This is a genomic window from Thermomicrobiales bacterium, from assembly GCA_023954495.1.
In the GTDB taxonomy this organism is placed as follows: Bacteria; Chloroflexota; Chloroflexia; order Thermomicrobiales; family CFX8; genus JAMLIA01.
Map to the genome: position 1 here is coordinate 1 of JAMLIA010000009.1, position 57,146 is coordinate 57,146.

At 63.3% G+C, this 57,146-nt stretch carries 59 protein-coding genes and 1 pseudogene (1 of these 60 running past the window's edge); 24 read left to right on the top strand and 36 right to left on the bottom strand.

Going from position 1 to position 57,146, the window contains the following annotated elements:
• From M9890_02990 to M9890_03030, 9 genes are all read right to left on the bottom strand, one after another.
• Positions 1–634: MFS transporter (locus M9890_02990; GenBank protein ID MCO5175927.1), on the bottom strand; the 634-nt coding region annotated here is incomplete at its 3' end.
• Positions 635–638: 4 nt separating this feature from the next.
• A complete protein-coding gene (locus tag M9890_02995; GenBank protein ID MCO5175928.1) occupies positions 639–1,949 on the bottom strand; it encodes an MFS transporter in 1,311 nt (436 codons plus the stop codon).
• A gap of 1 nt (position 1,950) precedes the next feature.
• Complete coding sequence (locus M9890_03000; protein ID MCO5175929.1) at positions 1,951–3,438, bottom strand: DUF4097 domain-containing protein; 1,488 nt, start codon at positions 3,436–3,438, stop codon at positions 1,951–1,953.
• A gap of 81 nt (positions 3,439–3,519) precedes the next feature.
• The gene (locus M9890_03005) at positions 3,520–4,779 is read right to left on the bottom strand and encodes an MFS transporter (protein MCO5175930.1); all 1,260 of its coding nucleotides are present in this window, start codon (positions 4,777–4,779) and stop codon (positions 3,520–3,522) included.
• Entirely contained in the window at positions 4,776–5,570 is a 795-nt protein-coding gene (locus tag M9890_03010) for a toast rack family protein (GenBank protein ID MCO5175931.1), read from the bottom strand. Before M9890_03010 ends, M9890_03005 begins: the two co-directional genes overlap by 4 nt.
• Positions 5,567–6,832: an MFS transporter gene (locus tag M9890_03015; protein ID MCO5175932.1), complete on the bottom strand. Its 1,266-nt coding sequence runs from the start codon at positions 6,830–6,832 to the stop codon at positions 5,567–5,569. The genes M9890_03010 and M9890_03015 overlap by 4 nt, the downstream gene beginning before the upstream one ends.
• The gene (locus M9890_03020) at positions 6,829–8,094 is read right to left on the bottom strand and encodes an MFS transporter (protein MCO5175933.1); all 1,266 of its coding nucleotides are present in this window, start codon (positions 8,092–8,094) and stop codon (positions 6,829–6,831) included. The genes M9890_03015 and M9890_03020 overlap by 4 nt, the downstream gene beginning before the upstream one ends.
• Positions 8,095–8,108: 14 nt before the next feature.
• Positions 8,109–8,507, bottom strand: coding sequence for a DUF2089 domain-containing protein (locus M9890_03025; protein ID MCO5175934.1), 399 nt, complete (start codon positions 8,505–8,507; stop codon positions 8,109–8,111).
• Between the two features lie 89 nt (positions 8,508–8,596).
• Positions 8,597–9,079, bottom strand: a complete 483-nt coding sequence (locus tag M9890_03030) for a helix-turn-helix domain-containing protein (protein MCO5175935.1) — start codon at positions 9,077–9,079, stop codon at positions 8,597–8,599.
• A 157-nt stretch (positions 9,080–9,236) separates the two neighbouring features.
• Between M9890_03030 and M9890_03035 the strand changes: the two genes are divergently transcribed.
• Positions 9,237–9,665: a GNAT family N-acetyltransferase gene (locus M9890_03035; protein ID MCO5175936.1), complete on the top strand. Its 429-nt coding sequence runs from the start codon at positions 9,237–9,239 to the stop codon at positions 9,663–9,665.
• A gap of 17 nt (positions 9,666–9,682) precedes the next feature.
• On the opposite strand, the gene M9890_03040 is transcribed toward M9890_03035, so the two are convergent.
• The 4 genes from M9890_03040 to M9890_03055 form a co-directional block, all read right to left on the bottom strand.
• Positions 9,683–10,969, bottom strand: a complete 1,287-nt coding sequence (locus M9890_03040; protein MCO5175937.1) for an MFS transporter — start codon at positions 10,967–10,969, stop codon at positions 9,683–9,685.
• A gap of 8 nt (positions 10,970–10,977) precedes the next feature.
• Positions 10,978–11,517, bottom strand: a complete 540-nt coding sequence (locus tag M9890_03045; protein ID MCO5175938.1) for a TetR/AcrR family transcriptional regulator — start codon at positions 11,515–11,517, stop codon at positions 10,978–10,980.
• 191 nt (positions 11,518–11,708) lie between these two features.
• Positions 11,709–11,888: a hypothetical protein gene (locus tag M9890_03050; GenBank protein ID MCO5175939.1), complete on the bottom strand. Its 180-nt coding sequence runs from the start codon at positions 11,886–11,888 to the stop codon at positions 11,709–11,711.
• A gap of 132 nt (positions 11,889–12,020) precedes the next feature.
• Entirely contained in the window at positions 12,021–12,263 is a 243-nt protein-coding gene (locus tag M9890_03055; GenBank protein MCO5175940.1) for a hypothetical protein, read from the bottom strand.
• A gap of 131 nt (positions 12,264–12,394) precedes the next feature.
• Between M9890_03055 and tcuA the strand changes: the two genes are divergently transcribed.
• On the top strand, positions 12,395–13,873 hold the full coding sequence (gene tcuA, locus M9890_03060; protein MCO5175941.1) for an FAD-dependent tricarballylate dehydrogenase TcuA: 1,479 nt from the start codon (positions 12,395–12,397) through the stop codon (positions 13,871–13,873).
• Positions 13,874–14,173: 300 nt separating this feature from the next.
• Here the strand turns inward: tcuA and M9890_03065 are convergent, their stop codons facing one another.
• From M9890_03065 to M9890_03085, 5 genes are read right to left on the bottom strand one after another with little or no spacing between them, the layout of a single operon-like run.
• Positions 14,174–15,067 carry a homocysteine S-methyltransferase family protein gene (locus tag M9890_03065; GenBank protein ID MCO5175942.1) on the bottom strand — a complete coding sequence of 298 codons (894 nt, stop codon included), beginning with the start codon at positions 15,065–15,067 and terminating at the stop codon, positions 14,174–14,176.
• A gap of 7 nt (positions 15,068–15,074) precedes the next feature.
• A complete protein-coding gene (locus M9890_03070) occupies positions 15,075–15,893 on the bottom strand; it encodes an MBL fold metallo-hydrolase (GenBank protein MCO5175943.1) in 819 nt (272 codons plus the stop codon).
• A gap of 23 nt (positions 15,894–15,916) precedes the next feature.
• Positions 15,917–17,590, bottom strand: coding sequence for a urocanate hydratase (hutU, locus tag M9890_03075; GenBank protein ID MCO5175944.1), 1,674 nt, complete (start codon positions 17,588–17,590; stop codon positions 15,917–15,919).
• 17 nt (positions 17,591–17,607) lie between these two features.
• Complete coding sequence (locus M9890_03080) at positions 17,608–18,729, bottom strand: aryl-sulfate sulfotransferase (GenBank protein ID MCO5175945.1); 1,122 nt, start codon at positions 18,727–18,729, stop codon at positions 17,608–17,610.
• A 48-nt stretch (positions 18,730–18,777) separates the two neighbouring features.
• Entirely contained in the window at positions 18,778–19,470 is a 693-nt protein-coding gene (locus tag M9890_03085) for a GNAT family N-acetyltransferase (protein MCO5175946.1), read from the bottom strand.
• A 226-nt stretch (positions 19,471–19,696) separates the two neighbouring features.
• Between M9890_03085 and M9890_03090 the strand changes: the two genes are divergently transcribed.
• The 3 genes from M9890_03090 to M9890_03100 are packed head-to-tail and all read left to right on the top strand — an operon-like array spanning position 19,697 to position 22,173.
• The gene (locus M9890_03090; GenBank protein MCO5175947.1) at positions 19,697–20,416 is read left to right on the top strand and encodes a haloacid dehalogenase type II; all 720 of its coding nucleotides are present in this window, start codon (positions 19,697–19,699) and stop codon (positions 20,414–20,416) included.
• Positions 20,417–20,418: 2 nt separating this feature from the next.
• Positions 20,419–20,979 (top strand): GNAT family N-acetyltransferase, encoded by a 561-nt coding sequence (locus M9890_03095; protein ID MCO5175948.1) that lies wholly within the window; start codon positions 20,419–20,421, stop codon positions 20,977–20,979.
• 15 nt (positions 20,980–20,994) lie between these two features.
• The gene (locus tag M9890_03100) at positions 20,995–22,173 is read left to right on the top strand and encodes a PLP-dependent aspartate aminotransferase family protein (protein MCO5175949.1); all 1,179 of its coding nucleotides are present in this window, start codon (positions 20,995–20,997) and stop codon (positions 22,171–22,173) included.
• Between the two features lie 10 nt (positions 22,174–22,183).
• On the opposite strand, the gene hutH is transcribed toward M9890_03100, so the two are convergent.
• The 5 genes from hutH to M9890_03125 form a co-directional block, all read right to left on the bottom strand.
• Complete coding sequence (hutH, locus tag M9890_03105) at positions 22,184–23,728, bottom strand: histidine ammonia-lyase (protein MCO5175950.1); 1,545 nt, start codon at positions 23,726–23,728, stop codon at positions 22,184–22,186.
• 58 nt (positions 23,729–23,786) lie between these two features.
• Positions 23,787–23,981 (bottom strand): hypothetical protein, encoded by a 195-nt coding sequence (locus M9890_03110; GenBank protein MCO5175951.1) that lies wholly within the window; start codon positions 23,979–23,981, stop codon positions 23,787–23,789.
• A 51-nt stretch (positions 23,982–24,032) separates the two neighbouring features.
• Positions 24,033–25,097 carry a tartrate dehydrogenase gene (locus tag M9890_03115; GenBank protein MCO5175952.1) on the bottom strand — a complete coding sequence of 355 codons (1,065 nt, stop codon included), beginning with the start codon at positions 25,095–25,097 and terminating at the stop codon, positions 24,033–24,035.
• A gap of 122 nt (positions 25,098–25,219) precedes the next feature.
• Positions 25,220–26,044, bottom strand: coding sequence for an ABC transporter permease (locus M9890_03120; protein MCO5175953.1), 825 nt, complete (start codon positions 26,042–26,044; stop codon positions 25,220–25,222).
• Entirely contained in the window at positions 26,041–27,108 is a 1,068-nt protein-coding gene (locus M9890_03125) for an ATP-binding cassette domain-containing protein (GenBank protein MCO5175954.1), read from the bottom strand. The genes M9890_03120 and M9890_03125 overlap by 4 nt, the downstream gene beginning before the upstream one ends.
• Before the next feature lie 333 nt (positions 27,109–27,441).
• On the opposite strand from M9890_03125, the gene M9890_03130 reads away from it, so the two are divergent.
• Positions 27,442–28,119, top strand: a complete 678-nt coding sequence (locus M9890_03130; GenBank protein ID MCO5175955.1) for a SurA N-terminal domain-containing protein — start codon at positions 27,442–27,444, stop codon at positions 28,117–28,119.
• A gap of 807 nt (positions 28,120–28,926) precedes the next feature.
• Here M9890_03130 and M9890_03135 read toward each other — a convergent pair.
• From M9890_03135 to M9890_03165, 7 genes are all read right to left on the bottom strand, one after another.
• Positions 28,927–30,807 carry an ABC transporter ATP-binding protein/permease gene (locus M9890_03135; protein MCO5175956.1) on the bottom strand — a complete coding sequence of 627 codons (1,881 nt, stop codon included), beginning with the start codon at positions 30,805–30,807 and terminating at the stop codon, positions 28,927–28,929.
• Positions 30,808–30,903: 96 nt separating this feature from the next.
• Positions 30,904–31,872 (bottom strand): pyridoxal-phosphate dependent enzyme, encoded by a 969-nt coding sequence (locus tag M9890_03140; protein MCO5175957.1) that lies wholly within the window; start codon positions 31,870–31,872, stop codon positions 30,904–30,906.
• Positions 31,873–32,108: 236 nt separating this feature from the next.
• A complete protein-coding gene (locus tag M9890_03145; GenBank protein ID MCO5175958.1) occupies positions 32,109–32,279 on the bottom strand; it encodes a hypothetical protein in 171 nt (56 codons plus the stop codon).
• 3 nt (positions 32,280–32,282) lie between these two features.
• Complete coding sequence (locus tag M9890_03150; GenBank protein ID MCO5175959.1) at positions 32,283–34,217, bottom strand: peptide ABC transporter substrate-binding protein; 1,935 nt, start codon at positions 34,215–34,217, stop codon at positions 32,283–32,285.
• A 372-nt stretch (positions 34,218–34,589) separates the two neighbouring features.
• On the bottom strand, positions 34,590–35,141 hold the full coding sequence (locus M9890_03155) for a GNAT family N-acetyltransferase (protein MCO5175960.1): 552 nt from the start codon (positions 35,139–35,141) through the stop codon (positions 34,590–34,592).
• Positions 35,142–35,214: 73 nt separating this feature from the next.
• A complete protein-coding gene (locus tag M9890_03160) occupies positions 35,215–35,667 on the bottom strand; it encodes an SRPBCC domain-containing protein (GenBank protein MCO5175961.1) in 453 nt (150 codons plus the stop codon).
• Positions 35,664–36,206, bottom strand: a complete 543-nt coding sequence (locus tag M9890_03165) for a MarR family transcriptional regulator (protein ID MCO5175962.1) — start codon at positions 36,204–36,206, stop codon at positions 35,664–35,666. The genes M9890_03160 and M9890_03165 overlap by 4 nt, the downstream gene beginning before the upstream one ends.
• Before the next feature lie 145 nt (positions 36,207–36,351).
• Here M9890_03165 and M9890_03170 point away from each other — a divergent pair, with 145 nt between their 5' ends.
• Entirely contained in the window at positions 36,352–37,032 is a 681-nt protein-coding gene (locus M9890_03170) for an SDR family NAD(P)-dependent oxidoreductase (GenBank protein MCO5175963.1), read from the top strand.
• 56 nt (positions 37,033–37,088) lie between these two features.
• Here M9890_03170 and M9890_03175 read toward each other — a convergent pair whose 3' ends face one another.
• The gene (locus M9890_03175; protein MCO5175964.1) at positions 37,089–37,967 is read right to left on the bottom strand and encodes a TIGR03560 family F420-dependent LLM class oxidoreductase; all 879 of its coding nucleotides are present in this window, start codon (positions 37,965–37,967) and stop codon (positions 37,089–37,091) included.
• Between the two features lie 291 nt (positions 37,968–38,258).
• On the opposite strand from M9890_03175, the gene M9890_03180 reads away from it, so the two are divergent.
• Entirely contained in the window at positions 38,259–39,521 is a 1,263-nt protein-coding gene (locus M9890_03180; GenBank protein ID MCO5175965.1) for a polysaccharide deacetylase family protein, read from the top strand.
• A gap of 17 nt (positions 39,522–39,538) precedes the next feature.
• Here the strand turns inward: M9890_03180 and M9890_03185 are convergent, their stop codons facing one another.
• Positions 39,539–39,718, bottom strand: coding sequence for a hypothetical protein (locus tag M9890_03185; GenBank protein ID MCO5175966.1), 180 nt, complete (start codon positions 39,716–39,718; stop codon positions 39,539–39,541).
• A 33-nt stretch (positions 39,719–39,751) separates the two neighbouring features.
• On the opposite strand from M9890_03185, the gene M9890_03190 reads away from it, so the two are divergent.
• The 4 genes from M9890_03190 to M9890_03205 all read left to right on the top strand — a co-directional run bounded on the left by M9890_03190 (position 39,752) and on the right by M9890_03205 (position 41,799).
• Positions 39,752–40,498, top strand: a complete 747-nt coding sequence (locus M9890_03190) for a dienelactone hydrolase family protein (protein MCO5175967.1) — start codon at positions 39,752–39,754, stop codon at positions 40,496–40,498.
• A 15-nt stretch (positions 40,499–40,513) separates the two neighbouring features.
• Positions 40,514–40,909, top strand: coding sequence for a VOC family protein (locus M9890_03195; GenBank protein MCO5175968.1), 396 nt, complete (start codon positions 40,514–40,516; stop codon positions 40,907–40,909).
• A 114-nt stretch (positions 40,910–41,023) separates the two neighbouring features.
• A complete protein-coding gene (locus M9890_03200; GenBank protein ID MCO5175969.1) occupies positions 41,024–41,425 on the top strand; it encodes a hypothetical protein in 402 nt (133 codons plus the stop codon).
• 53 nt (positions 41,426–41,478) lie between these two features.
• A complete protein-coding gene (locus tag M9890_03205; GenBank protein ID MCO5175970.1) occupies positions 41,479–41,799 on the top strand; it encodes a DUF5615 family PIN-like protein in 321 nt (106 codons plus the stop codon).
• 4 nt (positions 41,800–41,803) lie between these two features.
• Here M9890_03205 and M9890_03210 read toward each other — a convergent pair whose 3' ends face one another.
• Positions 41,804–43,387: an NAD(P)/FAD-dependent oxidoreductase gene (locus M9890_03210; protein MCO5175971.1), complete on the bottom strand. Its 1,584-nt coding sequence runs from the start codon at positions 43,385–43,387 to the stop codon at positions 41,804–41,806.
• Positions 43,388–43,591: 204 nt separating this feature from the next.
• Between M9890_03210 and M9890_03215 the strand changes: the two genes are divergently transcribed.
• Positions 43,592–44,485 carry a neutral zinc metallopeptidase gene (locus M9890_03215; protein MCO5175972.1) on the top strand — a complete coding sequence of 298 codons (894 nt, stop codon included), beginning with the start codon at positions 43,592–43,594 and terminating at the stop codon, positions 44,483–44,485.
• Positions 44,486–44,541: 56 nt separating this feature from the next.
• Here the strand turns inward: M9890_03215 and M9890_03220 are convergent, their stop codons facing one another.
• Complete coding sequence (locus tag M9890_03220) at positions 44,542–45,225, bottom strand: hypothetical protein (GenBank protein MCO5175973.1); 684 nt, start codon at positions 45,223–45,225, stop codon at positions 44,542–44,544.
• 305 nt (positions 45,226–45,530) lie between these two features.
• On the bottom strand, positions 45,531–46,082 hold the full coding sequence (locus M9890_03225) for a macro domain-containing protein (GenBank protein MCO5175974.1): 552 nt from the start codon (positions 46,080–46,082) through the stop codon (positions 45,531–45,533).
• 111 nt (positions 46,083–46,193) lie between these two features.
• Between M9890_03225 and M9890_03230 the strand changes: the two genes are divergently transcribed.
• The gene (locus M9890_03230) at positions 46,194–46,787 is read left to right on the top strand and encodes a DUF1795 domain-containing protein (protein ID MCO5175975.1); all 594 of its coding nucleotides are present in this window, start codon (positions 46,194–46,196) and stop codon (positions 46,785–46,787) included.
• A 9-nt stretch (positions 46,788–46,796) separates the two neighbouring features.
• Here the strand turns inward: M9890_03230 and M9890_03235 are convergent, their stop codons facing one another.
• Entirely contained in the window at positions 46,797–47,102 is a 306-nt protein-coding gene (locus M9890_03235) for a 4a-hydroxytetrahydrobiopterin dehydratase (protein ID MCO5175976.1), read from the bottom strand.
• 149 nt (positions 47,103–47,251) lie between these two features.
• On the opposite strand from M9890_03235, the gene M9890_03240 reads away from it, so the two are divergent.
• From M9890_03240 to nuoL, 10 genes and pseudogenes are all read left to right on the top strand, one after another.
• Positions 47,252–49,960 (top strand): transglycosylase domain-containing protein, encoded by a 2,709-nt coding sequence (locus tag M9890_03240; GenBank protein MCO5175977.1) that lies wholly within the window; start codon positions 47,252–47,254, stop codon positions 49,958–49,960.
• Positions 49,961–49,968: 8 nt separating this feature from the next.
• Entirely contained in the window at positions 49,969–50,184 is a 216-nt protein-coding gene (locus M9890_03245) for a hypothetical protein (GenBank protein ID MCO5175978.1), read from the top strand.
• A gap of 245 nt (positions 50,185–50,429) precedes the next feature.
• Positions 50,430–50,717 (top strand): NADH-quinone oxidoreductase subunit A, encoded by a 288-nt coding sequence (locus tag M9890_03250; protein MCO5175979.1) that lies wholly within the window; start codon positions 50,430–50,432, stop codon positions 50,715–50,717.
• Positions 50,708–51,172, top strand: a pseudogene (locus M9890_03255) (NADH-quinone oxidoreductase subunit B). Before M9890_03250 ends, M9890_03255 begins: the two are co-directional and overlap by 10 nt.
• Positions 51,173–51,390: 218 nt before the next feature.
• Positions 51,391–52,110: an NADH-quinone oxidoreductase subunit C gene (locus M9890_03260; protein MCO5175980.1), complete on the top strand. Its 720-nt coding sequence runs from the start codon at positions 51,391–51,393 to the stop codon at positions 52,108–52,110.
• A gap of 4 nt (positions 52,111–52,114) precedes the next feature.
• Complete coding sequence (nuoD, locus tag M9890_03265; GenBank protein ID MCO5175981.1) at positions 52,115–53,347, top strand: NADH dehydrogenase (quinone) subunit D; 1,233 nt, start codon at positions 52,115–52,117, stop codon at positions 53,345–53,347.
• 228 nt (positions 53,348–53,575) lie between these two features.
• A complete protein-coding gene (nuoH, locus tag M9890_03270) occupies positions 53,576–54,610 on the top strand; it encodes an NADH-quinone oxidoreductase subunit NuoH (protein MCO5175982.1) in 1,035 nt (344 codons plus the stop codon).
• 48 nt (positions 54,611–54,658) lie between these two features.
• Entirely contained in the window at positions 54,659–55,435 is a 777-nt protein-coding gene (locus M9890_03275; GenBank protein ID MCO5175983.1) for an NADH-quinone oxidoreductase subunit J, read from the top strand.
• Positions 55,435–55,743: an NADH-quinone oxidoreductase subunit NuoK gene (gene nuoK, locus M9890_03280; GenBank protein MCO5175984.1), complete on the top strand. Its 309-nt coding sequence runs from the start codon at positions 55,435–55,437 to the stop codon at positions 55,741–55,743. Before M9890_03275 ends, nuoK begins: the two co-directional genes overlap by 1 nt.
• Before the next feature lie 90 nt (positions 55,744–55,833).
• A protein-coding gene (nuoL, locus tag M9890_03285) for an NADH-quinone oxidoreductase subunit L (protein ID MCO5175985.1) crosses the window boundary here: on the top strand, positions 55,834–57,146 show its 5' portion. It continues 634 nt past the right edge of the window; the window shows 1,313 of its 1,947 coding nt (coding positions 1–1,313); it begins with the start codon at positions 55,834–55,836; the stop codon falls past the right edge of the window.

The window sequence follows — 57,146 nt, forward strand, 5'->3', positions numbered from 1 at the left end:
GCTCCGCCTCAGTCGCTGGCGAGCTTCGCCGATCGGATATTGCCAGCAACGGCAACACGCCCAACCCGAAGCAGAGTGCCGAGAAGAAGTAGACGACATGAAACCCGAACTGCTCCGCCATCCAGCCGCCCACTCCGGGACCGACCAGCATGCCGAGCGCGATCGACAGGTTGAAGATGTAGGTGTAGGCGCGCGTACGACCTTGCGGCGTCGATGCGGCAGCGATATAGGCCGACACCGCCGGAACCGCCAGACCGGAGAACTCCATGAGAATCGCGCCGATGATCGCGTGCCACCAGACGGTGGCCTGGGTGAGGAAGAGTGCGCCCAACGTTGGGACGGCCATGAGCAGGACGATCAGGCGCTTGAGCGATCCGCGATCTGCCAACGCACCGGCGGGGAGTGCTAGCGCAGTCCGAACCAGCGCACCGGCACCGATGACGAAGCCAATCTGGCCGGGACGTGCACCGAGGTTTTCGATGAAGAGTGGCCAGATCGCGATCTGGAGCGAAAAGCCCATGCCCCAGATCGCATGGGCCCAGAAGAGCAGGGCATTATCGCGCCCGAGGCCGAGATCGGAACGGAGCCAGGATGGTCGATGTTGCCGGCGTGAAGTCTCATTCTTCCTCGTCACCGGCTCACTCTACACGCTGATTCGCAGTCGCGCGACCCGTCAGCACCGGCTGCGCCGACGTCGATATGGTCCGGATCTCGGGGTTCAGGAACGTCAGGATGGCGATCAAGGAAAACAGCCCTGCGATCCCCGCCAGGACGACTGTGACGGCGACGCTATCCAGGATGAATCCGGCGAGGACAACGCCGACTGGTGACGCAATCTGCACCATCGCCATCAGGCTGGAATAGACGCGACCAAGGTGGCTCTCCGGCACGCGCTCCTGCAGGATGACCATGAGCGTCGCGTTGATCGGGCCGTTCGCCAGCCCCATCGCCGCAGCGCCGATGACGCTGAGCGCAACCCAGGTTGACCACGGCAGCGACCACAATCCAACTGCCATCAGCGCGACACCACCGAGCAGGAGCTTAATGCGCGGTAGCCGCTCGCCGACGATTCCGTAAAGGATCGTTCCGACCAGCGAGCCACCGCCGAATCCGGCGATGATCAGTCCGAGCACGCGCGGATCGTCGAAGACCTCTTTGGCATAGACCGGCAGAGCCACCGCAAAGAGCGCGCTGAACAGCAGATTCGCACCGACAGAGACCTGAATAATCGCCCGCAGGAAGCTATCGGACAGGATCAGCTTCGCGCCGGCGAGCGATTCACGCAGCACATTGGCTTCGCCAGCCTCCTCCGCTGCCTGCGCCTCTTCCGTCCGCTGCCACGGAACGAGCACGGCAACCATTAGCGCCGAGATGGCGAATGACCCGGCATCGAGGAAGAGCACGGTCGTCGCGCCAAGAACTGACATGAGAAAGCCCGCCGCGAGCGGGCCGATGACCATCGCCGCCGCGCTGGCCATCTGCATGCCGGCATTCGCGCGCTCCAGCGACATGCCGGTTCTGGCGCTCAGGCCGGGAATCATCGACTGCCGCGCAGCCGCACCGGGGATGTCGAGCAGCGCACCCATGAATACCAGCACCAGCAAGTGCCAGAACTGCAGCATGTCCGCCAGGTGCAGGATCGGGATGAGGACGACGGTCAGACCGCTGAAGATGTCGCTGACGACACTCGCGCGCTTGAACCCGACGCGATCGACGACGAGGCCACCGGCCATCCCGGCCACGACGACCGGCAGCAGCGACGCGAAGGCGACGATGCCGGTGCGCGAGGCGCTGCCGGTCGTGATATAGACGAACCAGGGGATAACCAGCGCAGTGAGCGAGTTGCCGGTCAGCGATATGCCGCTCGCCAACACGAGGAACGGAATCGCCAGGCGATCCCTCCGCGTTGGGTTGTCCGACCCCGCCGGTCGCTCGACAACGGTATTCATGTCAATCTTCCTGCTGCGCGGGCCGGCTGGGACCGAGTGCGTTGAGCATGCGATCCGCGTCCGCCACCGAGATTTCGCCGCGCGACAGGGCGTCGAGGATCGCCCGCATCTGCTGATCGCGCGTCAGAACCGGTACATGGGTGGTCGTCTCTTCGGGCGCTGTGGATAGCGAAACGACGGAATTCGGTGCGGATGGCGGCGTCGGTGCCAGTGGCGGGCTCGGAGCGACAGGCGGCTGTGGCGGCTGCGGGGCCGTCGGCACCAGCCGGACGCGGATGTCGCCGCGCTCCGTCCGCAGCTTCAGATCGACCCGCTGCGTCGAAGACGGATCTGTGACGCCCACATAGCGCTGCGTCGCGCCGCGCGGGCCGGGCCGACCGACGCTGACCAGCGGAACATCAGACTGAATCTCACCACCGGCCAACAACGCCTCAACCCGCACCGGCACGCCGGATTGCAGGGCCAGGGTAATGTCGCCCGATGATGTTTCCGCTGAGAACGAGCCAGTGTCGGCGTCGTCGCTGGTCGAAAAAGTGACGCCATGGTCGCCGGCGTGGAAGCTGAATCCGCCTTTGGTGAAACGCAGGCCAGCGTCTCCCGCCTCCAGGTCGAAGCCACCACGGGAAATCCGCAACCCCTTGTCATCGGCAGCAAACGACAATCCCTTCGAGCGCAGGATGCGGGAGACAAGGCCGTCGTCATCCGCATCGGGCTGCCCGTGCGGTTGCGATGGCGGCGGCAGCAACTGTGTGTTGCAGACGATGTCCCCGCGCGCCGTCTCGATATCCATACCCACCAGGCTACCGGCGCGAATGACGACGTCACCACTGCCAATCTTGACCGTCAGGTTCTGGCTGCGCGGGCGCGTGACAGTCACGTCACCGGTGCCCATTTTGGCGACAATGGAGCCCGTCGAATCGACGATCGACACATCACCACTACCCAGCTTCAGATCCAGCCTGCCGTCGATCGAGTCGCAGGTGACATCGCCCTTGCCCAGCGACAGCGTCCCGACAGCCGCGGAGGTCGCGATCTGAACATCGCCACTTCCGACGCTCATCGCTATCCGGCCGACGCAATTCGCGAGGCGCGCATCGCCCTTACCCAGCGTGTAGGTCAGATCGCCAGAGCCGCCATCGACCCGCAGATTGCCCTGCCCGTGGCGTATTTCCACCGCGCCTTCGATGCCGCTGAGATAAATATCTCCGCGCTCGAGGCTGCCGTTGATCGGCGGACAACCGGTGGTCGGCACCGTCAGCACCGGCGAGCTGTTTGAGCTGCGCCCGCGCTGATAGATGATGATCGTGTCGCCCTCGCGAACCAGTGACGGATCGCCGCTCTTCGAGCCGGGCGAGAGGTACACCTGCCCGACCATTGCCGGGTCGGCGATGACCGAGATGTTCGTGTGCTCACAGTCCAGTCGGATCCAGTTGATTCCTTCTAGCGAGCCGGGATGGTCCGCAGCTCGCGTTTCATCAATCTCTGCCATCAGGCTCACCTCGATTTCTTCGTGCGTCGCTCATCTGGCGAAACGCAGGATAACCACAATAGAACGAAGGACGCAGTGCGATCATGCCGACGCTGCACCGGCCCGGGCGGCAGTGCCTGGGGGCAGGTCCATCTCGCGCAATGCAGACACGCGCAACATGCTCAGCGCTGCGAGGACGTAGATCACGGCGACGCCTCCAATCGCGAGCGTCAGGCCGGCCCACTCAACCAGGTATCCGGCCAGCAATCTGCCAATCGGAATCGCCAGCCAGGCGATGCTGGTGATGACGCCGAACACGCGTCCGCGCAGCTCGGGCGGCACCCGCTCCTGATTGACCGTCATGAGAATCGGATTCAGCGGACCAGCGCCAAACCCACGAACAACCAGCGCCGCCAGCGTCAGCACCAGCACCGGTGTGAACGCCAGCGTGATCAGCGGCACGCCAGCGAGGACGAACGACGCAATGTACAGATTCCGCCGCGGCATACGATGCCCGACCGCCGCGAACATCAGCGTCGTGACGACCGCACCGGCTCCGTGGGCCGCCAGCATCAGCCCCAGGCTGGCGGCAGACCCGTAGACCTCGACGGCGTAGACCGGGATGATCAGGCCGATCATCGCGTCGATGAAGTTCATCATCGAGACCTGAACGACCAGACAGAGGATCAGCCCGTCGCGCCGAATGAAGTCGAATCCCACGCGCAGGTCGTCGCGGTAGCCGCTGGTGACACGCCGCTCCTCGTGCTCTCTGGCCATGCTGGCCGGAATGCAGAGAATCAGTGCTGCCGAGACCAGGAAGCTCGCCGCGTCAATCCACAGCGCGGCATCAACGCCAGCCCCGGCAATGACCAGACCGGCGATCGGCGCGCCGAGCAGATACGACGCGCGCTGAATCAGTTGCTCGATCGCATTCACCCGCTCCAGCTTCATCGCGGCGCGCTCAGCCAGGTCGGGCAACAGCGACATGCGCGCCGTCGTACCGGGCGTGTCCAGCAACCCGCCGATGAACACCAGCACGAGCAATTGCCAGAACGCCAGCCCGACCGTCAGCGCCATCAGCGGGATCGCCGCGACGGCGACGCTGCTGATGATGTCGGAAACGATGCTCATGCGCCGGAAGCCGACCCGGTCGACGAGCGCTCCGCCGAAGACACCGGCGATGATGAACGGCAGCGCAGCCGCGAAGCCGGTCAGCCCGGCCTGCGAGGCACTGCCGGTCGTCTCCAGCACGTACCACGGAATCGCGATCAGCGCGAAGACGTTGCCCAGCATTGAGACCGCATTCGCGGCCAGCAGGGCGAAGAGCGGCAGGCGCGCTCGCGACTCGGGCGAAAGGATCATCGGGTGTCTGCCTCAATGGTCAGCGAGCCAACTCCGGTTGACAGGTCGAGTCGCATGATCGGCATGCCATCAGCTGCCGGGCGCGACCAGTTGCCCGGCTGCCCGTGCAACCCATGCGCGCGAATTGCTCCGAGTGATGTCGTCGCTCGCACTTCCAGACCGACCGCGTCCGGCAGACGCACCCGGATCGAGCCAGTCGCCGCCTGCAACCGGACAGCGCAATCGCTCTCCCAGATGCCGCGCAGGTCGACATCGAGCGAGCCGGTGCTCGCGCTGACATCCACCGTCGCCAGGGCAGCGAACTGACCGGTCAGCTGTAGCCCGATCGTGCCGGTTGAGCCTTCAATGCGCACCTGCCGCAGATTGTCCTGCCGCCCGGCGATGGTCAGCGTTGACTCGCCAGTCGCCTGATCGATCGAAACGTTGCGCAGGGCCAGCGCTGAGAGGTTGTAGGTGCCATCGCCAGTCGAATGAACGATTTCCAGATCGAGCGGAATGCGGTTCGACAGCGCGATGTCCCACTCATTGCGACCCCGGTTGGATGATCGTCCGCTCGGCGTGGACTGGCAGACCGTCATCCTGCCGGTGCCGTCCGTCTCCTCGTAGTTGAGCACCGGCTCCAGCTCGGGCGTGTAGCGGAATGCACCGTCGAGGAGGTCTGATGCGCTGCCGGAAATCCGCAGCACGCCGACGTGCATACCGACCCGGGCGACGACATGATCTGCGGTACCAGTCGGCAATGTGTGGTGGGCGAACTGCTCGGCAACGTTCTTCGAGCGACCAAAGATCATGCGACCTCCTCCAGGGCGAGTGCAGGGCGACCGGGCATACGCGCCGGTGTCTGCATCTGGCGAAATACCGGGATGAACCAGAACAGCGAAACAACGAGACAGTTGCTGACAGCCATGAAGAGCAGTGTGGTCTGCAGGCCCATCCGCTCCAGAAGCAGGCCGTACATGAGCATGCCGATCGGGCTGGTAGTCATGCTGACCGCGCCGATCAGGCCGAAGACGCGACCACGCATCTGCTCCGGAATGCGTTCCTGCATGATCGTCATCGAGAGTGGGTTGGCGGGTTCCAGCGCCGTCGCGTTGACGACGATCGCACCAGCGACGATCCACAGCGGCGGGATCAGGACCAGCAACCAGAAGGTCAGCGCCCGCACGGTGAAGCCACCGACGTAGACCAGGCGGCGGGGCAGGCGATGCCCGCGTGCGGCATAGATCAGCGCACCGACGATCGATCCGCCGCCCAGAGCCGAGTAGAGAACACCGAGGTCGAGCGCCGAGCCGAGCACATCGCGGGCGTAGACCGGCAGCACAACCACGTAGAGCGGCTCCGCCAGCAGGCTGCCCAGCGTCGACATCGCGATCATCCCGAGCACCAGCCGATCGCCGCGAATGAACCGCAGTCCCTCAGCAATCTCGGTGAGATAGCTGCCCCGCTCGGAGAGATGCGCGGCGCGCAAGAACGGCAGTCCGACCGTCAGGATCGTCGCCGAGATGACGAACGAACCGGCGTTGACGAAGAGCGCACCCTCCGGGCCGATAAAGGCGAGCGCGGCTCCGGCGAGCGGCGCGCCGAACATCGCAGCAATCCGCCGGACGATCGCCCACAGCGAATTGGCGCGCTCCAGCGTCATCCCGGCCCGCGCCGCCAGGTCGGGATACAGACTCGTGCGAGCGGTCGCACCCGGCGCATCGAGCAGCGCCCCAGCGAACACGAGGACGAGCAGGAGCCAGAACGGTAGCGAGCCGATCAGATAGAACAGCGGGATAAGCGCGACCGAACCCGCGCTGGCGAGGTCGGACATGATCGCCATGCGGCGATAGCCGATCCGCTCGACCATCCCACCGGCAAACGCACCGGAGATGATCAGCGGCAGCAATCCGGTCGCGGCGACAATGCCCATCTTGCCCGCGCTGCCGGTGGTCTCCAACACGAACCAGGGGATCGCAATATTCGAGAACTGGTTCCCCAGATGCGAGATCAGGTTCGCAACCAGCATCGCCCGGAGCGGCAGCGCCGAGGATCCTCGCCAACGCCGGATCATGCGGCGCTCCCCTCAGCGACCGGCCGCGACTCATCGAGCCGGTGGATCGCCGGGACGAAGAACATCGCGATGGCCAGCGCCTGCGACAGAATCGCGATCGCGAGGATCGTTCCGCGCATGCCGAGGCGTTCGATCGACAGGCCAGCAAGCAGCATCCCAAGTGGTGCGGCGACTTGCGAGATTGCCGAGAAGGTGCTGAAGACACGCCCGCGCAGTTCCGCAGGAATACGCTCGTGGCGGACTGTCACCAGCAACGGGTTGAGTGGACCGACGACGAGCGCACCGATGACGATGCCGCCCATGATGACCGCCAGATTGGTCGAGAACAGCAGCACCCAGGTCGAAGCCGTCGTCAGCATGTAGCCGAGAATCCAGAGGAACCTTCGCGGCAGTCGGTGGCCGGCGACCCCGTAGAACACCGCGCCAGTCAGCGCGCCGATGCCGAAGGCTGCCGCGATCAGGCCCAGGCGTGTCGGATCGTCCCAGGTGCGCTTGACGAAGACCGGCAGGACGACCGAGACAATCGGGCTGTTGACAAAGTTCGAGATCGCCAGACCGGCCGCCAGGACGAGCAACACATCGTCACCACGAAGAAACCGGAAGCCCGCTTTCAAATCCTCGACGTAACGGCTGCCGGTGCGCGGACGAGATGGAAACAGCCGCGCCGGAACTGCCAGCACTACGACGAGCGCCGAGATGGCAAACGTGCAGGCGTCGAACAACAGAACGTTGTCAGCGCCGATCATCGCGATCAGCAACCCCGCGAGTGGCGGCGCGACAAGCAACGCAGCGAACTGAGTGCCCTCAAAGACCGAGTTGGCTGATTCGAGCCGCATCCGACCGGCGGCAGCCAGCTCCGGGATCATTGAGCGACGCGCGGTGAGGCCGGGGATGGCCAGCAGTTCCGCCATGAACACCAGCACCAGCAATTCCCAGAAGGCCAGTCCGACCGTGTGATGGAGGATCGGCACCAACGCGACCGAGACAGCACTGACCAGATCGGCGGCCACACTGACGTGGCGGAACCCGATGCGATCAACGAGCGCCCCACCAAACACGCCCATCAGGAAGCCGGGCAGCGCGATGACGAAGGCGGTAAGCCCCATCTTGCCGGCACTGCCGGTCGTCTCCAGCACGAACCACGGCAACGCAACCATCGTCAGCATGCTGCCGATGAGCGAAATGGCGTTGCCGCCGAGAAACGCGAAGATCGGCAGACGAGCCGAGGCTGTTGGATTAGCGACTGCGACGTCGGCTGCCATCATGCTCTCCCGACTCAGGCTTCGCTGGCCAGGCGGCGGAGCATCGACATGCCCTCGTCCGGCGAGAGGCGTCCGTCCGCGACGCGCGCCAGAATCTCTTCGCGGTTGAGCTCGTCGGCCTCCGACTCCGGCGAGCCGCTCTCCTCAGTAAAGGCAGCGATGAGGTCATCCAGCTTGGCGCGAACGGTCGGGTAGGAAACGCCGAGCGAGCGCTCGACATCTGACAGATTGCCGCGACTCATCACGAAGAGCCGCAGAAACGCCTGTTGCTCCTGCGACAGGCGCAGGGTCGGCGCAGCCGGAGATGGCGCGGCGAACGACCCACGAATCTGGATGTCGCAGGTCGGGCAATAGAGCTCCCGAACGATGAGCTCACCTTCACAACTGGGGCAGGAATTGATCTGAATCGACACGGTTCTTCCTCCTTCGCCGCTATCCTAGCGAGGAAGAGAACCATTGTCAAGTGTTTTTGAACTGATTTTTACTTTTTCTTTTGAATCAGTTACCGACTCTCAAAATCAGGATGATGATCGTTAGCTGCTGGTAGCGCCAGCTGGCGGATATCGCTGCGCTGCAGTTGCGCAGGTTGGTCGCGCCGATCGAAGCAGGCGCGCAGGACCGCCCGCACAATGTCGAGGTCGCGCCGATCCAGCTCCGGCAAGCGCCGCAGGTAGAGCAGCAGCTCCGGATCGTCCAGCCCGACGCCGATCGCATCGAGCGTGACATCGCCGGGCAGCGCCAACCCTGCCTGCGCATAGAGCTCGGTCCAGGAGTGCCCCATCGCCCCGCAGACGCGGGTCAGCACATCCAGCCCCGGACGGCCGGGCTGGCCGCGCTCCAGACGCGACAGATAGCCGCGACTGACACCGGCGCGCGCGGCGAGCTCATCCTGCGTCCAGCCAAGCTCGCGCCGCCAGCGCGCCAGCACCGGCCCCAGCACGCGCCCGGTCGGGTCCGTTCCGTCTAGCGTCAGCGATCGTGACATGGAACCTCACCCCCTGCCCCTCTCCCGTGGGTAGAGGGGTGTCATGGATCGAACAGGTCGCCTGCCGCTTTGTGCAGGGCAGCGCTGACGCTGCCACCGGCTGGATTCGTTCGCACCATCCTACCCGGATATACTCCTGCGCGGGAGAGGGGGCCTGATGATCTGGTATAGCGAGTCGACAGATGATGTGGCGGCCGAGGACTTGCACGGCTTCTTCGTTGGCTGGCCAAATCCGCCAACGCCGGAGACGCACCTGCGCATGCTCCGTGGGAGTTCACACGTCGTCCTGGCACGCGATGGGGACTCGGAGCGAGACGGTCAGGTCGTGGGCTTCATCACTGCCGTCAGCGATGGTGTGCTGTCGGCGTACATCCCGCTATTGGAAGTGTTGCCGAGATTTCAGAATCACGGGATCGGCAGCGAGCTAGTCCGACGCATGCTCGACCAGCTTTCGGACTACTACATGATTGACCTTCTTTGTGACACTGAACTGCAGCCCTACTACGAGCGCTTCGCCATGCGTCGAGCGACAGGCATGATGCTGCGCAATTACGACAGGCAGGCCGGGCGGCCGAACGCCGATTGATCGAGACGCCACACGTATCAGGGCTGAACAGTTGACTGTGATACATCTGGAATGACATCAGGAATATCTACCGGCGTGCTTTCGATATTGCGCAGGCTGTACGAGGCAAATCCCAGGACGCAGGCGAGCGTGGCCAGGATTCCGCCACCGATAAACACCGCTCTGACACCATAGGCGTCGGCCAACGGCCCGAAGAGCGCGAGGCCAATCGGCCCGGCAAGTGCCCAGACCATCATAAACAGTGAAAGAACGCGGCCCTGATAGTGGTTTGGGACGACCGTTTGGAGGATGGCTCGCGACGGCACCATGCCAATGGCGTAGGTCACGCCCGAGACAAACCACCAGAACACTGCCATCCAGAACATGCTGGCTGGCATGAGCGCCGCCAATGCCACCGTCGCGCAGGAGAGTGCGAAGGTGACGAGCATCACGGTAACGCGGCGCTGCCGAAATGCCATGACACTCGCAATCAGCCCACCGACAACCACACCTGCGCCACCGCCGCCTTCCATGACGGCAATCGCGTTGACACCGGCGTGGAAGTACTGCTGCACCAGCAAAGGGGCCATCGCAAATGCCGGCATGATCGTCAGCAGCATGAGAACGTTGATGATCCACATCGCTGCTAGCCCGCGATGCCCGAAGACGACCCTGACTCCGGCCCGCGTGTCGGACCACATGCTGCGTGCTGCCTGGGAGACGACGCGGGTCTGTGGAATTGCGAAGAAGAACAGCGGCACGATGCCGAGCAGCGCGGTCGACACGTCGATCATCAGCGCCCACTGCAACGGCAGCAGCGCAAGCGCCAGGGCCGCAGCTGGCGCAGCAACGATGCTGCACAAGCCCATCACGAGCTGGTTCATGCCGACGGCACGCGACAGCCACGATGTCGGCACGAGCATGGCGGTGCTCGCCGCTGCGGCCGGCGACTGGAATGCCTGCATCGCGCTTCGAATCGCCATCAGCGTATAGATGTGCCAGAGCGCAACTCGATCGACGGCAAACAGGATGACAAGGATGACCATGCACAGCGCTGTGATTGCGTCAGTCAGGATCATGATCAGCCGACGGTCATAGCGGTCGGCAACAACGCCGGCAAAGATGCCAAGTACCCCCTGGGGCAACATCGCAGCAATACCGGCGGCGGCCAACACACTCGCCGAACCGGTAGTCAGGGTGAGCCACCAGATGAGAACGAATTGTGTGAGAAAGCTGCCGAAGAGCGAGACCGATTGCCCGATCAGGATCACAAAGAATCTGACCCGCCACGGCTCGTCTTCACGCGGTTCGCGGTGAACGCTCAACGACTGGTTCATCGGGCTAGCCGAAGAAGCTCTTCACGAAGCTCGGCGCGTTCGGCTTCTGTTACCAGTGGCCAATCGAAGAATTCGCCGTACCACCAACCATCACAAGCGGCGCGGATGAGTAGAGCGCGACCAGGCATGAGCCCGTCGGCGGGCGGTTGCAACGTCGGGGATGCGGCATAGAACTCATCGGCAACTCCCCAACTCTCCTGGAACACGGACCAGATCTGAGAAAGGATGCGTGGCATGGCGGGGTCACCATCGAACGTCGCGCGAATATAGGCGCGATGCCAGCGACCGGCGCTCGACTCGTCTTCTGTAGCCAACTCCCGGCGCAGAGCCTCGTCGAAGCTCTGCAACTGTTCTGTGAGGACACCTTCCACCAGCGCGGCTTTTGTCGGGAAGTGGTGCAGTAGCCCACCCTTACTGACTCCAGCGTCAGCCGCAACGGCATCCATCGAGAGCGAAGCAGCACCGTGATCCAATATGCGCTGAATCGAGGAATCAATGATCGCCTGTCGAGTTTTCTCAGGAGCCTTCTTTGTCACATTCGATACCTGCTTTCAAACCGTCTGAACAGACGGTTTGAATCTTACCGTCCACATAGACGGTATGCAAGATGTAGTGGGATCTGGCAGACACTCAGGCACAACTGACGCCCCATTGCTGTTGACGGGCAAGGCACCTGTCAGACGCAATGGGGCGTTATCGGCGTATGAAGTGACCTGATGAGTGCGGATTACTCGGATTCCCGGCGCTTCCACAATCCGTTCGACGGCACTCGCAGGGCGCGGTTGAACTTACTGGATGCATTCTCCCAGGCGATAATCTCGGTCAGCTCAACGATGGCGTCATCGTCAAACTGCTCGCGAACGCGGGCAAAGAGTTCGTCGTCGACATCGCGATCAGAGAAGGTCATGGCGTCGGCGTAGGCGAGGGCGACGCTGTCGCGTTCGTCGAAGAGGCCGCTGGCTTCCCAATCGTCGGTCAGTGCGTCAAGCTGGTCATCCGAGACACCAAGGTGGCTGCCGACGGCAGCGTTGATGTCCGTTCAGAACTCGCAACCATTGATTGATGCCACGCGGCGATTCAGGATCGCTGTCAGTCTCGCGTCGATCAAGCCCGACTCGGCAAGCGCGGCCCACATTCCTTTGGCCGCGCGATAGATCGGCTCGCGCCGGGCGTAGAGGACATGGCCACCGAACGGACGACCAGACTTACGCACCTGCTGCTCAATCGGGCGACGCAGGTCGTCGGGTAGCTGGGTGTAATCGGCTCCAGGGATACGGGTCATCGTAATGCCTCCCGCGTTTCGACACATCGTTGTGCCACTCACCGTGCAGGCTAGCACACCGTCACGCACCGTCGAGAGCCACTACAATCGCCCGGGGGAAGCCACTGCGGCACAAGTGAGGAGACGCGATCGTGAGCACGAGCTATGACGTCGTCGTTGTTGGCGCTGGGAACGCCGCTCTCTGCGCGGCGCTGGCGGCGCGCGAGCAGGGCGCGAGTGTCCTGGTCCTGGAGCGCGCTCCACACGCCGAGCGCGGCGGCAACAGCCGCTACACTGCCGGTGCGTTCCGGCTCGCCTTCAACGGCGTCGAAGACCTGTTGGAGGTCGTGCCCGAGCTGACCGAGCATGAGCGGGCAACGACCGATTTCGGCAGCTATACGGCTGACCAGTTCTTCGCCGACATGGCCCGCATCACCCAGTATCGCGCCGATCCCGACCTCGTCCCGATCCTGATCGACCAGAGCCGCGCCGCTGCCGTCTGGATGCGCACGCACGGTGTCCGCTTCTCGCCGAGCTACGGCCGACAGGCGTTCCGCATCGGCGAACGCTTCCGTTTCTGGGGTGGACTTGCAGTTGAGGTCACCGGTGGTGGCCCAGGGCTGATCGAGGCGCTGATGCAGGCGATTGAAGCCGAAGGCATTGAGATTCGCTATGAGTGTGGCGCGACCGACCTCATTGAAGCGGACGGCACGGTGCGCGGCGTCGTCGCTCGCCAGAACGGACGGCGCGAAGAGATCCGCGCCGAAGCGGTTGTGCTGGCCAGCGGCGGATTCGAGGCCAACGCCGAGTGGCGCACGCGCTACCTCGGTCCGGGCTGGGATCTGGCGAAAGTCCGCGGCACGCGCTTCAACACCGGCGATGGCATCCGCATGGCGCTGAATGTCGGTGCGATTCCCTGGGGCAACTGGTCTGGCTCGCACGCAGTTGCCTGGGATCGCAACGCGCCTGACTTCGGCGACCTGCGGGTCGGCGACAACTTCCAGAAGCACAGCTACCCGTTCGGCATCATGGTGAACGCCAACGGCGAGCGCTTCGTCGACGAGGGCGCTGACTTCCGCAACTACACCTACGCCAAGTATGGGCAGGTGGTATTGCAACAGCCCGGCCAGTTCGCCTGGCAGGTGTTCGACGCCAAGGTCACTCATCTTCTGCGCGATGAGTACCGCATTCGCGAGGTGACGAAGGTGCGCGCCGACACGCTCGAAGAGCTGGCCAGCAAGCTGGAGGACGTCAACGGCACACGCTTCCTGGAGGTGATTGAGGAGTACAACGCAGCCGTGCAGGACAACGTGCCGTTCGATCCGACGATGAAGGACGGACGCGGCACGACCGGTCTCGATGTGCCGAAGTCGAACTGGGCGAACCAGCTCGATACGCCGCCGTACGAAGCCTATGAGGTGACCTGTGGCATCACCTTCACCTTCGGCGGCCTGCGCATCGACCGCGAGGCGCGAGTGCTGGACACGGCTCTGCAACCGATCCCCGGCCTGTACGCGGCTGGGGAGCTGGTCGGCGGGCTGTTCTACTTCAACTACCCCGGCGGCACCGGTCTCACCTCAGGCTCTGTCTTCGGTCGGATTGCCGGGACGAGCGCCGGACGCCGGCTGTAAGGAGAGCGGCGGCGAGCCTCGCTTCGTGGCGGGATCGGCAGCAGGTGTTCGGTCGGCAGCCCGCCCCGAATCCTGTCATTTCGAGCAGCAGCGAGAAGTCTCCCACCCGTTTGAGGCAGTCGGGCTGGGAGGAGCGGATCCTTCACTGTGTTCAGGATGTCAGAGAAGAGGACGGGGCGCGGCGACGTTCGTCTGTATCGGGCCGAAGGAGATTTCTCGCGTGCGCGCTCGAAATGACAGAGAGCGAGGCCGGCTGCCAACCGGACGTTTCTTGCTATCCGCTGCCTTGATTCAGCGGGGCTACGACGCGTCCGAATCCGCTGATACGAGGCGGCGCAGGGTAGCAATATGCGCGGGTGTCGTACCGCAGCAGCCGCCAACAATCCGCGCGCCAAGCGCCAGCCAGTCGCTCACGTAGGCGGCGTAGCGTTGCGGGCCGATAGCGTCTTCCAACTCCCAGCGATCGGAGGCGACGGGCGGACCGAGGTTGCCGTACGCGCCGATTGGCAAAGTCGTGGACTGGGCAAGGTTGCGCAGCGCCGTCTCGACGTGTGGTGTCGGGATGCAGTTGACGAGCAGCCCATCCGGCCCGAGGGGCGCAAGCGCACTCGCTGCGTCGGCAAGCGACTCACCGGAGAGCAGATGACCATCTTCGCTGCAGACAAAGCTCACGAGCACCGGCAGGCCGGTGGACAGAGCGGCCTGCGCCGCCGCGTACGCCTCACGAATACAGTTCATCGTCTCGATCAGAATCAGGTCGACGCCAGCACCGGCTAGCCACGCAGCAAGCAGCCCGTGTTCCCGAGCCAGTGCCGCGTCGTCTGGCACCAGCCAGGGTGAGAAGCAATCCTCAACCGGCGAGATCGAGCCTGCTACCCAGACCGGGCGAGCCGCCGCGTCCGCCGCCTCTCGGGCCAGCGCGACGGCGCGGTGCGTCAGGTGTTCTGCCCGACCGGCAAGCCTAGCGCGCTCGACGGCACGCTCGTTCGTCCGGAATGTGTTGGCGGTGAGGATGTCCGCTCCGGATTCGACGTAGGCGGCGTGAATCTGCTGCACAGCATCCTGATGCAGCAGCAGCGCCTGGGCAGACCAGAGCGGCTCCGGCGTTGGAACACCGCGCCGCTCCAGCTCAGTGCCGAGCGCGCCGTCGACGATCAGCGCGTCCGGCTGGCGCAGTCGTTCGCGAAACGCCACGCTGCGCTCACTCGACTGGATGCCAGCGCCAGGCATCGCCATCAACCTCAATCCGACCGAGGCCGGGGAAGGGCGTGTGGTACGCCATCACCAGATGGCCGGACTCGGCAGCATAAGCGAGCAGCCGTCGCCGTGTGCGAACCGTCTGATCCGGGTCGCCGTCGAAACTGATGTACCAGTCAGGATAGCCGGGCTGAAATGCCAGGTGGAATGTGTCAGCCACGTGGAGCAGCTTGTCGTCACCATCACCGAAGACCAGCGCCATCATGCCTTCTGCATGGCCAGGAGCCGGGATCGTGCCAATGCCCGGAATGACGTCGTCACCGGGATTCATGCGCCGATAGCGATCGGCGAGTCCCAGAAGTTGGCGTTGCGCTACGTCGTTTGGCTCGGCTGTCAGACGTTGCCATTCTTGCTCACTCATGACGTAGGTAGCATTGGGGAAGGTTGGGTTGCCCGCTCTATCAGTGTTCCCGCCGATATGGTCGCCATGACCATGGGTCGAAATGACCAAATGAACGCCCGCCGGATCAATGCCCGCCGCTTCGAGGCCATCGACCATCGCACTACGAGCATTGTCGTCATTGGGGCCGTTACCAGTATCGACAACTACCATGGCATCACCGACTTGCGCGACGAGGATGTTCATCGCCATTTTCAGTGGTGTGCCGGACTCGGCGACCCAACGATCGACCGCTGCCCGGAGCTCTTCGGCGGGGGCATTGATAAAGGACGGGCCACCCCCTGGCGGAACCTCGCGCTCCAATTCACAGATCACTGTGTACTGTATGCCGCCGTGCTGGAACCGATGAAATCGCCCTGACATCAACCGCTCCTATCGTCGTTGCTCTAGCTGCCAGTCTCAGTTGGCCAGATCGGGATCTGCATCTTCGTCGCGCGGGCGTGGAGAACTGCGCGCTCATAGCCAGCATCGACATGGCGCAGCACGCCCATGCCAGGATCGTTCGTTAGCACGCGCTCCAATCGCTTCGCTGCCTCCGGTGTGCCGTCGGCGACGATCACCTGCCCGGCGTGGATCGACAGGCCGATCCCGACGCCGCCGCCGTGATGAACCGATACCCAGGTCGCGCCGGAAGCCGTGTTGACCAGCGCATTCAGGATCGGCCAGTCGGCAATCGCGTCCGATCCATCGCGCATCGCCTCTGTCTCGCGGTACGGCGAGGCGACCGAGCCGCTGTCGAGATGATCGCGCCCGATGACGATCGGTGCCTTGACTCGACCGCTGGCGACCAGCTCGTTGAACTTGAGCCCCGCCAGATGCCGCTCGCCATAGCCGAGCCAGCAGATGCGTGCCGGCAGTCCCTGAAACTCGACTTGCTCCTTCGCCATCCGCAGCCAGCGATGCAGATGCTCCTTCTCCGGGAACAGTTCCATCAGTGCGCGATCGGTCTCGTAGATGTCCTCGGGGTCGCCGGAGAGCGCCACCCAGCGGAACGGCCCCTGCCCCTCGCAGAAGAGCGGACGGATGTAGGCCGGGACGAAGCCCGGATAGTCGAACGCATTCTCGACACCGGCCAGAAACGCCTGACCACGCAGGTTGTTGCCGTAGTCGAAGACGATCGAGCCGGCCTGCTGAAAGTCCAGCATCGCCTGCACATGCGCACCCATCGCGGCCAGCGAGCGTTTGAAATAACCCTCGGGGTCCTGCGCGCGCAGCAGGCGGGCATCCTCCAGCGTCATCTCTGGGACGACGTAGCCGTCCAGCGCGTCGTGCGCCGAGGTCTGGTCGGTGACGACATCGGGGCGGAAACCGCGACGGACGAGCTCGGGGTGCGTCTCGGCGGCATTGCCGATCAGCGCGATCGACAGCGCCGCGCCGCTGGCTCGCGCCGCCTCGGCCAGCTCAAGCGCCTCATCGAGTGAGTCGGTCGCGCGATCGACGTAGCGCGTCTCCAACCGCCGCTGGACGCGGTGCGGATCGGCCTCGACGACGAGGCAGACTCCGTCGTTCATCGTCACTGATAATGGCTGGGCGCCACCCATCCCGCCGAGACCGGCGGTCAGCACGAGCTTGCCAGCCAGCGAGCCGCCGAAGTGCTGGCTAGCCAGCTCGCCGAACGTCTCGTAGGTGCCCTGCAAGATGCCCTGGGTACCGATGTAGATCCACGAGCCGGCCGTCATCTGGCCGTACATTGTCAGGCCCAGACCTTCCAGCCGCCAGAACTCCTCCCAGGTCGCCCACTTCGGAACGAGCAGCGAGTTGGCGATGAGGACGCGGGGCGCATCTTCGTGGGTGCGCAGGACGCCGACCGGCTTGCCGGACTGCACGAGCAGGGTCTCGTCGACTTCCAGATTGCGCAGGCAATCGACGATCGCGTCGAACGCCTCCCACGTCCGTGCGGCGCGGCCGGTGCCGCCGTAGACCACCAGATCCTCAGGGCGTTCGGCCACTTCAGGATCGAGGTTGTTCATCAGCATCCGCAGGGCGGCCTCCTGCGGCCAGCCCTTGCAGGACAGCTCCGTCCCACGCGGAGCGCGGATCGTACGTGGAGTCGCGTTCATGTCTCACTCCATCTCTATCAGTGCAGATTCGCCGTCGAGCGCGCGCGTTCGATATCCACAGGGGAATAGCGATAGGCACGGAAGACGCGGTTGACCGGCTTCACTCGCTCGGCGCTCACATCGTCGACATAAAACGGATTGATGTACTCCCAGACCACATCGCCTTCGGTCGTCACCTCGAACAATCGACCGAACGTGCCCTCGCAGATGAGCGTGTTACCGTTCGGCAGCCGTTCGGCGCTGGAGATCAGGGGACTGAAGAACTGAGAGACTTCCTCCTCCTGATAGCGCCAGACGATCTCCTTCGTCGCCGGGTCGACCTCGATGACGCGGGAGTAGGGCAGCAGGTGGTCGATGCGGTGGGTACCGTTGTCGAACAGCAGGATGTTGCCGTTCTCGAGCAGGACCGGCGCGTGTTGCTGGGCTACGGTCGGCGACGAGATCTTCCAGATCAGCTCGCCGGAAGAGCGGTCCAGGATCGCCACCTGCGAGAGATTGCGGAACGACAGCAACAGTTTGCCGTCCGGCAGCTCGCTGACCGAGTTGCAGTGTGTCCAGGCAGCGCGTGTGTTCTGAATCACTGAAATCGGATCTTCGATCGGATCGAGATGTTCCCAGGAGCGCCACTCCCAGACGATATCGCCATCGCGCGTCATCTCGACCAGGTAGTCGGCGTGCATCTGTCCCTCGAACTCGGAGCCGGGCGTCCCGCCCTGCACAGCGGCGGCGATCTCCGGATCGAGCGGCGCGATGCAGATGAGTAGCACGTTACCGTTGCGCAGCTGGATGCCGTCGTGGTGGTGGTCGGGATGATTGACCTCCCAGAGGATGCGACCGTCCCAGGTCATCTCCAGAATCGAGCCTGCCTTCCAGGCGGCCTGCGCGATGAACCGACCGGGCGTCTCCGTCGTCTTGCCGTTGTAGAGCAGGGTGCCGCGCTCAGTCAGCCGACCATACAGACCGGGTGGATACGGTACTTGCCAGCGATGGACGATCTCACCGGCCATGTCGATGAGATAGACCTCGTTGCCGCCCGCCATCGGCGTGAAGATCGTGTAGCCGTCGAAAGCGTGTTCGCGATCCCAGGCGCGGAGGCCCGTGCCAGATCGCTTCTGACGCAATTGCTCAATAGTCGCCATCGCGCCTCCATTCTCGCGAGCGTGTCGCTGTCGCGATCGTGTCCCGGTTCAGGGGATATCCTGCCGACGATAGATATCGATATAGCAGAGCAACTGGTAGCCCAACGACGTGTACAACGGTCGACCCTGATTGTTCGAAGCCAGCACCGTCCAGCGCGCGCCGTTGTTGGCGGCCAGGCGGTGCAGACCGCGCATCAGCCAGCGACCGTAGCCGAGCCGCCGGTAGCGCGCGAGCGTGTGGACATATTCGATCACTGCGGTGTCACCGTCGGAAATCACGATCGCCGATGCGACCGGCACATCATCAACCACCAGTGCATAGCAGCCGATCTGCGTGTCATTCAGGTATTCGGGAAGCACCCGCCCGTCCTCACGCAGCACGGCCAGGCGATCGACTTCAGCTTCAGTCGTCAGGCGCACGATCTGGTCGTCTGGCCGCCCGCCAGCAGTACTGACATCGAGGCGCATCAGGTAGTTCCGCGCGATGTGCGCATAACCAGCTTGCAGGTATTCGACAGACGGGCTGTCGGCGCTCGTGTGGAATGCAATGAATGCGTCGCGCCACTCCGGGTGCGCTGCGAGAGCCGCCAGCACGTCGGCCGGATCGGTATCACCAACCTCCAGCTCGTGCCAGACGCCAGCCTTCGGGCGCCCATAGGTGATGTGCTTCAGATCGCCGACCTGCTCAATCGTGAAACCGGGGACGACAGCTTCCAGCCGCAGATATGCGGCCGTGTACACAGCATCTGCCCGTCGCACATCCTGCTGGTGAAGATCATCAGTGGTCAGGGGGCTCTCCCGTCGATCACGTGCTGTATATGGATGTGATTCTCCAGTGACTTGGTATATCGTAGTCCGTCTTCGGCAATCCTGCATGTCGAGCCGACGAACTGTTTGACCGTCGTCGCGCCGTTGCCTATGCTGTCAAGGCAGAGTGGACCTGACGATGTGGGGAGCAGGGGAGAGCGTGGCAATAGACCTGCGCGAATTCTCAACGCTGACATTTGACTGTTACGGCACATTGATTGACTGGGAGACCGGCATCCTCAACGCCCTGCGCCCGTTGCTGCGCGCGCACGGGCAGGAGCTGACCGACGACCAGGTTCTTGAGCAGTTCGGCGAAATCGAAGCAGCGATCGAAGCGGGGCCGTACAAGGCCTATCGCGATGTCCTGGCCGAGGTCGCCGACGGCTTCGGCAAGCGCCTCGGCTTCGTACCGACCGCTGCCGAGCGGGCGACATTCGGTGCCTCGGTTGCCAACTGGCCGGCGTTCCCCGATAGCACCGAGGGACTTCGCGTTCTCAAGCAGCACTACCAGCTCGTCATCCTCTCCAACGTCGACGATGACCTGTTTGCTGCATCAGCCAAACGACTCGGTGTGCCGTTCGATGAAGTTGTCACGGCTCAGCAGGTTGGCAGCTACAAGCCAAACCTGAACAACTTCCAAGTCCTGTTCGAGCGCCTCGACACGCCACAGGAGAAGATCCTGCACGTCGCCCAGAGCCTCTTTCACGACATCGCCCCGGCCAACGCCCTGGGCCTGACGACTGTTTGGGTCAATCGTCGGCACGATCGCGATGGCTATGGCGCAACGCCGCCGCAGGAGGCGACTCCGAATCTGGAAGTGCCGAATCTCCGAACGCTGGCGACGTTGGTCGAAGCGGCCTTCGGCGACTACAGCGAATAGCGATGACCAACCAACCAGAGCGATCGTTCACGATTCGACCGTTGACGACGGCGGACGTGTCGGCAGCGCGCGACCTGATGATCCGCATCTTCGAGCAGGACTTCGGCTATGGCTACCGTCCCGAATTCCACGGCGATGTCGATCAGATGCAGGCGACCTACATCGATAACCCACGCAACGCGCTGTTCGTTGCCGTCGACGACGCAAGTGGCGCAATCGCGGCGAGCGCCGGTGTGCGCTCCGGTGGACTGAAGCCCGAGTTCAACCACGCCTGGCTCGTCGAGCGCTACGACCCGGAGCGGTCCGCCCAGATCGTCCGCGTCTATGTCGACCGCGCCTATCGCCGCAACGGTCTGGCGCGGCGCCTCGTCGATGAGGCCGTGCGCTTCGTCGCTGGCGAGGACAGCTACGATGTGTTGATCCTGCACACTGATCCGCGCTCCCCGGGTGCAGAGGCATTCTGGCGGGCGATGCCGACTCGGCTCATTCTGGATGATCGCGACGGACCATCCGAGTCGCTGCACTTCGAAATGGATATACCAGGTCGCACGACCCGTACATAAGAGGAGAAACCCAAGATGCCCGATCACCAGAACCTCGATGTCGACACACTGCTGATCCACGGCGGCCCCGGCCCCGACCCGGCAACCGGCGCAGTGACGCCGCCGATTCACCCCACCTCGACGTTCGTCCGTGAGCGCATCAACGACGACGCCAGGTACCGCTACTCGCGCGGATCCAACCCAACGCGCGATGCGCTGGAAGGTCTGCTGGCGAAGATCGAGCACGGCGTTGAGGCGGCGGCATTCGCCTCCGGCATGGCGGCGGTGAACGCGGCGATGCAGCTACTCTCCAGTGGCGACCACGCCATCGTCGGCTTCGACTGCTACCTGACGACCTACGACATCTTCACCAACGACCTGCCGCGCTACGGCATCGAGACGACCATCGTCGACCTGACCGACATCGAAGCAGTACAGGCGGCTGTGCGCCCGAACACGCGCATGATCTACATCGAAAGCCCGACGAACCCGCTGCTCGACATCGTTGACCTCACCGCGATGGCCGAGATTGGCCGAGCGGCTGGTGCGATTACCGTCGTCGACAACACGTTTGCTTCGCCCTACTGCCAGAATCCGATTGACTTCGGCATCGACCTCGTCGTCCACTCGACGACCAAGTACCTCGGCGGCCATAGCGACCTGCTGGGCGGCGCGGTCATCTCGCGCACGCCGGAACTGGCGGCGGAGATCCGCGAGCGGCAGTACAACCTCGGCGCGGTACCGAGCGCCTTCGACTGTTGGCTGCTCATTCGCGGCATCCGTACGCTCGGCGTCCGCATGCGCCAGCACATGACCAACGCTCAGGCCATCGCCGAGTGGCTCGAAGGCCGTCCCGGCGTCACCCGCGTGATCTATCCGGGCCTGCCCAGCCATCCCGGCCACGAGCTCGCCTCGCACCAGATGTCGACCGGCTATAGCGGCATGGTGTCGTTCGAGGTCGAGGGCGGCTCGGAAGCGGCGCGGCGCGTGTCGGAGCGCACGAAGCTGTTCCTGCTCGCAACCAGCCTGGGCGGCATCGAGTCGCTCATCTTCCCGCCGACCGCGTGGCTGGAGTCTGCGCCGGAACTGATGGCCGAGATCCCCGGCTCACCGTGGGCGCAGCACCCGGGCATGATCCGGCTCTCGGTCGGTATCGAATCGACCCGCGACCTGATCGCCGATCTTGAGCAGGCGCTGGAATCACTGAACGAATAGGATCAGACGGTCAGGCAAACGCGCCAACCCGACCTTCGGCGGCATCCAGCAATCGACCGTCGCGGATCATGTCGGTGATGGCCGCTAGCTCCGGCGCGAGGAAGCGATCCGGCCCGGGTCCGGGGACCTCCGACCGGAGCATATCGAGCACGGCTCGCGAGCCAGCGCCAGGTTGCAGCGGATCGCGCAGGTCGATCGCGAGCCCGGACGCCATCGCTTCGACGGCGAGGACGCGGCTCAAGTTCGTCAGCACCTGCCGCAGGTTGCGGGCCGAGGCCCAGCCGAGCGAAACATGATCTTCCTGCCCGGCCGATGTCGACATCGAGTCGGTGCTAGCCGGATGCGACAGCCGCCGGTTCTCAGCAACGATCGACGCCGCCGTGTACTGCGCGATCATCAGGCCGGAATTGACTCCCGCATCAGTCGAGAGGAACGCTGGCAACCCGCGCGACCGCGTCGCGTCGAGCATGCGGTCGACGCGCTGTTGCGAGATCGCGCCAACCTCGCAGGCGGCGATGGTCAGGAAGTCGCAAGCGAAGGCAAGCGGCTCGCCGTGGAAATTGCCGACCGACTCGACGCGTCCATCCGGCAGGATCACCGGATTGTCGACCGCCGACGCCAGTTCGCGCTCGGCGACAACGGTCACGTAGTCGAGCGTGTCACGCGCCGCACCGATCACCTGCGGATGACAGCGCAGCGAGTAGGCGTCCTGGACGCCGTGGGTAACGTCGTCGTGAGCGGCGACAAGCGGCGACGCGGCCAGCATCTTGCGCAGGTTCTCGGCACTCTTCGCCTGACCGGGGTGGGGGCGTAGCGCCTGGAGATCGGCGGCGAATGGGCGGTCGGTACCGAGCAGGCCCTCGACCGTCATCGCGGCAATCGCGTCGGCAGTGCGGAAGAGCCGTTCGGCATCAACAATCGCCATCGCCAGCATCCCGAGCATGCCATCGGTGCTGTTGATGAGCGCCAGTCCCTCTTTGGCTTCCAGTGTGATCGGCTCGATTCCGGCAGCCGCCAGTGCCGGAGCAGCCGGTAGTGGCGCGCCATGCTCGTCAACGACCCAGCCATCACCGATCAGGAGCAGCGAAGCGTGGGAGAGCGGTGCGAGATCGCCGCTTGCACCTAACGAGCCGAATACAGGAATGTAGGGCGTGATGTCGGCGTTCAGCAGCTTCACGAACTGCTCAGCGACGATCGGTCGCGCGCCGGAGTAACCTTTCGCAAGCGTCGCGACGCGCAGCAGGATGAGCGCCCGCGCCACTTCCGGCTCAATCGCCGGACCCATCCCTGCTGCATGCGACCGCAGGATGGCGTGCTGCATCTCGGCTCGCGCATCCGCTGGGATCAGCACACGCGCCAACCCACCGAAGCCCGTTGTCACCCCATAGACCGGACGGTCACTTGCGGCGGCAGCATCAATGTACGCGCGAGTGTGGCGCATCTTCTGAACGGCATCTTCGCCAAGCTCAACGCGCGCCCCGTCCCGGGCAACCGCAATGACATCAGCAATCGTCAGATCGCCGCCATCGACCAGCACAACCCTCTGATCAGCCATTCCGCATCTCCGATCCCACCACCACGACCTAATGTTGGCGAGTCTAGCATGTGCGCCGTTATCCCCATGTCCACACCAAAGCCAGCACTACCAGCCACGGTGCCGCGACGCAGCAGGCAATGATCGTCATCCCGACTGGGAGCGGCAGCCATAACACGCGGGGGGCGATGGCGCGCGCCAGCCAGCGGTAGTAGATAAGCGTCAGCGGCACAATGGCACAGGCAACGAGGGCTGCGGCAATCGCGTGCCACACGCCCTCCTCCTCTCGCTCTCGCGCGCAACCTGCGGGCCTGGCGCGTGGCGATTAGCTTCGCGACCGGAATTCGGCGATGATCGCGTCGGCGAGCTCGCTGGTTGTCGCGCGACCGCCCAGGTCTGGTGTCAGCGATTCGCTGCGCGCCAGCACCTCTTCGATGCTGTCGAGCAACGCCGAGCCGAGCTCTTCGCGGCCGAGGTGATCGAGGAGCATCTTGGCTGTCCAGATCTGGCCGATCGGGTTGGCGATGCCGCGACCGGCGATGTCCGGTGCTGAACCGTGGACCGGCTCGAACATCGACGGGAAGCGCCGCTCCGGGTTGAGGTTGGCAGCCGGTGCCATGCCGATGCCGCCCATCACCGCAGCAGCCAGGTCGGACAGGATGTCGCCGAACAGGTTCGAGCCAACAACGACATCGAACGAGTCCGGGCGGGTGACGAAGAACGCTGACAGGGCGTCGATGTGGTACTGGTCGGTCGTGACATCGGGGTATTCGGCACCGACCGCTGCGACCACCTCATCCCAGTACGGCATCGTGATGTTGATGCCGTTGGACTTCGTCGCCGAGGTCAGGTGGCCGCGCCGCGAGCGGGCCTGCTCGTAGGCGTAGCGCACAACACGCTCGACGCCCATGCGGGTGAAGACGGTGTTCTGGATCGCCATTTCGGCAGGTGTGCCACCGTGCAGCCGTCCGCCCATGCTGGAGTACTCGCCCTCCGAGTTCTCACGGACGACGACGAGGTCGATGGTACCGGGCTCGCGCAAGGGAGAGCGCACGCCGCGCAACAGGCGGGCCGGGCGCAGATTGACATACTGCTGGAACGTCCGCCGAATCGGGATCAGCAAGCCCCAGAGCGAGACGTGATCCGGCACGCCGGGATAGCCGACTGCGCCGAGGAAAATCGTCTCGAAGCTGCTGAGCGTGTCGAGGCCATCGGCCGGCATCATCTCGCCGTTGCGTGCGTAATATTCGCAACTCCAGGGAAACTCGGTGAAGTCGAACTCCAGCCCACCGTCGATCTCGGCGGCGGCCCGCAGCACGCGCAATCCCTCTGACACGACCTCCGGCCCGATCCCATCGCCGGGGATCACCGCACAGCTCACCCGATCCATCGTCCACCCCTCTCCTGCCATCATCAGCCTCGTTGTATGCCCGGCTCACTATATCGCGGAAGAGCCGCCTTTCTGGTTCCAGACGGGCGGCTCTCGGTCAGGCTGAGATGTGTTTTGCAGAGTTAGCGACTGAGCAGGCGGTAGCGGCGAACGCCGAGCGGGCCGAAGACAGCGATGATTGCGACGATCCAGATCAGCGTCAGCAACACCGGATGCTCGGCCGGAAATCCACCGGCGGCGAACGGGTTCGGGTTGCCCCACAGGTCGCGGACCGACGCCGTCAGCGCACTGACCGGGTTCCACTCCGCGACAGGGCGCAGCCAGGACGGCAGCGTCTGCGGCGGGACGAAGACGTTCGAGATGAAGGTCATCGGGAAGATGAAGATGAAGCCGACCTGCTGGGCCGACTCGACGGTGCGCAACGACAGACCGAGGACGATACCGACCCACGACATGGCGAAGGCGAACGCCAGCAGCAGCGCCACGCCGGCAAAGAAGCTCGGCACATCGGTGTGGACGGTCCAGCCGACCGCCAGGCCGGAGAGCATCAGCACGATCAGCGTGCCGGCGTTGTAGACCAGATCGAACAACGCCCGGCCACTGAGCACAGCAGAGCGCGCCATTGGCAGCGAGCGGAAGCGATCGAGGATGCCCTTGCTGATGTCATCGGTCATGCCGATCGCCGTCATCGAGGCAGCGAAGACGGCGGTCTGCGCGAAGATGCCGGGCATCAGGAATTCGCGGTACGAGCCGCCGCCGGGCAGCGGAATCGCACCGCCGAACACGAAGGCAAACAGCGCGACGAAGACGATGTTCTGGATGATGGCGAAGATCGCCAACTCCGGGATGCGCGGCACGCGCTTCAGATTGCGCCAGGCGATGATCAGGCCATCGCTGATCGCCTGCTGCGGACCGCCCGTCCGCGACGGATAGCTCGATGTGCTCATGCGCTCCTCCGTGCCTGCTGCTCGCCGCCCGCGTCGTCCTCGGTTGCATGGCCGGTCAGCGTGAGGAAGACGTCGTCCAGCGTCGGTCGGCGCAGGCCGATGTCGTCGATCTGCACTCCGACTTCGTCCAGCTCGCGAAGCACCTGCGCGAGGCGCTGGGCACCGCCATGTGCTGCGACGGTGATCCGCCGTGTGTGCTGGTCGATCGAGTGATCGCCATCGCCGTTGCGAGTAAGGACGTCCACGGCGCTGGGAATATCGCTCGCGTCGCGGACGACAACCTCGATGCGCTCGCCGCCGATCTGCGCTTTGAGCTGGTCTGCCGTGCCACGGGCGATGATCCGACCGTGGTCGACGACGGCGATGCTGTTGGCCAGCGCGTCAGCTTCCTCCAGATACTGCGTCGTCAGCAGGATCGTCGTGCCCTCACGAACCCGGTCACGAATGACGTCCCACAGGTCGAGGCGACTGCGCGGGTCGAGGCCGGTCGTCGGTTCGTCGAGGAAGAGCAGGCGCGGCCTGCCGGTAAGCGCGCTAGCCAGGTCGAGCCGACGCCGCATGCCACCGGAGTAGGTCTTGATCGTGCGGTCGGCAGCATCAACCAGATCGAACTGCGCCAACAGCTCATCGGCGCGGCGCTTCGCGTCAGCCTTCGAGAGCTGGTAGAGCCTGCCGAACAGGTAGAGGTTCTCGCGGCCAGTCAGGTTCTCATCGACCGCCGCGTACTGCCCGGACAACCCGATGACCGAGCGCAACTGCTGGGCATCCCGGACAACGTCAAAACCGGCGACGGTTGCCCGACCACCGTCGGGACGCAGGAGCGTCGTCAGAATGCGGACAGTCGTCGTCTTGCTGGCACCATTCGGGCCGAGCAGTCCGATGACCGAACCGGTCGGCACGGTCAGGTCCAGACCGTTCAGCGCCAGCACTTCGGACTTGCCAAGACGATACTTCTTGACCAGCCCTTCCGCCGTAATGACGTTGTCCTTGCGCTCATCAATCGTCACCGACGAGCGAATCTCATGACGGACAACCTGTTCGGGGATCGTACTTGAAAGTGTCACCTGTCAGGTCCTTGTAGATGTCGCAGCGTGCCAAGCACTTGCCACGATAACCGGGGTGAATCCTTCGGCATTTGCTCGTCGGGTGCCGCTCCTCACGCTTGAAGTGACACGGCCACCGAGGAGTTGGCCGCGTACGTACGAGATATTCCGAGTGATGATAGAACGCCCGTGCTAGTGTGTCAACGAGACACGGTACAGGTTTCGGGCCGTCCTTTTTGACAGATCCCGTGTCTCGTGTCACGATCTTTCTAAGCGCTACGGGTAGTGCGGGATACGCCTCGCCGTCGCCAGAATCGATATCTCTGGTTGAAGCCTCGCGTCAGAGTCAGATACATGCCATCAATCCTTGCCACCCACACTCATATTCGCTATGGCTTGATGCTCATTGGCATCGTCCTGCTTGGTACGTTCGTCAGCGTTTCGAGTGTTGCAACTCACACAATGAAATCACCAGACTCGAGCGAGGTCATCGTTCAGGTCCTTGCTCAAGACGGTCACGAGTACCCTGAAAGCGTCGCTACTGTGAATGGCAGGCAAATCTCAGGGAAGTCGCTCGCGCAACGTGTATATGCACTTACGGTAAGTCCATCAGCGATGGATTGGAGTACGAAACCGCAGGCATCAGATAGCGTCGAGAAACAGGCACTAGCTCAGCTCATTCAAGAACAAGTCATTCTTTCTGCGGCGGAAGATCTGGGACTCGCGGCGACGACAGACGAGGCAGTCGCGTTTGCAAAGACGCAGCAACAGATGTTCCTCACATCTGATGACCCGGGGGCGAAGGAAGTTTATGCTGCCGCAGCAGCTCAGCTCGGAGTTTCTCCCGAGGAATTCGCCGATCAACCGGAGGCGGTTGAGGTGTATCGAACCGCGCTCACTCGGTCACATGTGTACGCGTGGATTACGAACAATCTTCCGGAAGATCAGCGCAACGATCCTGTCGCGTTTCAACAGGCACTCGATGCGTTCATCGCGCAACATACCGAGAATGTGACGATCCTGCTCGGCTGATGACATTTCCTCGACTCCCATTTGGCTTTGATGCTCTGTTCGACATGACGTGCTCCGTGCGTTAACACGGGGAAGGACGTGTAATCAATACTGACAACTAATCCCTGCATCTTGCATGCCGAACAGGCTTACATATTTCAATAGACCGTACTTTTGGGAGCAGCAGCCACCCCGCTCCCTGTCATCTTGAGGTCGCAACCGAAAGATCTCCCACCCGTTTGACTCAGTCCAACGCAAGGGAGATCTCTCACTGCCGGGTGCCCCCTGGGCGGCAGATGACAGGACAAGGTGTTGGCTGCCGGATCGGACTGCTCGCCATTGCTGGCATTGCCGACTCGCTGGACTGGTAACCTCCATGTTCCCCTGTCATCTTGAGGTCGCAACCGAAGATCTCCCGAGCTTGACACCCGGACTACCCGTAGCCGCGCCCCTGCCTCTGCCATTCGTGGCACAGCGAGCCCTCCGGTGAAGAATCCATCCCTGTCCGACCAGCATCCAACAGGTGGAGGATCTTTCGGTTGCGACCTCAAGATGACAGGACACGGTGGTGGCTGTGGGGCCGGACTGCTCGCCATTGCTGAAGGCAGTCGACCCGCTGGCTCGGCAGCCAACCCTTTCTCCTGTCATCTGCCGCCCAGGGGGCACCCGGCAGTGAGAGATCTCCCACCCGTTCGGCCCAGTCCAACGGAGGGGAGATTTCGGGCGTGCGTGCTCGCATGGTCAACGCGGTGGAGGAACTGATGCCAAAGGGGTGCGTGCCAAACGGGCGTATGCGATACGTCCCTACCTGGGCGGCAACATCCCGCCTCAATCCGCCGCTTGTGGTTCCTCGTGGGCGAACTGGGTGCGGTAGAGCTCGGAGTAGCGGCCGGAGTGGGCGAGCAGGTCGACGTGGGAGCCGCGCTCGACGATGCGGCCATGCTCGATGACGAGGATGAGGTCGGCGGCGCGGACAGTCGAGAGACGGTGGGCGATGACGAGGACCGTGCGACCCTCCAGCGCCTCGTTCAGCGCGGCCGAAACCGCGACTTCCGAGGTCGAGTCGAGGTGCGCAGTCGCCTCATCGAGGATGACGACGCGCGGATGGGCCAGCAGTAAGCGAGCAATTGTCAGTCGCTGGCGCTCGCCGCCGGACAGCCGGTAGCCACGCTCACCGACGATCGTGTCCAGTCCATCCGGCAGTGCCGAGATGATGTCTGCCAGCCGAGAGCGCCGCAGGGCATCCCAGAGCTCGTCGTCGGCCGCGTCCGGTCGAGCCAGCGTCAGGTTGTCGCGGATCGACTCGTGGAACAGGTGGCCGTCTTGTGTCACCATGCCGAGGGTGGCGCGGATCGAGGCCAGCGACAGGTCGCGGACATCGACGCCGCCCAGCCGGATCGCGCCGGAATCAACGTCGTAGAGCCGCGGGACAAGCTGCGCGATCGTCGACTTGCCTGCGCCGGACGAGCCGACGAGCGCGACCATCTCACCCGGCTCGGCACGGAAGGAGATGTCGTGCAGCACCTCGATGCCGCCACGTGTGTCGAGGACAGCGACCTCTTCCAGCGAAGCCAGCGACACCTTGTCGGCGGCGGGGTAGCTGAACGAGACGTGGTCGAACTCGATCGACACCGGACCCAGCGGGACCTCGCGCGCATCCGGCTTCTCAGCAATCAACGGCGGCAGGTCGAGCACCTCGAAGACGCGCTCGAAGCTGACCATCGCGCCCATGACCTCAACGCGCGCACCGGCCAGTGACGTGAGCGGGGCGTAGAGGCGGGTTAGCAGCAGAGCGAGCGCGACGACCGAGCCGGCCTCAAGCTGGCCACGGATCGCATAAAAGCCGCCGAGGCCGTAGACGAGCGCCAGCGCCAGTGCCGACACGAGCGTCAGCGCCGTGACGAAGACCGCCTGCAGCATTGTCGCGCGAACGCCAATGTCGCGAACACGCGCCGCACGGCGGGCGAATTCAGCCGACTCTTCATCCGGCCGACCGTAAAGCTTGACCAGCGTCGCGCCTGGTGCGGAGAAGCGCTCGGTCATGCGGGTGCTCATGGCCGCGTTGTAGTCAGCCGCCTCGCGCCGCAACGCCGCCAGCCTCCGACCGATGCGCCGCGATGGCAGAACAAAGATGGGCAACAATGCCAACGCCAGTGCGGTAATCTGCCAGGAGATGCTGAGCATGACGGCGAGGGTCAGCAGGAGCATGACGATGTTGCTGACGACGCCGGAGAGTGTGTCGCTGAACGCACGCTGGGCACCCATGACATCGCTGTTCAGGCGTGAGACGAGCGCGCCGGTGCGGGTGCGGGTGAAGAACGCGACCGGCATGCGCTGAACGTGATCGAAGACTGCCGTTCGCAAGTCGAGGATCAAACCCTCACCGATGTTTGACGACAGCCAGCGGTTGAGGATCCCGAGACCCGCCTCAAGGATGGCGATGGCCGCGATCAGTGCAGCTAGCCGGATAACGGAGCGCGACGACTCCCCTGACACGATCGCGTCGACGACCCGACCGGCCAGCACCGGCGTGGCAACCGCGAGCGCCGCCATGATGATGCTGACGATCAGGAAACCGACGATCAGACGTCGGCGAGGACGGGCAAACCCGCCGATGCGGCGGAGTGTCTCCATCGAGAATGGCCGCTCGTTCGCTCGATCATTCCCGGAGCTGCGCATCGAGCGCCAGGCGGCAGATTGCATACTCATTGCACGTCATCCTGTCTCGCGCATATCCGTTGCGCGCTGACTGGTGCAACATCGTGACCGCCGACGTTGTTCCTTATAAGAACAAGACGGGTGCAACTACCCCCAGAGCGTAGCCAGGACAGACGGATCGATATTTCCACCGCTGATGATGATACCGACATTCCGCGCGTCGTCGGGCAACAGTCCGGACATAGCCGCAGCAACTGCCACGGCACCGCTCGGCTCGATCACAATCTTCATGCGCGTGATCACAAAGCGCAGCGCGTCAAGCACCTGCTCGTCACTGACGATCAGGACGTCCTCAAGCAATGCCTGCATGACCGGGAAGGTGAGCTCGCCCGGTGTTTGCGAGCGCGTGCCGTCGGCGATCGTCTCGGGCGGCGGGACGGTCACGCGCTCGCCCTTTGCCAGCGACAGCTTCGTGTCGTCGGCACCCTCTGCCTCGACGCCGAAGATGCGGACCGACGGGCGGAAGCCCTTGGCGGCAACCGCGCAACCGGCGATCAGCCCACCGCCACCGATCGGTACAACGAGCGTGTCGATCTCCGGCGCGGTCTGCAGCAGCTCGAGTGCGGCGGTGCCCTGCCCGGCCATGATGAATGCGTTGTCGTACGGCGGGATGACGACCATGCCGCGCTCAGCAGCGACAACATGCTGGTAGTCTGCGCCGTCCAGCTTGTGACGGTCGAAGAAGACGACCTCGGCACCATAGCCGCGAGTCGCATCGACCTTGACATGCGGCGCGTCGTCCGGCATGACAATCACTGCTGGAACGCCAAGCAGGCGGGCGGAAAGCGCCACTCCTTGCGCGTGGTTACCACTGCTGAATGCGACCACGCCGCGCTTTCGGGCATCGTCATCCAGGCGGCTGATGGCGTTGTATGCGCCGCGAAACTTGAACGCACCGGCGCGCTGGAAATTCTCGCATTTCAGATAGATGTTCCGGCCGGTCATCTCATTCAGCGTCCGGCTCTGCAGCACCGGCGTCGGATTAGCAATACCGCGCAAGCGTTCGGCGGCGTTCTGCACGTCATCAAATGAGATCACCAGACTCTCGGTCGACACCAGCCCCACCCCACTCCGTCCATCAGTGTCCGCAGCACGATTCGCCACGTGGTCAAGCATACAGCGAGCACGATCGAGTATCGCCGTGCCTGTGTGCGTTCAGCCGATTGACATTGCGTAACAGCACGACTGGCGGGGACACGATACGTTCATTCATCCCGGAGAATGTCGATGTTCTGATCGTTGGCGGGCGAGACTCGGGTGCCAGCCTGGCTTCATTGCGCGGGATGCTCGCGTCACCCGGCAGTTGTCGCATAAAGCACATCGCAGCCAATGCGCTCATTCACGCTGTTCGGGACGTGGGCGACGAACACCGGCACCTGCTCGTACTGCCAGGCTGAATCAACAACAGGACACCGCCGACCACGACTGTGGCCGGCGGTGTCGATGACCTGCGATTGCTTCAAAACCTAGCCGTCGCGGCGCCAGTTCTGGATGTCCCAGTACGGGCCGGTCCAGGAGGTCGGGTTGTAGTCCGTCAGGTCGGCCGCAGCGGCGGTCAGGCCCTGCGGGATAACCATCGGGATCTCGACGACGTCGTTCACCGAGATGTCGTTCATCTGGATGAACAGTTCGTCCTGCGTATCAGGATCCATCTCCGTCTTCGCCTGCTCGTGCAACGCGTCGTACTCCGGGTTGGAGTAGCGCGTCACGTTCAGCCCGCCCCAGCTGTTCGACTTCTGAGCGATACCGGACGTCGCGTACCGCCGCATGTAGCCGATCGGGTAGAGGCTATCTGGCGCGTAGGTGAAGATCTCGAGGTCGGCGTAGAACTTGGTGTAGGTATCCGGATTGCCGGCATCAGCCGAGAAGAAGACAGCGGCGTCAACCGACTTCAACTCAACCTCGAAGCCAACCTGCTCCAGGTATTGCTTGACGACTTCCTGCGCCTTCTGCCGCGTCGAGCTGACCGACGTCTGGAACAGCAGCTTGTATCCGGCTGCTTCCGGGAAAGCGCTCAGCAGCTCCTTGGCCTTGTCCGTGTTGAACTCCCAGCTCGTGTTCGGAGAGTTGAAGCGCGGCGGAGCAACCAGGTTGTTCGACGTCGGCACGGCACCGTTGCCGTAGACCTCGCTGGCGATCACATCACGCGGGACGCAAAGGGCGATCGCCTGGCGCGCCTCAAGGTGCTGGAACAGCGGATGGTGGGTGCCGGGCTCGGCGCGAGCGCCGTCGACCTCGGTGTTCGGGTCGGCGAACTGAACGACGATCTTGTCGCCGGTGATGGCGGAGACTTTGGTCAGCTTCCCGGCGGTCTCCTTCTCCAGCTCGGCGATGACCTTCGGGTCGCCACCGGCACCCCATGCCCAGTCAGCCTCACCGGTCTGCATGACGGCGCGAGTCGACGACAGCGCGTCGCCGCCGCCCTTCAGCTCAACAGTGTCGAAGAACGGCTTGCCGGCCTCCCAGTAACCGTCGTAGCGATCGTAGAGCACGACGTCACCCGGACGAAACTCGGTGACAGTGAATGGTCCCGTGCCGACCGGGCTGAGATTCGCCGGGGCATTGCGCGATTCAGTCCCCATGAAGTCTCGGAACACGTGCTCCGGGATGATCATGCCGTTGCGGCCAGTGAAGATTTCGAATCCGGCCGGGTTTGGATCGGCGAACGTGATCACGACCGTGTAATCGTCCGGAGTATCAATCGAAGCAATCGGTGCGAACACTGCGGACGTCACCGATGCGGTATCGGGATCGGTTGAGTATTCCCAGGTGAACTTCACGTCCTTGGACGTAAACGGCGTACCATCGTGCCAGGTAACACCTTCTCGGAGCTTCCAGGTCACCGATAGCCCGTCGTCGGTGACACCACCATTCGCCAGGGTCGGAAACTCAGTGGCGAGAACCGGCACCGGCTCACCTTCACGGGTGAAGTCGGCCAGCGGCTGGTAGGCGATGCGCGAAGCATCGTAGTCCTTATAGCCGGTTGCCAGATGCGGATTGAGCATCGTCGGGGCTTGCCACTGCAGAATGCGCAGCTGTCCGCCGCCGCCTGCTTCGGCGGCCGGCTCGGCGGGCTCAGTTGGCTCCTCGGGCTCGGCCGTTGGCGATGCCTCTTCGGTGTCAGTCTCGGTTTCCTCTGCCTCCTCAGCCGTGGCAGTTGGCTCAGCCTCGGTGGCGGGTGGCTCGGTCGCCGACGGGGCGGTGGTTGCCTCGCCACTCGAAGAATCAGAGCTGTCGTCGTCGTCATCGCCACCGCAGGCGGCCAGCAGCGTGGCAATGACCGGCGCACTCAACCCGAGCGCCGCACCGCGACGCAGCAAGCTGCGCCGACTGAGACGCCCGGCGCGAATCTCGCTCCAGAGATCCTCAACCGAATCGGACGCGGGAGTAACTCGAACCATCGGGAGACTCCTTCCCCTCACCATCCAGCCAGGCCGCCCTGCCCCGACGGGCCTATCCGCCGCGGGCAAGATCCGGCAAATGCCGGTCGGCTGCCTGATTCCGCGCCCGCCCTTGCCCCGGGTCGGTACACGAAATCGACCAGCGCCGACGCTGGTCACGGCAGAATTGATTCCCGCATGTGGTGTGAGTGGTATGCCGTTACGGCAGCCGCTGCCGACCTGAGCACCATTCACACGTACCAACAACCTGCATACACAGATGTCGAATGGGAATTGTTCAACCGGCGACGATGAACAGCAGGGTATGCGGTGTATGTATAGACTGTCAATAGGGTGATGCGTATTTGTTGGTATCAGTTTCCGACGATTCAGTTAGTTTGACTTTCTGTTTGCCTGCCATTCATGATTCAGAATGGCGTAGGTGAAGGTGTCCCACCAGCGGCCACGGAAGTGCTGGTGCTCGCGAATGTGCGCCTCCCGACGCATACCGATCTTCTCCATCACCCGTGACGATCCGCGATTATAGGCGATGCACTCCGCCCAAATGCGATGCAGCGCGAGATCCTCGAACCCGAAGCGCACGATCGCCGACGCCGCTTCGGTGGCATATCCGCGGCCCCAATAGCCCGGGTCGAGCTCGTAGCCGATGTTCGCCTCGCCGATTTCAGGATCGTTGATGCGAATGCCGCAATTCCCGATCATCGCGCCCGAGGCACGCTCAACGATGGCGAGCTGGTGGTTCAGACGTGGCTCGGTCGTCTGCGCCGCGACGAAGCGATCGACGAGTCCGCGCACAATGCCATCCGAGTCATCGTTCTGCGGATAGAACTGCTGGTAGCGCTCGTCGCGCCAGTAGCGCGCCATCACCTGCCAATCATCCGGAACGAACTCCCGCAGAATCAACCGCTCGGTTGTGATGTGCACTGGTTGGATGCCTCCGCCAGACAGACGATGCAAGTCGGCCCAGCGCAATGCTGGACCGACCGGCGCCAGGAGATCAGCAATCCTCTTCAAACCACTCCGTCTTGCGCTCGCCGTCATCCAACCAGCGCTTCAGGTTGCCCAGCTCGATGTCCCAACCGCCGCTATTGTCCTCATAGAGTCGGTCCCAGTCGTCCCCATCTCCAAATCCTGTCTGGGTCAGGCGGACGAGCGTCCCAGCATCGTGGGCGATGAAGTCGAACGCGCAGGTCGTCGAGCGCTCGCTCGTGACGTCCCACGCGAAGACGAAGCGGTTCGGCGGCGACATTTCGACAATGCGCCCAACGCTACTCTGGTGGGGCAGCCAGGTCAGGTTGTAGCGCTCACCCGGCGCAGCACCAACGTCGGCATGCTTGACGAACCAGTGCTCCAGCTCCGACTGCTCCGCGAACGCGCGGTAGACGCGCTCCGGCGGTGCGGCGATGACGATTTCCTTGACGATCGCGCGACCAATTGACGGGGTGCTCATGGTTCGGGTTCTCCTTCAACAGCATGTTCTGGTACATCCAGAACTGAACGACGGAGACGCTCCAGCGCCTCATCCCAGGAGGTCGACAGGCTCGCCCAGAGGTCATCGCCTTCCGGAAGCGTGGCGACGATGGTCGACAGCACCGAGCGGAACGTGTCCAGATCGGCCGGCGCGTGATGCTGCCGCAACACAGATTCGATACCGGCATCCCAGCTTGCCAGCCGCGACTCCAGATCGGACGCGAGCGCGCGACCGCTGTCGGTCAACCAGAGTCGGACGATGCGCCGATCCTGATCGTTGCGCTTGCGCTCAACCAGCCCGACCTTCTCCAGCTGATCTGCTATCCAGGTCATCGATGTCGCGTCGAGCTGAGCACGTTCGCGGACATCGACGAGCGCCAGCCCGTCCTCGCGCCACAGTTGCCGCAAAACGTAGAGCTGCGACGGCGAGACGACATCCTCCGCCAGCGCTGCGGTGTACATCTTCGCGACCTTGCGTCCGGCTGCGCCGAGCAGAAAGCCGAGCGGTTCTCGATTCACGACTGTCGACCCACGACCATCTGCGTTCCTCCAGTTCGAGATCATCCTAATTAGGAACATCGTATCTGTCAACACACTACGTCAACGCTCCGGATCGAACGCGGGCGTACAATCGACACGAAACGATGTCAGGAGGTTCCACGCCATGCCAGAGATGTTGAATGATCGAGTTGTGCTGGTGACCGGCGGGACCGGCGCACTCGGCGCGGGTGTGCTGCCGGTGCTGGTGCGCGAGGGCGCGACCGTCATCACGACTTCGCACCGACCGACGGAATCGCCGGGCGAGGGAATCACTGTCGAGATCGCCGACCTACTGGAGCCGGGGGCGGCCGAACCGCTGATCGAACGCGTCATCGCCCAGCACGGTCACCTCGACGGGCTCGTCTGCCTTGTCGGCGGATTTCGTGGCGGTACCTTCATCCAGACCGACAACCAGACCTGGCGCGAGCTAGTTGAGCTGAACGTCCAGACCGCCGTGTCGACGATTCGCGCCGCGCTGCCCAGCATGGTCGAACGCGACTATGGCCGGATCGTCACCGTCGGCGCGCGCACCGCCGTGAATCCGATGCCGAACACTGCCGCCTACGCCGCCGCCAAGGCTTCGGTCATCGCCTTCACGCGCTCACTCGGACGCGAGCTGCGCCGAACCGGCGTCACGATCAACTGCATCCTGCCAGAGACGATCGACACACCACAGAACCGCGAATCGATGCCAAAGGCGAACCCGGATAACTGGGTCAAACCTGCCGACGTCGGCGAAGTCATCGCCTTCCTCTGCAGCCAGCAAGCCGGCATCATCCGCGGCGCAGCGATCCCGGTGGAATGAACAACATCAGTGCTCCACAGGCAACCTGCGGAGCACTGATGTGAGATCCGAACCGACTACTTCCACTCCTCGCGCAGCTTCGGAATCAGCCCTTCGGCGACCGGCTTGAAGTCGTTGACGTCCTTCGGTGAGTGGAAAAGGAAGTCGGTGATGCCGAGCGCGCGCAGCGAGTCGAGGTGCTCGCGCTGCTCTGCCTCACTCTTGGTGACGAAGTCAGCGCCGAGCGTCGTCGAGCGGCGGATTTCCTTTGGATCGCGACCGATCTTCTCGCAGGCAGCCTCGATCTTCCCAACGCGCTCGCGGTAGGTGTCCACGTCCGGGAAGTTGTTGTCCCACTGGTTGGCGTAGCGCGCGATGATTCGTAGCATGCGGTCGCCGGAGCCACCGATCACGACCGGCAGGTGCGGCTTGCCGTTCTTCTGCTGGATCGGCTTGGGGAAGAACAGTGCATCGCGCAGCTGGTAATACTTGCCGTCGTAGTTGGAGACGTCTTCCGTCTGCAGCTTCTCGAAGATCTCCAGCGCCTCACGGAACATCGAAACGCGATCGCCATTCGAGGGGAAGTCGATGCCGTACATGTCGTGCTCGCCCTCGAACCAGGCAGCACCAACGCCGAGCAGGCAACGCCCGTTCGAGATGTGATCGACGGTGACCGCCGACTTCAACAGCATGCCGGGATTGCGATAGGTGATGCCAGTCACCATCGTGCCGAGCTGGACGGTCTTCGTCGCCTCGGCCAGACCAGCCAGCAGCGTCCAGCCTTCGAGGTTGGGGCCACTGCGCGGATCGGAGAGCGGAATGATGTGGTCGAACACCCAGGCAGATTCCAGACCCCAGGCGTCTGCTGCGAGGATATTGCGGCGGATTTCGTCCCACGACAGGTGGTGCTGGCTGCTGCGCAGCCCGAACCTGGCTGACGGTATCGTTGCAGTCATCGGATGCCTCTCTGTCTGTTCGCCAATATCGTTGACAGAGGGGTACTTTCGCAGAGAACTGGCCAGCCGTCCAGACCTGCACTACTCAATTGTTGAGTATCTCGGGAGAACGTGTCGCACTGCGGCCAGATCGGGACCGCTCGTCACACCGTCACTTTTGAGATATTTGCACTGACTCCCCACACTGCCGCCTGAACTACCATGCTGACGAAAATCGCCCAACTGGCTTGTAGGGGGAAGACAAACAACACTCGACCGCACACGATGCGGCGGTACAGAAAGCGAGACGAGATGTCGGGCAAGGGGTCCTCTCATCGCGGTCGGTTCCATCTGATTGTGGCCGCGCTGCTGGCAATGGCGACGTTGTCGTCGACATTCGCGCTGGCACCTCGGCAGGCGGACGCCGCCGACGCTGCGGACGTCCTGACCGTGCGCACGTTCGACACTGACCAGAAGCTGATGGCGCTGACGTTCGATGCCGGTTCTGACACTGGCTACACAGCGCAAATCCTCGATACGCTCAAGAGCAAGGGTGTCAAGGCGACGTTCGGCATGACTGGTCTCTGGGCGCAAGCCAACCCGGCTCTGCTTCAACGCATAGTTAATGAGGGCCACCAGCTCATCAACCACTCGTGGGACCACCCATCGTTCCCGTCGCTCACGACCGCGCAACGTGAAAGTCAGCTCAGCAGCACCGAGAACCTGGTGCACGACCTGACCGGCGTCTGGATGAAGCCGTACTTTCGCCCACCGTACGGCGAGTACGACACTGCGACGCTGCGCGACATCGCCGCCAACGATTACACCGTCAACGTCATGTGGACGACAGACACGCTCGGCTGGAACGGCGCGACAGTGAGCCAGATCAACACCCGCGTGCTGAACGACGCACGCCCCGGCGGGGTCGTGCTGATGCACGTCGGCGCGGCATCGCAGGATGCGGCGGCGCTCCCCGGCATGATCGATCAGCTGCGTGCTCGGGGTTACGAGTTCCAGCGAGCGAGCGACTTCCTGGAGCCTCAGGCACGCTATTTCCCCGAGACCGGTTTCAGTGTCGATAGCAACTTCCTGCGCTACTGGAATGAGTTCGGCGGACTAGCTCGCTTCGGCTATCCACTGACCGACGTCTTCACCCGCGACGGCATCCAGATGCAGTACTTCGAGCGCGTGCGGATGGAGCTGCATCCGGGCGAGTGGCCGTCGCACCACGATGTACTGCTCGGGCTGCTCGGTGTCGAGCTGACTGAGGGGCGTCACAGCGAACAGCCGTTCCTGCGCAGCACCGGCGCATCCGACGCCAATTGCAATTTCTACGCAGAGACCGGCCACCACCTGTGCTTTGGCTTCCGCGCGTACTGGCAGGCGAACGGCGGGCTGGCGATGTTCGGCTTCCCGATCAGCGAGGAGTTCCGCGAGCGCAACAACGAGACAGGCGAGATCTACACCGTCCAGTACTTCGAGCGTGCGCGCTTCGAATATCACCCGGAGAACCAGTCACCGTGGGATATCCTCGGCGGCCACCTCGGACGTACAGCGTATGAGGAAGGGCTGTAGCGTCTGGCGCGCAGAGCTTACGACCAGAACCAGCGCCAGAATCGCCGCAATGGCCGAGTGCCGAACGCGAGCAGGATGATCCAGCCGCCCCGGAAGATGAACGCGATGAGAACGGGCAGCCCCACGCGCATGATATTCGCCAGTCCGCCCACGGCTGCCCCTTTCGTCAGGTCGCCTGCTGCCGTATCCTGTGCCAACGATAACAATCCGGCACCCTGAGGAGGTTCCCGATGTGCTACGGAGATGACGCCCGCCCACCACTTCCCCCCATTTCCGGCGGCAGTGTGGCCGCAGGCGGCGACCTGACGCTCGAAGCGTCAGACGGCAATCGCTTCATGGCCTACGCGGCGCATCCAGCTAATCCAACCGGCGCGGGTGTCGTCATCCTGCCGGACATCCGCGGCCTGCACACGTTCTACAAGGAGCTGGCCGACCAGTTCGCAGTCGCAGGATTCGACGCGGTCGCGATCGACTACTTCGGCCGCACCGCCGAGACCGACAACCGCGACGAAAGCTTCGCCTTCCGCCCGCACGTCGAGCAGACCACCGCCGAGGGCGTTGACGGCGACGCGGCGGCAGCCATCGCACACCTGCGCTCAGCCGAGGGCGGCGCGGTCGAGCGCGTCTTCAGCGTCGGCTTCTGCTTCGGAGGCGCAGCGTCGTGGCGACAATCCGCCACGCAGTCGGGACTGTCAGGGGCGATCGGCTTCTACGGCGTGCCATCGCGCATCGAGAGCTACATTCCGTCGATGGCAGCCCCGCTGCTCGTGCTCGTCGCCGGAGCGGACCACACGCCGGTCGAGGCGTTCGAGCAGTTCGACGTCGATCTGAACGACGCTGGTGTCTCGCACACGATGGTCATCTACGACGGCGCACCGCACTCGTTCTTCGACCGCACCTTCAAGGAGCACGCGGCAGCCTGCGACGACGCCTGGAAGCAGATGCTCGCGTTCATGGAATCGCCGCCGACGGGCTGACGAAGGGTGTCACAGATGGATAGTCAGGACGCCCCGAGTCAGGCAATCAGCTTGAGCACGATCGGGCAGATTTCGATGCGCGCGCATGACGTCGACCGCGCGGTCGCGTTCTACCGCGACATCCTCGGCGTGCCGTTCATCTTCCAGTCCGGCGACCTCGCCTTCTTCGATTGCGATGGCACCCGCCTGCTGATCAGCAGGCCGGAGCTCCCCGAGTTCGACCATCCCGGCTCGATCCTGTATTTCCGTGTCGCTGACATCAACGCGACATATGCCGCGCTCAAATCGCGAGATGTCACCTTCATCGACGAACCGCACCTGATCGCCCGCATGCCCGACCACGAGCTCTGGATGGCGTTTTTCAAGGACAGCGAGGACAACACGCTGGCGCTGATGTGCGAGGTGCGCTGAGTAGCATGGAGGTAATAGAAGCGGCCGCAGGTCGTCCGTAGGGACATGCCTCTCTCCACCGTGATACAATGTCTACATGGTGACAACGAAAACAGATTGCGTGGCAGGTAAGGGTTGGGCAACAGTTTCCGACTCAGCGGCGAACGACTGGAGCGACTGAACCGCGTCGCCCGATCGATGAACAGGACGCCCGGCGAGGCGGCGGCGATCCTGGTCGAGGAGGGATTGCGAATGCGCGAATTCCCGGCGATCGAGTTCCGCGATACTGGCATCGGTCGCCAGGCATACGTGCGAGGTCACCGTCTGCCGATCTGGCTCCTTGCCAGTGCTGCACGTGAATACGAATACGACATACCAGCGATCGCGGCGCACTGCAACATCCGTGCTGATATCATCGCCGTCGCGCTCGACTACGCGAAAACATTTGCTAACGAGATCGATGCCGCGATCCGCGACACTGACGCAATGTTCGAGCGGCTCGCAGCGCAACAGCCGCATCACGTGATCTCCGTCTAGCAGTGCCGGCGCTGCTTTTGGATGCGCACCTCTCACATGCACTGGCGAACGCTTTGGCGCGACGAGGATTTGATGTCGTCCATCTCGCGGACCTGGCCGACGGTCAATGGCGCACCGCCGACGATGCGAGCGTGCTTACAGCGGCGACCGCTGCGAATCGCATTCTCGTCAGCTATGACATCGCAACGCTTCCCGACCTCGCCCAGCTCTGGTTAGAGGAAGGACATCACCACTCCGGACTGCTGATTCTCCCCCGAAGCATCAACCAGCGAGACGTCGGGACCCAGCTCGCCGCGATCGAATCAACTATTCGTCGCATCTCTATGGACACATGGGCCGACCTGCTCATCTTCGCCAGCCTGCCATCAGACTGACCCGCTACCCATGCCTCCCACCCTGCAAGTTCGCGATCGCTTCGTGGGCGGCGTTGTGGCCGGGGGCGCCCATGACGCATCCTCCGGGCCAGGCACCAGCACCGCAGAGGTAGAGGCCGGGGACGGGACCTTCGTAGGTGCTGCTGCCGGGGACGGGGCGCAGGTCGAACGCCTGCTCGGGCACCAGCTCGCCCTGGAAGATATGGCCGCCGGTCAGGCCGAAGCGCGCCTCGATGTCCGGCGGGGCCAGCGCCTGCATATCGACGACGACATCCATGATGTTCGGCGCATATTCGGCGAAGCGCTTCAGCACATGCCAGGCGATCTCATCACGGCGTTCGTCCCAGGTGCCTTCGGCCAGCTCATAGGGGAAGTACTGCGTGAAGACCGAGATCGTGTGCTTCCCTTCCGGCGCGACCGTCGAGTCGAGCGCCGACTGCGTGTGGATATTCATGAACGGCTCGGAACTGGGCAGTCCCTGCAGCGCATCCTCATAGGCGCGCTGCATCGAGTCGATCGTCGGGCCGATGAAGAGTCCGCCGGTATGGCCCCAGCGCTGCTCGCGATCTTCGCCCTCCAGCACAGTGAAGCGCGGTAGCTCCTCGACGGCGAGATTGATCTTCATGACCGGCGACTTGATCTGGATGGCGTTGATGTCGCGCAGGAACGTCTCGGGCAGCGCGGCGGAATCGACCAGCTTCGTGTAGGTGCGGACCGGATCGGCGTTGGAGAGCACAACCTTGCCGCGCACTTCCTCACCGCCAACCAGCGCAACGCCACGTGCGACCCCACCCTCAATGATGACCTCGGCCACTTCGGCGTTGGTGCGGATCTCCGCGCCGTTGAGCTGCGCCACCGACGCGAGCGCCTTCGTCACCGTGCCCATCGCGCCGCGCACGTACGCCCAGCGGCCGCGATAGCCGGTGCTCATGCCCATCGAGTGGTACAGCTTGACGTAACCTGTGCCAGCGTCGCGCGGGCCGCGGAACGTGCCGATCAGGCCGGAGGCGGCGATGCCGGCCTGGATGTAGGGGCTCTCGAAGAAGTATTCGGCGAAGTCGGCGGCCGAGCCGAGGATCAGCTTCTGGAACACGCGCGCATCGTCGGCGCTGCCGGAGAATGCTGCGGCGAACTCCGACCACGATGGGGGTGGCCGCAGGATGAACTGGTCCATCGCCTCGCAGGCGCGCTCGACGAAGTCTTCATAGTAATGGTAATTGCGCGCGTCTTTCTCGGAGAAGCGCCGGATCTGCTCAATGACCTGATCGTCGTCATTCCAGTAGACGAGGTACTCGCCATCCGGGAAGGGCATGAAGAAGCGCGGGTTGCGTTCCAGCAGCTCCAGTCCGTGCTCCCAGAGATCAAGATCGTCGATGATCGAGCGCGGCGTGAGCGACAGGACGTAGGAGCCGGTCGACGCGATGTAGCCGGGCGCGTTGGGGAACTCCTCGGAGATCGCCGCCCCGCCGACCGTGTGGTAGCGCTCAAGCACGCAGACATCGAAGCCAGCGCGCGCCAGGTAGCAGGCGGCGGTCAGGCCGTTGTGGCCCCCGCCAATGATGACAGCGTCGTATATCTTCGCGCTCATGCAACCCTCCTGACTGCTGTGCCATGCTGATTCGGATATGCGGATCGTACCCGAGATGAGCAGGAGATGCGCGGCATGCCACGTGCATTCTGTCGTACGTTGGGGGATGAGTCGCGCATCGCGTGGCGTGATACAACATCGTCTATCAATTACATGAGACTGGGGCCATGAGGGTCGGCGGGGTATGCCGGGTGGAGGTTGAATATGGCGCGATTCAGAAAAGATGCGCAGCTTGATCCATCTCAAATTGAGGATCGGCGTGCTGGCGGGGGCGGCGTGCCCAAGGGCGCGGCCATCGGCGGCGTCGGCGGTGGGCTGGGCATCATCATCCTGATCATTACGCTGCTCATGGGCGGCAATCCGCTGGACTCCAGCACCGGCATCCAGCAGCAGCAGCCACCTGCGGATCAGGCGGTGCAGGGCGGCAGCATCTCGACCGAATGTCAGACTGGCGACGATGCGAACGAGCAGCGCGACTGCCGGATCGTCGGCTACGTCAATAGTATTCAAGCGTACTGGGACGATGAGCTGCCCAAGTATGGCCTGACCTACAGCGAGTCGAAGACGGTGCTCTTCTCGCAGGCGACGCAGACCGGCTGCGGCTACGCCAGCTCGGAGGTCGGCCCGTTCTACTGCCCGGCCGACAAGCAGGTTTATCTCGATCTGGGCTTCTTCGATGATCTGCGAACCAAGTTCGGCGCGCAAGGGGGCCCGTTCGCTGAGGCGTATGTGCTGGCCCACGAGTACGGTCACCACATTCAGGATATCGAGGGCATCCTCGGCCGCTCGCAGCAGGACCGCCAGGGACCACAGAGCGCGGCGGTCCGCACGGAACTGCAGGCCGATTGCTACGCGGGCACCTGGGCGAAGAACGCCGTCGCGACCGGCTACCTTGCCGAGCTGACCGATGAGGATATCCGCGTCGGCCTCGACGCCGCCTCGGCCGTCGGTGACGACCGCATTCAGGAAGAATTCCAGGGCCGCGTCAACCCGGAGACCTGGACGCACGGCTCGTCCGAGCAGCGCCAGCAGTGGTTCATGACTGGCTACCAGACCGGCGACCCGACCAAGTGCGACACGTTTAGCGGGGGGATTTAGGGGACCTCACCCCCCGTCCCCCACTCCCGCGGGGAGAGGGGGAGTAGCTGAGTTGACTATGAGCCACTTTCCGGCAGAAGCGTGAGGTCTGTTACGGTCATGTGGCTGATCTCTTCGCCGTCAATGGTGTTGACGATCTCGATCGGCATCGGTGGGGTTATGTCGGTGCGGTAGGTGATCGTCTCACGCCGTGTGAAGGAATCGGCGCTGTTGCACGACTCCGGTTGGCTGAGGCCGGTCAGCATACCGTCCGGGTCTGGCTGGCAGGGGACGACATCTTCGTGCTGGAAAACGAGTCGATCCGGCTCCGACTGCGGCAGCGTGCTGTAGCCCTTGCCGGGCAAAGCTGTGTCGCGACCCGGCACCAGCCAGGGTCCTGGCATCACCACGCCATCGCCGTGTTCTCGAACAATGTCATCCTCAATGGTCGATTGATCGACGACGAAGTTGCCATCACGGAACCGATAGACATCGCCAACAGCCGCAGGATTCACGCTGCTAGCAACGAGCGTCTTCTCCCAATCGTGCTTGCTGTTCCAGATGATCGACCACGTCTCGCTGCCTGCTGGTTGCGACAGTCCGTTGAAGTGACCTTCATTGACGTAGGTCATCTCGAACGAAGGCCAGTCGAAAGCGTTGGGGTCGGTGGCGCTGGTCTGACGTTGCCCGCTCAGGATGACAATTGCCGAAACACCGACAATAGCAGCAATAGCGATGACACGGCTTAGTTGAGAGAGCATGGCAGGCTCCTTTGGATTCAGGAGCGCTGGCTCATGGCCTCAAACTCTACTGTGCAGGCGATTTTCGCGTCAGTCTGCGAACGACCCAGCGTTCCCGTGGCATGTTTGCTTTTAGCATTCCATTTTTTTCGGCAGGTCAAATGCGGTAGAGATGCCACGGGGCCATGTCGATGGCACTGTCCAGCCCGCGTGTTCCAGGAGAATCAACCATGTCTCCGGTCAGCCGCCACCACGTCCGCGACTACAGTGCAGTCGTCTTCGCTACCATCAGTGCGACTATTCTGTGTCTTTCCTCAAATATCAAGTCACCCCAACACCCGCTCAATCTCCCGCCGGAACACCTCGGCGCGTTCGGGGGTGCGGACGATGAAGCGGATGCGCTGGAGGTCGCTGCCGGCGGCGAGGTGGTCGCGCAGGGCGCTGACCATGGCAGTGGCGCAGTCGGTGTCGTCGAGGCCGCCGACGCCGGTGCCGAGCGCGGGGAGGACGATGCTGCCGTAGTGGTTGGCATCGCAGAGATCAAGGGCCTTGCGGGTGGTTGAGGCGACCGATTCCGGTGAGGCGTAGATCTGGGTGCGATCGGTAAAGCCCATCGCGGCGGCGTGGATGATGGCGCGGGCCGGTGCAGGCATTGCGCCGGCGCTGGTCAGCACGACGTTGCCCACCTCGATTGGCCCCTGCGCCATCGCCTCTTCTTCGACGACGGTGCCGGCAGCGCGCTTGAGCGCACCTGCCACACCTGCGCCCATCCACAGCTCGTTATTGGCCGCGTTGACGTAGACCTCGGCCTGATGTGTCGCGACGTCGGCGATGTCACCGACGATGACGTCGACGATCGGTCGTTCGCGCTCCTCCATCTGCGTCGTCCTTCCTCTGTCTATCCATTGCTGACCACCGACAACGCGTAACGGAGGGTGGCCCTTCGTATTCCGTCTATGGCTTCATTCTGTCAGAAAGGGACAGCGTTGGTGATCAACCGGCGATTTCTACTCCTGCTGACCATCCTGACCGCGCTGCCACTCATCCTGGCAGCCTGTGGCGGCGGCAACAAGCAAACGTTTGAGCGCCCGGACGGCACAGCCGCCAGCGGGCCGGTGACGCTGACCCCGCTGAGCGCCGGTCGCGATCTCTCCGCGCCCGATGGCTGGTATACCATCCGCATCCCGACCGACTGGATCGAATCGCCACCGCTGATCGCCGAACTGGCCGCGCGCGAGACAACCGGCGCGAATCCGCTGTCGCTGCGCATCACCCGCGAAGCGCTCGACTCGATTACAACGGCGCAGGCGTACCTCGAAGCAACGCGACGCGATGTCAATGCGCGCTATGAGAACGTCGTCACACTCAGCCTCGGTCCGGTGACGATCAACAATGTCCCGGCGACGCGCTGGCTCTATACCGCCACGGTCGACGGCGAACCGCGCATGATCTACCAGATCTTTATCGTTCAGCAGCAGAGCGGGCTGGTGCTGACCGGCCTGTCTGCGCCGACCGCTGATTACCAGCACGTGTCGCAAACGTTTGACGCGATTGCCGGGACTATTTCGTTCGGGCGCGGGTAGGCGTGTGCACTACGCGAGTTCGTCGATCTGGCGCGCGAGATCAAGGTCGAGCGTGGTGACGCCGCCCGCTTCGTGCGTAGTGAGGAAGACGATCACGTTCCGCCAACGAATGTCGATATCAGGATGATGGTTCGCGACTTCGGCCAACTCGCCGAGCTTGACAACGAACTGGATCGCTTCGGGGAACGTCGACCGGCGAAATCGCTTGCGGATGCCTCGATCTTCACGTCGCCAGCCGCTGAGCTCACGGTCAAGGAAACGATCAACTTCACTCACCGGAAGCGGCTCAACGGCGGCGCGCTCGTCGGCTTCCATCGGACGCTCCTTCCTTCATATACACGCAGCGGACAGCACAGCCTGCCGTCGGCACAATGGTATCCTTCGCCAATGCAACGGTCGTCACTGCAGCGCATCCAGCCAGCAATAACGCCGCGCAACGCTGCGCGACCGACAGGCGTTTGACTATGTCCCGACGGTACCGCACATCTGCCCGCACCCGCCGCGCCCAGGCCGCCCGACGTCGGCAGCACCGACACATCCCAGCACGCCAGATCGCACTCGCTCGCGCCGACCGACGGCGATCGCGCAACCAGCGCGTTTCAATGGTCGCCCGCCTCGGCGGGATGCTCGCGATCTTCGCCGCGACGATGATGCTGTTTATCGGTGGCGTCAGCGCGAGCGTTGCCGTGGCCGGTTGGAACTACTTCACTGAGGATCTGCCGTCGATCGACCAGTTCGAGGCGCGCGATTTTCAGACGACCCGCATCTACGATCGTCACGACACGCTGCTCTACGAAGTCAGCGACCCGGAGTTCGGCTGGCGCACCTATCTCTCACTGGATGAGATCACCAACAACGGCCAGAACATGAACCTGGTCAACGCGACCATCGCTGCCGAAGATGAGACGTTCTGGACAAACTACGGTGTCGAGCCGCTGGCCGTCGTCCGCGGTGCATTCATCAACCTGACCGGGCGCGGGTCGTCCGGTGGTTCGACGATCACGCAGCAGCTCGTGCGCGCACTCTTCCCGGAGAAGATCGGCTTCGAGCGCTCCTACGAGCGCAAGATCCGCGAGGCGATAGTCGCCGTCCAGATGACCGAGACGTATTCAAAGGAAGACATCCTCGAACTGTACCTGAACACGATCTATTACGGGAACCGCGCCTACGGCATCGATGCCGCGTCGCAGGCGTATTTCAACAAGCATCCGTGGGAGCTGAATCTGGCCGAGGCGTCGATGCTGGCCGGTTTGCCGCAAGCGCCCAGCTACTACGATCCGACCATCAACATGGAGGTCGCCAAGGCACGCCAGCAGTACGTCCTGAACCAGATGGCGAAGCAGGGGTTCATCTCGCAGGAGGGAGCCGACACTGCCTGGGGTGTTCTGCTCGACCCGCAGACGCGCGAGAACCGCTACAACCTCGCGCCACACTGGGTGAACTTCGTCATTGATTCGCTGGAAGAGCGCTACGGTGCCGAAAAGGTGTATCGGGGCGGCCTGCAGGTACGCACGACGCTGGACTACAACCTGCAGCAACAGGCCGAAGAAGTGGTGAAAGAGCACCTGGCCACGCTCGCGCCGTACGACGCCAACAACGCCGCGCTGGTGGCGATGCTGCCCGGCAGCGGCGAAATCGTGGCGATGGTTGGCTCTGCGGACTATACCGACGACAGCATCTCGGGGCAGGTGAATGTCGCCGTCGCTGAACGCCAACCTGGCTCGGCGTTTATGCCGATCACCTACGCGGCTGCCTTTGAATCCGGCTGGTACCCCGGCACGGTGATCCTTGACTACGCCGTGCGCTACGACACGCCCGGCGCGCCGGATCCGGAGTATGTGCCGGTGAATGCCGGCGGACAGATTCACGGCGCAGTCAGCGTCCGCTCGGCGCTGGCCCAGTCACTGAACGTACCGGCGGTGCGGGCGATCGACTTCGCCGGCGTCGCTGACACGATCGACCTGGCCCACCGCATCGGCGTGCGCGACGGACTCTGGCGCGGCACCAGCTTTTACGGGCTGGCTCTGACGCTGGGCGGTGGCGAGATTTCGCCACTGGAGCTGACCAACGCCTATGGCACGTTCGCCAATAACGGGCGCTTCGTGCCGTGGTCAGCGATCCTCGATATACAGGAGCCGGGCGGCGATGCGCTGCAGACGTTCGATCCGGCGCGCGCCTGGAACGGTGCGCGGCAGGTGATCGCGCCCGGACACGCCTACGAGATCACCGATATTCTGAGCGACGACGATGCTCGCCGGATGACCTACGGCACCGGCAACCCGTTGGAGTTCCCCGATCTCGACCGCCCGGTTGCCTCCAAGGTCGGCACCAGTGCCGACTGGCGCGACAACTGGACCGTTGGCTACACGAGTGACCTCGTCGTCGGCGTCTGGGTCGGCAACACAGACAACTCGCAGATGCGCGAGATAGACGGCATCGTCGGCGCAGCACCGATCTTCCACGACTTCATGGTTCGCGCGCACGACCCAGCTTACGCTGCGGCACTGAACGGCCCGGACGGCCAGCCGGTACCGAGTGCTTTCGCGCATCCGGACGACATCATCGAGATCGACGCCTGCGTCCCGACCGGCAAGCTACCGGTCGCCGGGGTTGAAGTGGAGCAGGAGATTGCGACGATTCAGGATCGCCCGGTTGTTCGGTGCGACCAACTGACGGAGCGCGAAGCGGGCGACCTGCGCGCGGCGCTGACTGACCTGACGGTGAACGGCGATCGCTACACACCTGAGGGCATCGCCTCGCTGTTGGCCTACTCACAGGCTGTTGGCGGCGCGCTCGGCATCCCGGACAATCCGGTTGAGCCGACGCCGACGCCGACGCCTACTCCGACGCCGACACCAACGCCAACACCGACGCCGACACCGTCACCGACGCCGACGCAGCCGCCTGCGACTCAGACGCCGACCCCACGCCCGAACCAGCCGGGACAGACGACCGTGCCGAATCTGGTTGGGCTTTCGCAATCAGCGGCCGCCGCGGCGCTGCAAGCAGCCAATCTCCAGCTCGGTGCTGTCGTCCCGGTCACGCAATCGAACCTGCCGCCGGGCGTCAACATCAACACGGTTCAGGTCGGTCAGGTTATCCTGCAATCACCGGTCGGCGGGCTCACCGTCCCAACCGGATCATTCATTAATATCGCTATCCGCGCGGAGTAGGGCAGGGCATGGACACGACGGGTTGGCATTGGACGTTCATCGGTGTTTCGGCGGCGACGGCAGCGTTCGCGCTGATCATGCGTCACCGCCTGATGACACAGTATCCCGACGATGACTCGAAACAGATGCGCTCGATGCTCGGCTTTCTGCGTGGCGCGGCCATGCTGGCGATCCTGATCATCATCATCGCCGGGGCAAATCTGCTCCGCATGACGCTGACGTAGGGACGCAACCCACTGGGACGTGCCGGGAAGTCAAGCTATTTGGCGCGTACGAATGCGAAAAACAGCCGGACGGGGTGCCGGGAGGCTTCCGAAGCGGTGACGGGTCTGTGATATAGTACACGCGGTTCAACGGGGCCGCCGAAAGGCGGATTTGGGTGGAAAGGACGCGGTGACAATTGCTCACCAGTTATGCGGTCATCGGGCTGTTGTTCTTCGCTGCAGCCTTGATGGGATCGGCCCTCCTGATGGTAGGCCGACTGGTCCGACCGGTCCGCCCAAACCCTGCCAAAGAGCTTCCTTACGAGTCAGGCGTTCCGGGGGTCGCACCGCCACGCATGCGCTACACACCGCGCTTCTACGTTGTGGCGATGCTCTTTGTCGTCTTTGACATCGAGGCGATCTTCCTCTTTCCCTGGGCGGTTGCGTTCGATGCTCTCGGGCTGTACGGCTATATTCAGGCCATCGTCTTCATCAGCCTGCTGCTCGGCGGTCTCGCCTATGAGTGGAAGAAAGGAGCGCTCGAATGGGTCTGATCGAAGGCAAATTCGAGAAGAACGTTCTGACGACTTCGGTCGACTGGCTGTTCAACTGGGGGCGACGCTCCTCGTTGTGGTGGCTGCAGTTCGGCCTGGCCTGCTGCGCGATTGAGATGATCTCCGCGTCCATGCCGCGATTTGACCTGTCGGAGCGCTTCGGCATGCTCTACCGGGCCACACCACGCCAGGCGGATCTCATGTTTGTTGCCGGCACGGTCACCAAAAAGATGGCACCGACCGTCCGCACGCTCTACGATCAGATGGCAGATCCGAAGTGGGTGATCTCGATGGGTAGCTGCGCGAATGTCGGCGGCCCATTCGATACATACGCTGTTGTTCAGGGCGTCGATCAGGTTGTGCCTGTCGATGTCTACGTGCCGGGGTGCCCGCCGCTTCCGGAAGGTCTCTACTTTGGTGTCCTTGAGCTTCAGAACAAGGTCATCAAGTACGACACGATGACGAAGCAGCACGGCGTCGAAGCAGCTGACATTGAGCGCGAGCAGGATCGCATTGCGGCACGCGCCGCGATCACCGGTACCGACGCGGCAATTGTCAGTTCGCAGACCGGCCTGAGCAGTCGCGAAGCGACGACCGGCCTACGACGAAACTGACCTGACGGTTCTCCCGCCTGAGGGCGATCCCCCAGGCACGGCCGAGGAGGCATAGAGCGATGTCCCAGAATCCAGCGCCAGACGCCGGAACACCGCCGGACGCGCAGGAAACGACCCAACTGCCTGCGCTCGATACGCAGGTGGCCGCTGAGCTCGCACCTGTCATTGAGCCAGCGACCGATCAGACCGGCGTCCAGGAAATCAATCCGGTGTGGGTCTATAGCGGCTACTGGGGCCCGCTCGACGAAGCACAGCATCCTGCCATCATCGCCCTGCGCGCGCAGTTTGGTGATGCGATTGAAGACGTCACGTTCTTCCGCGATGAGGTGACGGTCCGGGTTCGGGCCGAGAAGTTGCCGGAGATCTGCACAGTTCTGCGCGACACGCCCGACCTGAAGTATCAGATGGTCTCGGATCTCACCGCGGTCGATATGCTGAACTTGCGGAGCGAACCGCGCTTCGATGTCGTCGTCACGCTCTACTCGATCCCGCGCCGATGGCGGCTGCGCCTCAAGGCGGGTGTGCGAGAAGACCAGCCCTGCCCGACGCTGACGACCGTCTACGCGGCGGCCGGCTGGCTGGAGCGCGAATGCTACGACATGTTCGGTATTGTCTTTGCCGGCCATCCGGACCTGCGTCGTATGCTGTTGGCCGAGGACTGGGACGAGGGCCATCCGCTGCGCAAGGACTACCCGATGCGCGGCTACAAGCAGTATGTTCAGCCCGGGTTCGCAGGCGCAGCGCCGCGCATTCGCGAGACTCCGAGAGAGGGCGCATAGATCCATGATTCAAGAAGCCCCAGCCGGCGGAACAATGCAGATCGAGGTCGAGCGCCAGATTGGCGAAAATCGCCGTGAGCTCGTCCTCAACATGGGTCCGCAGCACCCGTCCACTCACGGCGTGCTCCGGGTCGTCCTGACGCTTGAAGGCGAGACGATCGTCGCGACCGACCCGATCATCGGGTACCTGCACCGCGGTGTTGAGAAGATCGGCGAGAACCGCCGCTACTCGCAGTTCACGCCCTGGACCGACCGCACCGACTACGTTGCGGCCCCGCTCAACAACCTCGGCTACATCCTGGCCGTCGAGAAGCTCTGCGGCATCGCCGCGCCGGAGCGTGCGCAGTACTGGCGCGTCATCATGGCCGAGCTGAGCCGCATCGCCAGCCATCTCGTCTGGCTCGGCACTCACGCGCTCGACATCGGCGCGCTCTCAATGAGCCTTTACTGCTTCCGCGAGCGCGAGGACATTCTCGACATCTTCGAGCGCCTCTGCGGAGCACGACTGACGACCAACATGATGGAGATCGGCGGCTTCTCGCGCGAGATCCCCGAGGGGCTGGACCAGATGGTCGAGGACTTCCTCAAGAAGTTCCCGACGCACCAGCAGGAGTATTCTGATCTGCTGACGCAGAACCCGATCTGGATCGCGCGAACCCGCGGCGTCGGCATCATCGAGCCGGAAGCAGCCATCTCCTACGGGCTGACCGGTGCCTGCCTGCGCGGTAGCGGCATTAACTACGACATTCGCAAGGCACAGCCATACCTGATCTACGACCGACTCGACTTTGAGGTGCCGATCGGCACCCGGGGCGATGTCTACGATCGCTATCTCGTCCGGATGGAAGAGATGCGGCAGGCGTTGCGGATCATCCGCCAGTGCCTGGATCAGATGCCGACCGACGGACCGCTGATGCTGAACGAATCGAATTACGTCATCCCACCACACGCGACCGTGCTCCGCACCGCCGAAGACATGCAGCGTCATTTCGTGTGGGTAATCAAGGGTTTCGAGGCGCCCAAGGGCGAGGTCTATATGGCGATCGAGCACTCCAAGGGCGAGCTCGGATACTACATCTACTCGGACGGCTCCAATATGCCGTATCGGATGCGACTGCGGACTCCCGACTTCGTGAACCTGCAGGTGCTACCGTATATGGCGCAGGGAGCCATGCTCGCTGATGTGGTCGCGCTGATCGGTACGATCGATATCGTGCTCGGGTCGGTAGACCGTTAGCGGGCAACAGACCGGGTAAATGCACGCGGTGCAACGCGCCGAGGTGCAGTACACTCTGGGAGCCTTCGGGACCGGAACATGACCGGGAATGCGACAGGCTCTCTCCGTGTGAAGGTGGGACACGATTGTCTCGCTCTTCAGGCGCGGTTGGGGCCGCGCGCCACGGCATCGGGTTGAGCGTCAACGGGGTGGCGCGCGCCGGAGCATAGAGGGGGAAACGTTTCCAACATGAGCGACCAACCGCTCTGGATTTCGTTTGTGGTCGGGTTCATCGTCCTGAACGTCCTGCTGATTGGCATGGCGTACATGACGTGGGCCGAACGCAAGGTCATGGCCTACATGCAGGATCGCATCGGGCCAAATCGGACCGGCCCGTTTGGCCTGCTCCAGCCGATTGCTGACGCAGTCAAGCTGATCGGCAAGGAAGACCTGATCCCGAAGTTCGCCGACAAGCGCATCTTCGTGATCGCACCGCTGGTGTCGTTCGTCACCGCTCCGCTCGCCGGCCTGGTGATCCCATTCGGCGACCATGTGACGATTGCCGGACGCCAGATCAACCTCTACGCAACTGACATCAACATCGCCGTCCTCTACGTTCTTGCGCTCAGCTCAATCGGCGTCTACGGCATCATCCTCGGTGGCTATGCGTCAGCGAACCGCTATTCGCTGCTCGGTGCGTTGCGCGCCGCAGCACAGGTCATCTCGTACGAGATCGTCCTGGGGCTGTCGCTCGTTGGCATTTTCATCATCGCGGGTTCGCTCTCGCTGGTCGACATCCTCAATCAGCAGCGCCAGACGCTCGATCTGTTCGGCACTGGCCTGCAGATCCCCAACTGGTTCATCTTCTATCAGCCGCTGGCGTTCGTGATCTTCCTTATCGCTGCGGTGGCGGAGACGAACCGTCTCCCGTTTGACCTCCCGGAAGCAGAAACGGAGTTGATCTCCGGCTTCCACACTGAGTACTCCGGATTCCGCTTCTCGTTCTACTTCCTGGCCGAGTACATCAGCATGATCGTCATTTCGCTGTTCGCAGCGACGCTCTTCCTCGGCGGCACGGATGGCCCGGTCGCTGATGGAGCGTGGTGGCTGATCCTGAAGGCAATGATCTTCCTGTTCTTCTACATCTGGCTGCGCACGACGCTGCCACGTTTCCGCTACGATCAGTTGATGGGTATTGCCTGGAAGGTGCTGCTGCCGCTGGCGCTGCTGAATATTGTCGTGACAGGGTTTGTCCGACTCGCCTTCAATAATCAGCTCTGGTAGGGGGATGACGCGTGACACGGCTCAGGGACACACGGGGGTGGAGATCAGATGACGCCTGAGGTGCTCGTATTCGACATCCTGGCGGTGATTGCGATCATCGCCGGCATCGGGGTGGTCGTGTCGCGCAATCCGGTGCATAGCGCCGTTGCGCTCGTCGTGACGTTCATCAACCTCGCCGGGATCTTCGTGATGCTGCGCGCCGAGTTTCTCGCCGCAGTGCAGATCATTGTCTATACCGGCGCGATCCTGGTGCTGGTGCTCTTCGTCATCATGCTCGTTGACATGGACGACCTGCCGGAATTCCACGGCGGCGCACCACTGCAACGCATGTTTGCGATTGCCATCGGTCTCATCCTGCTCGGCGAAGTTGCGGCGGCAGTGCTGACACGCACCGTCGTTGGTCAGCCGGGGCCGTGGAATGAAGAGACGATCGCTGCTGCAGGCGGCAATGTCCAGGTGCTCGGGCAGTTCCTCTATTCGGGCTACGTGTTGCCGATCCAGGCAACCGCCATCGTGCTGCTTGTCGGCACCATCGGCGCGCTGGTGATGGCACGGCCGGATGAGCCAACGACGCGAGCACGCAGCCGCACGACAGGCACGATCTCACTCGGCCACTCGCGTGGCGCTGACCTGGTGGCACTGCCGACCGGCGCACCGACGGCACGCGTCATTCGCCACGAAGACGTACGCGATGGGCTGGTTATGGTGACATCAGCCGATGCCTACACCGAGCATGCAGCCTGGGCGGGCACCGACGTACCGAGCGGGGCCGATGCGGATGAATATCCGACCGGTGCCGGTATCGGCAGTGAGGAGAATCGCTGATGGGTGAGCTAACCGCCACGCACTTTCTCTTGCTGAGTGCGGCACTATTCATCACCGGGATGATGGGGGTTCTCACCCGTCGCAACGTGCTGGTGATCTTCATGAGCGTCGAGCTCATGGTCAACGCCGTCAACGTGTCGTTCATAGGCTTCGCCTGGGAACAGAACTCGATGATCGGCCAAACGTTTGCACTCTTCGTCATCGCTATCGCGGCAGCCGAGGCCGTGCTTGGACTCGGCATCGTCATGGCGCTATCGCGCCGGGCCGATACGGTTGACGTCGGAGAGGTCACAGAGCTGCGTGACTAGCGCAGCACGCTACTGGGGAACGTCTGACGCGGGGGCGCGTCAGGATCGGGGCAGCAGGGAGCTGTCCCTCGTAGGGGAGAGAGCCAGTCGATGAAGGATCTGCTCTTCTTGATCCCGTTGCTGCCACTCCTGGCGGCGGTGATCAACAGCCTGTTCGGGCGCTGGTTACTCCGCGACCTGGCAGGACCGATCGCGACCGTTTCGGTCATCGGGTCGTGGGTTGTCAGTCTGCTCGTCTTCATCGACCAGCTTGGCTCCGATACGCCGCTCACGCAGCACCTGTTCACCTGGATTCCGGCCGGTGATTTCCAGATCCCGGTCACGCTGCATGTCGATCACCTGACGGCAGTGATGCTGATGGTTGTCACAACCGTCGGCTCGCTGGTGCATGTCTACTCCAACGGCTACCTGAAGGGCGACACGGGCTTCTACCGCTTCTTCGCTTACCTGCCACTGTTCGTCTTCTCGATGCTGATGCTCGTCCTCGCAGACAACTACCTGCTGCTCTTCTTCTTCTGGGAGGGCGTCGGACTCTGCTCGTACCTGCTGATCGGCTACTACTTCAAGCGCACATCCGCAACGAACGCGGCGAAGAAGGCGTTCATCGTCAACCGCGTTGGTGACGTCGGCTTCGGTATCGGCATCATGCTGATCTTCGTCAAGACCGGCTCGATGGTCTTCAGCGAGGTCTTCGCCGCCATCCCGTCCGTTGCCGGATCGACCGTGACACTGATCGCTATCCTGCTATTCATCGGTGCAACCGGTAAGTCTGCACAGTTGCCACTCTTCGTCTGGTTGCCGGACGCGATGGAAGGCCCAACGCCGGTTTCCGCACTCATCCACGCCGCGACAATGGTCACGGCTGGTATTTACATGATCGCCCGGTCGTTCCCGATCTATGTCGCAACCGACGATGCGCGACTCATCATCTCGATCGTTGGTGTCGCGACGGCCTTCATGGCCGGCACGATCGCGGTCACACAGTTCGACATCAAGCGTGTCATCGCCTACTCGACGGTGTCGCAACTCGGGTTCATGGCCTTCGCGCTCGGCGTGGGTGCCTGGATCCCGGCGATCTTCCACCTCGTGACCCATGCCTTCTTCAAGGGTCTGCTCTTCCTTGGCTCGGGCTCCGTCATCCACGGGATGCACGAGGAGCAGGACATGCGCCGCATGGGTGGCCTGAAGAAGTACATGCCGATCACCTACTGGACATTCCTGATCGCTGCCGCCGCCAACGCCGGCCTCATCCCGCTCGCAGGTTTCTGGAGTAAGGACGAGATCATCGTCGGTGCCTTCGTGAACCACTCCTACATCATCATGACCGTCGGCCTGCTCGCGGCATTCTTCACCTCGCTCTACATGTTCCGGGTCGTCTTCATGACGTTCCACGGCAAGGAGCG

Bases quoted from the DNA above. Each gene is read 5' to 3' on its own strand.
- M9890_03225 (MCO5175974.1), bottom strand. From the start codon at position 46,082: ATGGAGGAGCGCGAACGACCGATCGTCGACGTCATCGTCGGTGACATC.
- M9890_03160 (MCO5175961.1), bottom strand. From the start codon at position 35,667: ATGAGCACCCCGTCAATTGGTCGCGCGATCGTCAAGGAAATCGTCATC.
- M9890_03120 (MCO5175953.1), bottom strand. From the start codon at position 26,044: ATGAGCACATCGAGCTATCCGTCGCGGACGGGCGGTCCGCAGCAGGCG.
- M9890_03010 (MCO5175931.1), bottom strand. From the start codon at position 5,570: ATGATCTTTGGTCGCTCGAAGAACGTTGCCGAGCAGTTCGCCCACCAC.
- nuoH (MCO5175982.1), top strand. From the start codon at position 53,576: ATGAGCGACCAACCGCTCTGGATTTCGTTTGTGGTCGGGTTCATCGTC.
- M9890_03235 (MCO5175976.1), bottom strand. From the start codon at position 47,102: ATGGAAGCCGACGAGCGCGCCGCCGTTGAGCCGCTTCCGGTGAGTGAA.
- M9890_03190 (MCO5175967.1), top strand. From the start codon at position 39,752: ATGTGCTACGGAGATGACGCCCGCCCACCACTTCCCCCCATTTCCGGC.
- M9890_03220 (MCO5175973.1), bottom strand. From the start codon at position 45,225: ATGCTCTCTCAACTAAGCCGTGTCATCGCTATTGCTGCTATTGTCGGT.
- M9890_03015 (MCO5175932.1), bottom strand. From the start codon at position 6,832: ATGATCCGGCGTTGGCGAGGATCCTCGGCGCTGCCGCTCCGGGCGATG.
- M9890_03260 (MCO5175980.1), top strand. From the start codon at position 51,391: ATGTCCCAGAATCCAGCGCCAGACGCCGGAACACCGCCGGACGCGCAG.
- M9890_03175 (MCO5175964.1), bottom strand. From the start codon at position 37,967: ATGACTGCAACGATACCGTCAGCCAGGTTCGGGCTGCGCAGCAGCCAG.
- M9890_03070 (MCO5175943.1), bottom strand. From the start codon at position 15,893: ATGTCAGGGCGATTTCATCGGTTCCAGCACGGCGGCATACAGTACACA.
- hutU (MCO5175944.1), bottom strand. From the start codon at position 17,590: ATGAACGCGACTCCACGTACGATCCGCGCTCCGCGTGGGACGGAGCTG.
- M9890_03100 (MCO5175949.1), top strand. From the start codon at position 20,995: ATGCCCGATCACCAGAACCTCGATGTCGACACACTGCTGATCCACGGC.
- M9890_03095 (MCO5175948.1), top strand. From the start codon at position 20,419: ATGACCAACCAACCAGAGCGATCGTTCACGATTCGACCGTTGACGACG.
- M9890_03250 (MCO5175979.1), top strand. From the start codon at position 50,430: ATGGTAGGCCGACTGGTCCGACCGGTCCGCCCAAACCCTGCCAAAGAG.
- M9890_03020 (MCO5175933.1), bottom strand. From the start codon at position 8,094: ATGGCAGCCGACGTCGCAGTCGCTAATCCAACAGCCTCGGCTCGTCTG.
- M9890_03240 (MCO5175977.1), top strand. From the start codon at position 47,252: ATGTCCCGACGGTACCGCACATCTGCCCGCACCCGCCGCGCCCAGGCC.
- M9890_03195 (MCO5175968.1), top strand. From the start codon at position 40,514: ATGGATAGTCAGGACGCCCCGAGTCAGGCAATCAGCTTGAGCACGATC.
- M9890_03050 (MCO5175939.1), bottom strand. From the start codon at position 11,888: ATGACCTTCTCTGATCGCGATGTCGACGACGAACTCTTTGCCCGCGTT.
- M9890_03275 (MCO5175983.1), top strand. From the start codon at position 54,659: ATGACGCCTGAGGTGCTCGTATTCGACATCCTGGCGGTGATTGCGATC.
- nuoD (MCO5175981.1), top strand. From the start codon at position 52,115: ATGATTCAAGAAGCCCCAGCCGGCGGAACAATGCAGATCGAGGTCGAG.
- M9890_03030 (MCO5175935.1), bottom strand. From the start codon at position 9,079: ATGTCACGATCGCTGACGCTAGACGGAACGGACCCGACCGGGCGCGTG.
- M9890_03000 (MCO5175929.1), bottom strand. From the start codon at position 3,438: ATGGCAGAGATTGATGAAACGCGAGCTGCGGACCATCCCGGCTCGCTA.
- M9890_03135 (MCO5175956.1), bottom strand. From the start codon at position 30,807: ATGAGTATGCAATCTGCCGCCTGGCGCTCGATGCGCAGCTCCGGGAAT.
- nuoK (MCO5175984.1), top strand. From the start codon at position 55,435: ATGGGTGAGCTAACCGCCACGCACTTTCTCTTGCTGAGTGCGGCACTA.
- M9890_02995 (MCO5175928.1), bottom strand. From the start codon at position 1,949: ATGAATACCGTTGTCGAGCGACCGGCGGGGTCGGACAACCCAACGCGG.
- hutH (MCO5175950.1), bottom strand. From the start codon at position 23,728: ATGGCTGATCAGAGGGTTGTGCTGGTCGATGGCGGCGATCTGACGATT.
- M9890_03245 (MCO5175978.1), top strand. From the start codon at position 49,969: ATGGACACGACGGGTTGGCATTGGACGTTCATCGGTGTTTCGGCGGCG.
- M9890_03115 (MCO5175952.1), bottom strand. From the start codon at position 25,097: ATGGATCGGGTGAGCTGTGCGGTGATCCCCGGCGATGGGATCGGGCCG.
- M9890_03005 (MCO5175930.1), bottom strand. From the start codon at position 4,779: ATGATCCTTTCGCCCGAGTCGCGAGCGCGCCTGCCGCTCTTCGCCCTG.
- M9890_03035 (MCO5175936.1), top strand. From the start codon at position 9,237: ATGATCTGGTATAGCGAGTCGACAGATGATGTGGCGGCCGAGGACTTG.
- M9890_03215 (MCO5175972.1), top strand. From the start codon at position 43,592: ATGGCGCGATTCAGAAAAGATGCGCAGCTTGATCCATCTCAAATTGAG.
- M9890_03210 (MCO5175971.1), bottom strand. From the start codon at position 43,387: ATGAGCGCGAAGATATACGACGCTGTCATCATTGGCGGGGGCCACAAC.
- M9890_03080 (MCO5175945.1), bottom strand. From the start codon at position 18,729: ATGGCGACTATTGAGCAATTGCGTCAGAAGCGATCTGGCACGGGCCTC.
- M9890_03150 (MCO5175959.1), bottom strand. From the start codon at position 34,217: ATGGTTCGAGTTACTCCCGCGTCCGATTCGGTTGAGGATCTCTGGAGC.
- M9890_03170 (MCO5175963.1), top strand. From the start codon at position 36,352: ATGCCAGAGATGTTGAATGATCGAGTTGTGCTGGTGACCGGCGGGACC.
- M9890_03130 (MCO5175955.1), top strand. From the start codon at position 27,442: ATGCCATCAATCCTTGCCACCCACACTCATATTCGCTATGGCTTGATG.
- M9890_03180 (MCO5175965.1), top strand. From the start codon at position 38,259: ATGTCGGGCAAGGGGTCCTCTCATCGCGGTCGGTTCCATCTGATTGTG.
- M9890_03055 (MCO5175940.1), bottom strand. From the start codon at position 12,263: ATGACCCGTATCCCTGGAGCCGATTACACCCAGCTACCCGACGACCTG.